This window comes from Actinokineospora sp. NPDC051303, assembly GCF_055586285.1.
On the sequence record NZ_JBVJIN010000001.1, the window covers coordinates 71,207 to 125,832 of the forward strand.

Sequence of the window (54,626 nt, forward strand, 5' to 3'; positions counted from 1 at the left end):
GGAAGAGGGTATCCCCCCCTGGCGCACGTTTTCGCTTCTTCACGAGCAGTTTTTGGACCTGAGAAAGGGGGAAGCCGGGGGAGGGGGTGAGGGCTCGGCGGTGCACCGCCGAGCCCTCACGTGTGCCCTCTGGGCTGTTTGCAGACAAGACCCGAAAGGCGTGGCCTATCCTGCCAAGCGGTCAGGTTCTTGTCGAGTCACCGTTCATTCGTCCCAGCCTTGATGGTCGCTGATCTCCAGGAGCGTGGCCATGGCTTCCTGGTCGGCGATCAGGTCGGCCGGGGTCATCGCGGCCAGGCGGAGCAGGTCCGCCTCCAGGCGTTCGCGTCCCTGGTCGGTGCCGGGCTCGCGGTAGGCGGGCGGTTCACCGTCGCCGAACATCCGCCGGTACAGCTCGACTCGCGCGGCCTCGACCGCGGCTTCGTCGTTGGCGCCGGTTTCGCCGGGGTCTGGCTCCGGTGTCGGCTCGATGGGCTGGTCGGGGTGGCAGCCGCCCACGAACCGGCCGCCGGAGGGTGGGCCGATCCACTGCGCGGGGACGTGGCTGGTGATCCACCGGCCGTCGCGGGTGCGGCGCACCCGGCCCTTCCCGGCGGGCACGGTCTGGGCGCAGTACTCGCAGGTGCCCTCGTACTTGTTGGCGCGGTAGGTGATCTCCCGTGGCATCACGGCCTGCTTGTCTGCCCGGTCAGGGCGCGGTGCCGGTCGGAGTCGACCGGCACCAGTTCCGGGCCGGAGACCCCCTCGTCGGCGTGCGGGTGGCACCACGGCTCGTCGTACTCGGTGTCGAGGATGACGCCGAGTTCGCCGCAGGCGGGGTCGGTGCAGGTGGCGCACCCGCCGCACAGTCGCGCGCCGAGCTGGTCTCCGCCGTAGACCGCGACCACGGCCGCCGGGGTGTCGGGGTGGTTGACGCAGGCAGGCGTGGTCATCGTGGTCCTCGGGGGTAGTCGGGAAGCGGGTAACGCGCGGCCTGCTCGGTGGCAGGGGCGAGCAGGTAGGCGGGCAGCGTGGTGCGGCCCTCGGACAGCGCCCGGTAGACCCGATGCCACCCGTCGATGATCAGGTACGTGCTCTCCCCGTCGATGGTGATCGGGGCGACCAGGAGCGGAATGGACAGGTCCCGGGTCGCGGCGTGGTCGGGGTCGACGTGGACGAGGAAGCGCAGGAACACCTCCAGCCCGCTGATTCCGGTGTCCGGGTACAGCGTGGCCGCGTTGTCGGGGTCGGCCTCGATCAGCTCCTGGGCGAGGGTGACGCACCAGCGGTCGGTCCCGAAGGTGAACATCTGGCACCCGATGTGCGTGGCCGGGTGCGGTGTGGACGGCCCGGTCATGGCTGCTCTCCGATCGGGCGTATCGGGCCGGTGATGTTGGCGCGCAGGCTGCGGTAGAGCCGAGCCAGGTGGGTCTTGGTCTCCCTGCTCACGGGCGTGCCGGTGCGGTTGTGGTGGGTCTCGGCGGCGCGGAGGACGAGGCTGGTCCACCGGTCGGTTTCGATCAGCAGCGCGCACGTCGCACAGGCCGCCCAGTTGCCCAGGCTCATGTATTGGGTGTCGATCCTGTGGATCGTGGGGAGGGGGTCGAAGTCCCGGGCGGGGACGACGAACTCGGCGGGGGCCATGCAGAAGTCGCACTTGCCGCGCCAGCCTGCCGGGGCCTCGATGGGCACCGGGTCGTGGTCGACCGGGCCGGTGGCCAGAGGGTGTCGGTAGGACGCACCGTCGGTGTCGGTGTAGCGGTCCAGGGCGTTCTGACACGCCTGGCAGATGATCACGGGCGGTGTCACTGGCCCTCCAGGTGCTCGATGACGTAGATCCCGGGCGGGAAGCCCGAGTCGGTGGAGTTGTGGGCGTCGGGCTCGAACCAGACCTGCACGGGCACGTCGGCCAGGCCCCTGCCCAAGGAGGGCAGGACGCTGGTGACGGCGTGCTCGACGCCTCGCCACAGTGAGAGAGCGGCCAGGGTCAGCCGCTCGGGCGGGATCGGGGGCGGCTGCTCGGGGGGCGTGGCCCCGGGGCCGAACAGCCACGGGTCGCCCAGCCCGGACAGGGCGACCACCATGGCGGTGCCGTCGATGACGAACACCCGCACCTGGGCGCGCTCGGGGATCGTGCCGAGGGACTGCTCCAGCCCCAGCAGCGCGTAGACCTGCTCGGCCGCCCTGAGTAGGGGCGGGCGTTTCCCACCGCCGAAGGCCGTGGTCGGGGGCGTCACGGCAGATGCCTCCCGTCGAGGTAGACACCTTCGTCCGGGTGGTCGCGCAGGGCGTGTTCGGCCTGGGCCTCGGTGAGCAGCCGGACCTCGAACTGGAACGCCAACTCGCCCTTGTCGTCGCCGGGGACGTGGAAGGCGACGTTGTCGCAGATCTTGTTCCAGTGCCAACGCGCTGCGGGCGAGAAGTCGGACAGCCCCACCGGCTCATCCGGGGCGAACTCCGGTGTGACCGGCCCCTTGAGCAGGGCGGCGTCGGCCAGACCGGCGACGGTGACGATGAACGCCACGTCGTCCTTGGGCGGCTGTACCAGGTGCACGCGGAAGGTGAGGTTCAGCGAGAACTCCCCCATCGAGCGGAGGGCGATGAGGTTGCCCAACGCCCACTGGGCGCAGTCGAGGACCATCGGGTCCGGAACGGTGTCATGGGTGTGGGTCACAGCAGGCTCCCGGCGAGCCAGGCGCGCAGTCGGGCGAGGCGGCGCTGGATCGGGTGGCGCAGGTGGTAGCGGCGGACGCTGACCCGTCCGGGTCGGGGGCTGTGTCGCTCGAACTGCCGCAGCAGGACCACGTTGGGGCCCGCGAAGCGCGGCACGCCGTCGCGCTGCTCGTTGTAGGTGTCGATCCAGCTCACGATCCGGTCGACCATCCGGTCCGCCGCGGTCGGGGTGTCGTCGAGGTCGCCCGCGGGCAGGCCGTGGGCCTGGACGTCGATGATCCAGGGGGCGTCGATCCGGTAGCGGTAGACCGTGGCGGAGACCACCAGCCCGAATTGCTCGTGCAGCTCGGTCACCAGGTGCCGCGCGAGTTCCGGCACACTCCAGTGCTCGGTCTCACCGGCCCGGGACCCGACACGATCACCGACTCCGGGTCCATCGGTGCGGCGGACTTGAGGCGGAATGCCTCTGTGCCTGCCCAGCATTCTTGACATGAGGAAACACCCTCCACAGATGATGCGGAATCCCCCACGGCCCACACAGGGGCTGTTTTCGGGGGCTTGCCCATTCATCATCCGGCGGCATTTCCGGATAAAGCAATCATTATTAAAGCAACAAAGGTCACCGGCACTATTCGAGCAATTCGCATCATGTCAATGAATCGGAAAACCGGTGAATCGGAAGAATGGGGGTCATGATTCGCGGCGCGGAAAAGGGGGTGTGCGCGGGTGGCGGCGGGGCGGGAGCGCTCGCGGCCGTCATCGGATGGGCACGGCAGGACCGGGCGTCCGCCTGGCCCGCCGCCGCCCGCGCACAAGGGGGCGGCCCGCCGCGCAGGGGGAAGTGCGCAGGCGGGCCGCCGTGGGGGTGGGCTTGGGGTTTCTCGGCTGGTGCGGGCACAGCTCCGCCGAGCCGCACCAGGATGGCAGAAGACGGGTGGTCTGGTCAACCTATCATCGGATTATTCGCAGTCGTGGGTCATGGTCTCCTTGCGCTGGTTGTCCAGGATGCGGCCCAGTTGCGCCCAGTGGTCGAGTGCCCAGGTGCGCGCGCAGGCGGCGCACGCGGCTTCGACGTGGTCGGTGTCGATCCACAGGGCGGGTTGGCGCACCCAGTCGGATTCCACGTCGGACCAGACCAGGACGGTGGTCTCGCCGCAGACGGGGCAGGCGTGTCCGCGGAGTCGGTAGCGGGGTTCGGGTTCGACCACGGCGCGGGCGGCGGTGACCCAGCGTTGGGTCTCGCCCGCGGCGTGGTCGAGGTAGTCGGGGTCGTGGTGCTGCCAGTGCTCGGCGTGCGAGGCCCATAGCCGGACCTGTGTGGACAGTGTGGTTCTCGGGCCGGGGCCGAACAGGTGGTGGCCGAGGGCGGCCAGCGCCTGGCGCATCGTGGTGCCGATCTCGGCGACCACGGCGAGGGCGTTCATCGAGGCGGGCGGGCGGGAGCCGGACGCGGCGCCGCCCATGCGCTCGGTGCCCGGTCGGGTGGCTTGGACGAGCTGGTCGAGCAGGCACGGCACGAGGCCGCGCTCTACTGTGCCGTCGTCGCGGGTGATGGTCTGGACTCCGGGGGCGGTGAGCTGGTCGACGGCGGCGTCGAACATCAGCCGCGCCGCCACCGGGTCGACCGTGGGCCGGTCGTCGCCGTGGTCCTGGTCCTGGTGTTGGTGGTCGAGGGTGCGGGTCATCGGGTGGTCTCCACGGTCGGCGCTGCTGCAGAACGGCTCGGCTGGGCGGCGGCCAGCCGCGAGGGATGCATCCGGGTCGCCCGGTCGCGGTGCTCGCGCCGCCCGGACCGGTCCCGGGTCAGCGGGGAGCAGACCTCGCCGGGCCGGGCCTTGCAGAACGGGCACGGCACGCGGCGGGCGGAGGCGTGGTCGGGGTCGCGCGCCCAACCCATGACCGCGTAGACCGCGGCGATGCCCCGTGCCCCGGCGGCCATCGCCGCGGCCCGCTCGCGGCGGTCTCGGCGGCGGATGGGCACGACCGGGGCCAGGCCGCCGGTTCCGGTCGGGGTGGCGCGGGCGGCGGCGATGCGCCGCAGGACGTCGTCCGGGGTGATCCGGCCGTGGTGGCTGGCCTGGATGGCGGTGAGCGCGGCGTGGCATTCCCCGGCGCTGTGCCCGGCCAGCTCCCGCAACCAGGTGCTGACCTGGGCGTCGGTGGGCGGAGTGTGCCCGGTGACCCGGTAGTGGGCCAGCAGCGCCCGCACCTCCGAACGGGTCAGCGGCGGCAGAGGCTCGCGGCTCATGCCCGCGCCTGCGCCAACTCGCCCCGGCCGTCGAACGCGATGGTCGCGGCCAGGGCGTGGGCCAGGATCGCGTCGAGGGTGTCGGGGTCGGCGTGCGCGGGCAGCTCCCGGACCGCGAGCCCGACCGGGGAGCGGTCGTCGTCGGCGATCGCGTCGGCTCGTATCCGTTCGATGCCCTCGCCCGCCGCGACGGCTCGCGCCCGCTGCTCGGGTGCGGCGCCCACGATCGCGGCACGCTGGTGTTCGGCCACCAGCTCGGGCAGCCACGACACCGGCAGCCGTTTGCCGGACCAGGCGCGCAGTCCGGCGGCGATGACCGCGGGCTCGACACCCTCGGCGAGCAGGCCGATCACCTCGCCGCGCAGCCGGTCCCGCACGCGGCGGGGCTGGGCCGGGGTGTGGACGGTGACCAGCCGCTCGGCCTCGACCCGGTGATTCTGCCGCGCCGAGACGGGCTCGGCGTGGGCCTGGCGCTCATCGGGTGGCGGGGCCGCCTCGCGCGAGTGCGCGCTCACGCGGGTGCGCGCGGGGACACCCCCTTGATCTTCCAACGTAAGACGGGGTTCTCCAGTCTCCCGCTCCCTACTCCCTTCTCCCAGGTCCTTCGCCGAAGGGTTCGGTGAAGGGTTCCCGGAAGGGGTCGCCGATGGCTTCTGGACAGGCCCGACCTGCTCGACAGTCTCGGCGGGGGCGACCACGTCGGGCACGGTCGCGGTGTCGGCGGCGTGGGTCGGTGCGGCGGCGCGGCGCGGGCGGTCGAACGCGGCCTTGACGGTGGCGGGCAGGACCGTCGCGGCGGTGCCCAGCTCGCGGGCGGCCACCGCCGGGGCGGGTCCGGTGATCTCGGCCGGGAGACGCAGCAGCTCGGCGGCCAGGGCGGCGCGCAGGATCGGCGACTCGATCTCGAAGGCCACCCGCAGCGCGGCGCGCAGCATGTTCGGCTGCCGCCACAGCTCGTCACGGCGGATGAACGAGCGCACCAACAGTTCCTCGGTGTCGTGGTCGATCACGATGAACCGGGCGGCGTCCAGCTCGGCCAGCGCGGCGCGGACCCCGTCCACCCCGAGATCGGGGTGGGCTCGTGCCCAGCGTTTCGGGGTGAGGCTGTGCACCCCGGCGTAGGAGAGCTTGTCCTGGGAGCACAGGTGCAGATACAGCAGCTTCGCCGGAGTGGACAGCACACGGAAGTCCTCATCGGTCCAGATACTCAGATACAGGCGTGCGTGATCACGCGCCACGGGAGAACCCCCATTCGATGATGTGCGGGCGCTCGCGCCCGGAAAGTCGTTGGGTGTGCGGGCGGTGCGCCAAGGAAAGAGAGCCGCCCGCGTGCGCGGGCGGCCCGTCGCGCTGTGTGCGGTGCGGTGGCTAGATGGGGTCGGGGATGGCGACGGTGCCGCTGCGGCTGATGGAGAGCAGCTTGTGGACCGTGCTGCCCTGCCGCCAGTGGTTCCAGGCGCGGATCACCAGGGAGAGTTGTTCCTCGACGCTGATCCGTCGCGACGCCCCGTAATGGCCGGACAGGCGTCGGTGCAGGGTCAGGATCGGGTTCCCGTCGGCCAGGCCGACCAGTTGGCCCAGGGAGGTGAAGAACTCATACGCCGCGTCCGGGTCGAGCCGGGAGAACAGCCAGAAGCAGTAGTCGCCCACCCTGGGTGTCAGCCGCAGGCCGCGGACGGTGGAGCCCATCAGCTCGACCGCGTCGGCGAGGTCGGGGTTGTCCCGGACGAACTGCTGGACCTCGGCGTTGGTGTACCCGCCGCCGCCCAGGGGTTGGTTGTCGCGGCGGGACAGCGCGAGCCTGGCTGCGGCGGCGACCCGGCCGACGTTGCGCATCCCGGACAACTGCAAGGCGTCCCCGGCGCTGCGTTTGCGTCCGGAGTCCATGACGTCCTGGGCGTCGCGGCGCAGGCCGAACACCACGAACGTGGACACCGTGACCCCGGCGCGGACGATCGCGGCCAGCCGGTGCTGCCCGTCGAGCAGCGTTCCATCGGCGGCGAACTTGATCGCCTCGCCGCTGGTGTGCCACCGACCGGCGGCCATGTCCCGGGCATAGGCGATGACCGCCGAGTGGCTCACCGACCGGTTGTGGGTGTTGGTCTCGGCCAGCCACGCCTTGGCCATCTCCGGGGTGACCGCCATCAACTCCGCCTTCGGCCCGCTCGCGCGTCCGGAAGTCTTCACGGTCCTGTTCCTGTTCGTGGTCATGGTGTCCGGTTCTCCTTGATCGCGGTCAGCACATCGGTGGCGCGGTTGAGCGCCCACCCGCAGGTCTCGGTCACACGTACCCGGTTGTCCGCCCACCGGTCATCACGCACCAGCCGCTCCCACCGCCGGATCGCCGCGTCCAACCCCTGGGCCGCCTTCACCGCGTCCTCGACCAACGGACGCCGCCGCCCCTGCCCACGGTGGGCCGGTTCCGGCGGATCACCACGGCCGGTCACCGGAGGCGAGGGCAGGGGGGCGCCGCGTTCAGCGGTACGCGGATCGGCCCCCGCCTGGACTTTCGCCACGAACACGTCCTGCTCGGCAGGAGGCAGATCAGCCGCCACCCGTGCGGCCGTGGTCACCGGCACCGCGCCCGACTCCACTGCGGACTGGAGTGATTCGGTGCCCTGCTTGACCACCTGGCGTGCGCGTGAGACCTGCCGCAACGACACGTTGAGCAGGTCCGCGGCCTCCTCCCGACTCGGCGGCCGAAGAAAAGGTGTGCCATCGGGCACACCTTTCGGATCGCGCGCAGGACCCCGCTCGCCCGACGCTCGTTCGGCGATCTTGGCGGCGATGACCGCGCGCTGGTTGTCGGTGAGGTGGCGGCGGTGCAGGTTGGTGGAGACGACGTAGCGCCACGGCTCCCCGGCGAACACCACATAGGTGGGTTCGACACCGGCTTCGAGGCAGGCGCGGTACCGGTTGCGCCCGTCCACGATCCGCCCGTCCGGGTCCCGCACGATCGGCTCGGCCAAGCCGTGCTCGGCGATATCGCCGACCAGCTCGGCGAACGCGGCGCCCACCATCAACGGGAACAGCTCCGCCGCCGGATGAACGGGAACATCGGAGGGCCACACGGGCAACGTCGCCATCGCCCCGCTCACCGTCGCCTCCGGGTCGGCCGCCGCAAAGTCTGGATGTGAGTGGTCACGAGCAGGAACCTCCTGTGTGGACAGTGCTGGTGGGCGTGGGCGTCTCATCGGGGCGGCGTGCCCGCAGACGCAGACGCTCACGGATGCGGGCGGTGGTGTAGGTCGACAGCCGCAACACGGCGGCGATCTCGGCGTCGGTGCGGCGCTGGGAATACAGGGCGGCCACGGCCAACTCACGTGCGGCCGTGGACAGTTCCTCCCCGAGCACTTCTCCCCGCACCGCCCGCCACGCCGCCCGCGCGTCGGCCTGGGTGTAACCGGTCACGGCGCGGGAACCTCCACATCGGACCGGCTACGCGGCGGTTCGCGCAGTGGGGTGAGGTTGAGCGCGTAGACCGGTTGCAGCTTGTTCTGGTTGCGCCCGTGGGCATCGGTGCTGCGCACGTACCGCCGGTGGCGACCAGCACCCCCGCCGCAAGCAGCCGCCGCACCGTCGCCCCGATCACCGCGGGCCGCACCCACGGCGGCAACAACGGCCGCCACCGGTTCGCGGTGGTCTCCCGGAACGGGTCGGTCATCGCGTCGCCCACGATCGCGGTCACCACCGTGCGCACATGCTCGGTGTTGCGCGGGTCCCCGGCGATCAGCGCGGCGACGTTCGCCACGGCGTCGGGGTACTCCAACGGCAGCGGCACCAAGGTCCGGGCCAGCCCGACCGCCGCCTCCACCATCTCGGCAGCGGCAGGCGCGGGGCGCCCACGACCAGCCTGGGTGGGCGGGGTGCGCGCGCCCATCAGTCCAGCAACCGCAGCGTGCGGACCTCGGTGACGTCCTCGCACTCTTTGACCACGTCCGGGAACCGCTCCACCAACACCCTGTGCGACACACTGATGCGCGCGGTCTTCTTGTAGGTCAGAACCGGTTTCCCGTCGATCACGCCGATCTCGGCCTCGCCGAGCGCGGCCTTCACGACCGTCTCGAACGTCCTACGCAACTCGGCGAGCTGCCGCTGCTTCACGACGGTCTCGCGCAGGCACGCGAGCACCGGGGCCAGATGGTCCAACGCGGCGGACACGGCGCCGCTCCCTTCAGCGGGAACCGAGGCATCACAGGCAAATGGGGACATGGAGAAGCCGCCTCCCAGCGGCACAGAACAAAGCAGAGGCAATCGAGGACACTCGTGAACCCGGCCGGGAGGCACAACCGCCACACCCGACCCCCCGGATAACAGCGTCAGCCACACCGACAACAGCGCGGCCCACGCGCCCACCAGGCAACGCAGCGGTAATCGACCCAACACACACCTCCCCAGGGCACACGGCGGAACGACCCGCCGCACGAGTCACGCGGACCCCCAGGACCACGCGAGAGCCCAACCAGACCCAACAAACGCTGCCCAACTTAGCGGTTGGGGCAATTTTGGCAAGTGTGTGGCAAACCACTTCGCGCTGGTCAAGGTCGCGACTAGTAGCCCGGACGCATCGGCGGGTTGCCTTCGCGGTGACGGTTGGGGAAACTTGGGCGCGTGACGGACAGCGAGCGCGTGACAGACGGCGAGTACGTGCGCCCCGACTGGCCCCTGGGGCCGTACCTCCGCGCCGCCCGGGAGGCCAAAGGCTTAGGTTTCGAGGAAACCGCCGCCCTCTCCGGCGTCAGCCACCAGACCATCCGCAACCTCGAACGCGGCTACACCATCAAAAACGGCGCCCCAGCACCGGTCGGGACCAAGAAGACTACCGTCGAGCGGCTCGCCGAAGCCCTCGGGGCCGACGTCGAGACCGCCCTGCGGTTCATCGGCGTCACCTCTGAGGACCCTCTCGCTCTCGCCCGCCGCACCACCGCGCCCCTGCTGGCCTACATCACCGACGAAGAACTTGTCGGAGAGCTGCTGCGCAGGCTCGCCGGGCGTCAGGCAACGCCTGAACGACCCATGATCGGCATTCCCGCAGGTGATCAACTATCCCAAGTGGATGGACACGCCCCGGACGGGTGATATAAACAGCGTGTCATCCGACGAACAGGAATCAGGGAGGGGCCGTGACGGACGATCACGCGGTCCACGACGTCACCGACGCGGAGTGCTACTACTGCCAGTCCATCACCGGCGAGAAGCTTCACCTGTGGTGGAAGATCCTCGACAACGGCGACGTCTGGACCTGCCTCGCCGAAAGCGCGCTCCCCCCGGTCGTGTTCACTCCCGGCGAAGCCACCGAACTGCTCGACGGCTGGAAGCGCCTGCACCGGCTCATGCTCCGCGGTCAACGCGCCAGCCCCAAGATCACCGTCACTCCGCGCCAGCCCGGCAGCAGCATCCCCACCGCCCTGGTCTTCGACCTCCGCGACGGCTACCTCACCTACTGGAGAGGCGGCGAAACCCGCCGCGACATCCAATTCGACCAAGCCGTCCTCGAAGAGGTCATCACAACCTGGGAAGACGTCTGCGCCACAGCACACCAAACACACCGCCGCCACCTCAACGAATCCTGATCCGAGACGCAAACCGATCCCGGCCACCGCACGGCTACGGCATCGATTGCAACCCGCGCAAGAGCCGTCCGAGCACCGTGACGTCCTCTTGAATCCACATCGGCAAGTCAGGATCGGCATCGAACACGGGCTTGCTCGGTTTTCGCTTCGGCAGCTCGACCACCGCGGCTTCAGAAACCGGCTCCGACACCTGCACCGGCCGAGCCGCGTCGTTTGTGATCTGCGGGAGCACGCCGGTAGGCCAGTCGTCGCGTGCGATCGGTCGGGCCAAGCCCTTTCGGTCGAAGTCCTGGGGTTGCCAGTTCAGTGTGAGTGGGTGGCCGTGTCTGGCTTCCCGCTCGATCAGTTGGGCCACGGTCACGGCGCGGATGTTGTGTCCGTCGTGTTTGCCCATGGCTGTCTGCCTCGCGTCATTGAAAGGGTGTCGGAACTCGGGCGGGTCTGCCCGCGGGTACGGGTTGGTGGTCAGGCGGTGGCCAGACGGTGGAGTTGTCGTGTGGTCTGGATGAGGGCCAGGGAGTCGGTGTCGCTCAGGGCGAGTTTCGCCAGGTTCCGGAAGTGGCGGGTGGCGGTGGTGATCTGGTTCGGGGTGGTGATGATCGACCCGAACACGTGCCGCACGTAGAGAGTGTCCGTGGGCGGGGTGTCGGGGAAGGACAAGATGGTGTACGAGAATTGTTCGGTGCCGAGGGCGGGCAGGATCTGGATGGTGATGTTCGGCAGGCGGGCCAGCCTCGCCAAGTGGTCCAGTTGGTGATCGCGCACCGATTCGGGCAGGTCGAGCAGGTGTCGGGGGAAGATGGCGTGCAGGGTCAGCGGGTCGTCGGCGCTCAGGCGCCGCTGCCGCCGGGCGGGGGCGGCGACCTCGGCGTCGGTGGCGGTCTCGGGCAGGGCCAGGCGGGTGTACTCGGGGGTTTGAAGCAGGTCCGGTAGCACGAAAAGCGAGCAGACCCGGGCCAGGTCCGCGTCGTGTTCCAGGCTGATGTAGTCGCCGTCGGACAGGCCCAGGCCGTGCCACCACCCCCGTCTCACGGCCTGTTCCCACAGCTCGATATACGGTGCCCACTCGTTGATCGGAACGTGGTAGACGTCCAGCATCGCGGTCAGGCCCGCGTAGTCGGGTACCTGCCCCTTCTCGATCCGGCTCATCTTCCGCGTGTCATAGCGCAGCGATTTCCCGGCTTCCTCTTGCGTCAAACGGGCCGATTGACGCAACCGTGCCAAACGCTGCCCGAGATGCTGAGCACGGGGAGAAGGGGCGAACCGGTACATGTCGTGTGAAACTCCAGACGAAAAGACGGACGTGCCGTTCACGGGGATGACTGGGAAACAAGGCTGCGTCACCGAAGACAGGGCGGCCCTGGTGGTGCGGCGATTCGCTCCGTGTTCATGTGTTTCTGCGTCAAGTGATCGAGGCAAGAGGGATGTTGAGGTCCCCATCTCGTTCCAACGGGTAGAACAGGACAGCAAGGCGCGTCCAGAGACGCAGGTCAGCCTGGCTGGGCTCGTAGTTGGTTTCCACCGTCGTCCGGTGCTCGGCGACAGCCGTCGCTAGAGCGTGCAACGACGAACGCGCGAGATCGAAACCGGCGTCACCCTTCAGAGCGCGTACTCGATAGGCGATCTGCTCACGTCGTTGCTCGACTTCCGCGCGGAAATCATCGGCCTTGATTCGCCATGACTCATACTGAAGCGCGACCTCGCGGTGCTTCTCGGCGCTGATCTTGTTTTCGGCGTAAGCCGCGCGCACGTCCGCCATCTTGTTGTCACGATCACGATACGTGATTTCCATACGGCGGTAGATACGCAGCAGCACCCGATCGGTCTGCACGATGTAGGGATCACTGATCATCGCCCGCCAACGACCGAGAATTGGCTTCCGAAGTTCGACGTTGACCAACACCTCCGCCGCACGGTCATCATCCGGCTCATAGGACAGGGTCATATTGTCTATTCCATTGCTCATAAGATAATTTCCTAGGCCGAACCAGGTGAATATTTCAGTGTGATCTCGAATGGTTGACGGCTAGAGGAATCCACATCTTTCTCGGCTGTTCCCACATCTCGGGGATAGTGGCGAAATCCGGCCCGACTGGACGAAGAACCGGAAGTTCGTCCCCGGGCGGGTCGTTGGCCAGCAGCCAGCGAACGGTCCACAAGGCCGGACCCGCGTAGTAGTCCACTACATGAGTTGGGCAGTAAGGGTCGCTGTCCGGGCCGCGTGGTGTTCGATAGGCCAGGGCGGCGTCCTGCGACCACATGATGATCACGTCCACGACTTGTGGCCACGCCAGCGTCGCGCCCAACGCCTGAACAGAGTCTTTCCCATACGCGCAAATAAGCCAACTCCGCGCACGCAACTCCGAAAGACATGTATCCATGCCTTCGCCGAACTGTGGCTGGCCGGTTTCTCGAACGCCCATGGTTCCCATCAGGTCATTTCCAAGGAACATCGATTTTGTGTCGAAACTGTTCCCAGATCAATCAACGCTTCTCACCTAGATCATCGGGCAAGTCCCGGTGCACGCCTGCCGCGTCACGTAGCTTGCGAAGCGCCCGACCAGCCGCGTTGATGAACGGCGGCTCACCGGTCGAGGTGACCACCGCGGCAGCACGACTCACCGCCGAAAGCTCAGCCAGTGTGAGCTTGACGGTGACCGACAGAAGTCCCTCGGCCTCCTTGTCGCCCTTCGGCTTGTTCGCCATGGCGGCTTCTCCTGTCACACGTGGTGCCATTGGGGTGCCGGACGCCGAGCTGACACGGAGGTGATGTGGTCAGCCGTCAATGCCACGCCGGGTGTCGTCATCCGGTCTGGGTGCTGGCAACTCACGAAACCCGTTGACAGGTGTTGTGCGGAAGGGCGTGACCAGGGCATCACGCAGGTCGTCACGCGCAGTTAGGCTTACGGTGGATAGTCGTATGGGCACACTCTGGAGCGTGGACGACGTGGCACGGGAAGCAGCAGAGGTAGCAGAGTTGCGCCGCGCTCTAGGCGAACGTCTCGCAACCTTCCGAAAGGCTGCGGGTCTTACACAGCGCCAACTTGGCGCGGCTACGTTCTGCGACCGGACGCGGATCTCTCACCTAGAGAAAGGTCGCACCCGAGCCGACGAGCAGTTCTGGAGAGGCACGGACGAGACGTTGCGCGCCGATGGGGCGCTGTTGTCCGCGTTCGCTCAACTTGAGAACGCGAAACGTATTCACGAGCAGCAGGCTCGCACCAACGAGTTGGCTGTAGCCCGCGAGCGCATCGACAGGTGGAAGCAGGGCGACTCAGAGGTACCCAGCACAGCGCCTGATACCACTGATTTTCCTGCACAGGGCTACGACTTGTCGTCGGTGGTCGAACTGCTTGGACCAGCACAGACCCTTGACGTGCTGGCAAGCTACACAGCCTCGGTCATCGCACGCTACGAATTGGAAGGGCCGCACCGGCTAGCACCGGAAGTGCAGGCGCTTCGCAGGCTAAGCCTCCAACTCAGCAACCACGTCACCAGTACAGCCGAACGCACTCGCCTGGCGTCGACCAGCGCACGCCAAGCGGCGCTCCTAGCCTACATGTCAGTCAACCTCAGCCGCTTCGCTGACGCCGAGCGCTATGCGCTCGAAGCCGCTGTGCTGGCAACCGCCCTTGATGACGTGTCGTTGCAAGTCTGGGTGAAGGGCACGCAAAGCCTCGCCGCCTACTATCAAGAGCGCTACCAAGAAGCGCTGAACGTCGCCCAGGTAGGCGTGCGGCTCGCAGGTGACGACCCTCAGCGCATCCGCTTGTTGTCGAACGGCGTAGCACGGGCTGCCGGGAAGCTCGGGGACAAGCGAACCGCGGAATCCGCCATCGACAAAGCGTTGCAACTTGCCCACGACACCGGCGGCGCGGCAGGCATGACGTCCTGTATCGACTTGGCTCCCTACGGCTGGGCACGTACCGCCGCCAACACGGCGACTGCGTACTTGGCTCTCGGTAGCTACCCTCGCGTGCTCGAACTCACTCAGGAGCTGAGCGCTGTGGTGACTGACTCCGACTCGGACTGGAGCCGATCACTTATCGGTTTGGACGAAGCAACGGCCTTGACGCTTGGGCGCCACGCCGACCTCGACCACGCGGCGGCGGTCGGGATCGCGGCCTTGCAAGCCTCCGCTACCAAGCCGATCACGTCAGTGGGCAACCGCGCCCACGAACTTGCTGCCAGTCTGCGCCAGCGTGGCCCAACCCGCGCAGGCCAGGAGTTCACGGCCGCGCTGCACGAGTGGCACCAAGGAAGTAGAGGCACGCGGGAATGAGTACCTTTCCCTCAGACCTCCCCAAGGATCTGGACGAACCGCACGTGATCCGTGCCCATGACTGGGAGGCGTTCACATCGGTCGACATGATGGACAACCACTGGAACAGGCCGGGTTGGTCTCCAGACAGACGCTCCTACCACTGGATGCTTACCTTCAGCGACCCTGCCCTCCAACACCTGGCCGAACACTGCCAAGCCCACATCGACGCGCCGTACCTTGACCCGGTGCCCCTGGATGCACTGCACCTGACCCTGGGCCGGATCGGCTTCACCGACCAGGTCGCGGCGGATATTGCACGTCAAGTCGCTAACGCCGGACAGCGGCGCTGCGCAACCGTGGGCGCGTTCGACATGACGATCGGGCCGCTGGCGGGCTCGCGCGGAGCCATCAGGTTCAGCGTGACCCCATGGTCACCTCTTCTGGCGCTACATGCCGCGCTCACTGAGGCTACCCAGCACCTGCTCGGTGACCAGGCCGCAATGGACACCGGGCACTTCCGACCACACCTGAGCATCGCCTACGCGAACACCCCCGCGCCAACTCCAGTGACCGCCGTACAGGAGTTACGCGACCTGCCAACCGTAACCGTGGGGGTGTCCTCAGTATCCATGGTCGAGCTACGACGCGAAGACCGCGCCTATCGCTATGACGTGTTGGCAACCATCGCCCTCACGGAAGGTGGCGGCTCTCCTAGCGGCGGAAACTGTCAGATCGAGAAACCCCCCAGAGTTCCGACTTGACTCCACCCCATCGAGCACCTGGCGGGCGTCGGTTCGGCTTCGTGGGGGGCAGGTTCGCTTGTGCTCCTTGGCCCATCGAGCACTGTGCAGGCTCGGGTGCGGCTTCGTGGGGGCGTGGGTTTGCTCCTTGCCCCATCCATCTGGCACCTGGCAAGGGCCGGGCTCGGCCAGTAAGAGTGGTGTGCTTGGCCGGTGGGCGAAGCCGAGGTGCTCTTTGGTTCCCTCGCTCGCCAGCCCACCCGACAAGAGCCCTAAACCACCGCGCAGCCGGGTATTCCAAGGCTGCGAACCAAGTCCAGGATCTCAGCGCGATACAGCTTCTCCGGGTCAACGATCTGAGGGCGCAGATGCCCATGGACCTCCAGCGTCACCAACCCATGCAGCCGTCCCCACACCCGCAGCGCCAGGCTCGCCGCAGCGGGGGGCAGGTGGGGATGCGGGGTCCGGACCATCGCGGCATAGGCGGGGTCGTAGTCGGTCCACTCGTGGTCGCTGCCTACGTGCAAGTGTTGGGCGCTTGGCCAGGCTTCGGCGACGATGGCAGTGAGTAGGGCGCAAGCGCGGTGTTCGGCGGCGCGGGCCTCGGCGCACGGTGGTAGCTGGTGAGCTGGCACTCCGTCGCCGTAGATGAGGCGGAACTCGGTGGGGTGGGTGATTGCCCAGTGGCGGAAGGTATGGCCGTAGGCGAGTAGCTGCGCGGTTGGGTCGCCTGTCGGTTGGGCGTTGTGGGCGGCGGTGAGGGCGTCGGCGAGGGCGGTGTACACCTTGGCGATTAGCTGGCTTACCAGGGCGTCTTTGGTTTCGTAGTAGCCGTAGATGGCGCTGGGGGTCATGCCCATCTCCCTGGCGACGGCGCGCAGCGAGAGCGCGGCGATGCCGCCTTCGGCCATGTGGCGCAACGCTATGGCCCTGATCTCGGCGGCCGTCGCCGCCCTGACCCGCTTCCGCCAGGTGTGTGCCCCGTCCACCATGCCTTCACTTTACAGTGTTGTGACCCAGATCGGCGTGTGAGAACAGATCGCCGTTGTGTTGACACGCATCGTGTAACTCCTACACACTGTTCAGTGTTCGCCGGGCGTGCCCGGCCGCACGTCTCTCTCGCTGGTTTTCCGTCCGTTGCCGAGTGCAACCCCGCACAGGAAAAGAGCCATCCGTGGACTCTTCAGCCCCGACGCGACAGCATGCCGGGCTCAGGCTCGCGCTGTTGGCGTTCGCGCAGTTCATCATCGCGGTCGACTACAACATCGTCTACGTGGCGCTGCCGGACATCGGAGCCGATCTCGGCTTCACCGAGCAGTCGCTGCAGTGGGTCGTCAGTGCCTACGCCGTCGGGTTCGGCGGGTTGCTGCTGTTCGGCGGTCGCGCCGTCGACCGGTTGGGCCAGCGCAAGATGTTCCTGCTGGCCCTGGCGATCTACGCCGTCTCGTCCCTGGTCGGTGGGCTTGCCGGGGACCCGGTTCTGCTGGTCGTGGCCCGGATCGCGCAGGGCATCGGCGGCGCGTTCCTGTTCCCCGCGACCCTGTCGCTGATCAACACCAGTTTCGCCGAGGGCGCCGAGCGCACCAAGGCGCTGGGCATGTGGGGCGCGGCGGGCGGCGCCGGTCTGTCCGCTGGCGCGCTGCTCGGCGGCCTGTTCACCGCCTACGTCGGCTGGGAATGGGTGTTCTACATCAACATCCCGCTCGCCCTGATCGCCATCGTGGCCGCGCCCAAGCTGCTCGCCCCGGACGCGCCGAGGGTGCGCGGCGAGGGCAGCTTCGACGTGCCCGGCGCCATCATCGCCACGCTCGGCTCGGTGCTGGTCGTCTTCGGCCTCATCAACGGCCCGGAGGCGGGCTGGGGCTCGCTGCGCGGCGCGGGCGCGCTGATCGCCGGTGTCGTCCTGCTCGGCCTGTTCCTGCTGATCGAGGCCCGCACCAAGGACCCGTTGGTCTCGCCGAAGATGTTCACCAACCGCAGCCTGTCGTCCTCGATGCTGGTCATCCTGGTCTACCAGGGCGCGCTTGGCGGCGCGTACTACCTGCTCACCACCTACCTCCAGCCGGTCTTGGGCTACAACGCCCTCGCCGCGGGCCTGGCGTTCCTGCCGCTGACCGTCATCAGCGTGGTCGCGCTCGGCCAGGTCGGCCCGCGCATGATCGCCAAGTGGGGCGTGCGGACCACCCTGTTCGTCGGCATGATCGGCACCGGCATCGGCCTCGCGGCCATGGTGGCGGGCATGTCGACCGGCGGGTCGTTCTGGACGATCCTGCCCGGCGTCGCGTTCTTCGGCCTCGCGGGCGGCGTCACGTTCGTGACGATGTTCGTCGCCGCGGGCACCGGGGTCGCCGCCGAGCAGCAGGGCGTGGCCTCCGCGCTGGCGTCGACGTCCCAGCAGGTCGGCGGTGCGATCGGCCTCGCGGGCCTGATCGCCTTGCTGACCTCAACCCTGGACGGCGCCGCCGCTGGCCCCACCCAGGCCACCATCGACGGCCTGCACCTCGCGGGCTACATCGGCGGCATCGCCACCGTCGTCGGCGCGTTCTTCGCCTTGGGAATCAAGAAGGTCGCCGCGGCGCCCGCTCCCGAGCCCGCCGACGTCGCGGTCACGCCGGGCGGAGAGGTCCCGGTCGCCCAGTAGCTCCGTGGTGTCCCCCTACTGAGCGACCGCCGCCCGGCATCCCGGTGGCCCGCGGATTCCCCCGTCCGCGGGCCACCGTCTTCCCCGCACCACTCCCTGAAGGGCTGCCCACCATGACCACGACCACCGCCCGCCCAGCCGAGTCCGCTGGCACGTTCCTGCTCGGCGGCGACCTGCCCGTCACCCGCCTCGGCTACGGCGCGATGCGCCTCACCGGCCCGGGAATCTGGGGCGCCCCAGCCGATCCGGACGAGGCCGTGCGCGTGCTGCGCCGCGCGGCGGAGCTGGGAGTGACCTTCTTCGACACCGCGGACTCCTACGGCCCGTTCGTCAGCGAGCAGATCATCCGCGAAGCCCTGCACCCGTACGCGGACGACATCGTCATCGCGACCAAGGCCGGGCTCACCCGCCCCGGCCCCGACGACTGGCGCCCCCTCGGCAGGCCGGAATACCTGCGCCAGCAAGCGGAACTGAGCCTGCGCCACCTCGGCGTCGACCAGATCGATCTGTTCCAACTGCACCGCATCGACCCCGCGGTGCCGCTGGCTGACCAGATCGGCGAGCTGAAAGCGTTGCGGGACGAGGGAAAGATCCGCCACATAGGACTGTCCGAGGTGACCGTGGCCGAGGTCGTCAAGGCCCGCGAGATCGCCCCGATCGTCTCCGTGCAGAACATGTACAATCTCGCCGAACGCAAGTACGAGGACGTGCTGCGCTACGCGGAGAAGGAAAACCTGGCGTTCATCCCGTGGTTCCCCATGGGCATGGGACACTTGGCCCAGGCCGACAGCCCCCTGGCCCCACTGGTGGCCGACTTGGCCGCGTCCCCCGCCCAACTCGCGATCGCATGGCTGCTGCGCCACTCGCCGGTCATGATCCCCATCCCCGGCACCTCCACCCTGCCCCACGTCGAGGAAAACATCGCCGCCGCCCAAATCGCCCTATCCGACGAGCAGTACAAGGCAATCACCGACGCGGTATGACCTCCCTGGAGTCGACATGCCTAACCCAGACCCAAACCACCGCGTAGACGTCGTAGAGGGCGCCCAACACGTCACCGTCACCATCGACGGCACAGTGGTAGCGGACTCCACCCGCCCACTGCTGGTGTTCGAAACCGGCCTACCCGTCCGCTACTACCTCCCACCGGAAGACGTGGACTTCACCGCGCTCCAGCCGACCGACACCCACACCACCTGCCCCTACAAGGGCAAAGCGTCGTACTGGACCTACAACGGCACCCCCCAACGCACGGACGTCGTGTGGGCCTACCCGGAACCCATCCCCGCGGTCCAACAAATCAAAGACCACATGTCCTTCTACGACACCATCGCCGAAATCACCGTCGAACCAGCCTCTTGACCCCAGGAAGCGGCCCCGGCACTCCGGGGCCGCTTGCCTATCGCGCTTTGTTCGCCGCGTCCAAAGCCGCCTGCCACGGGTAGCTGTCCATGGCGCGCCCTCCGGTCCGGGGCGGATGAGGCACGAAGCCACCTTCGCCGAACAGCACCGTGACCCCGGACGCACGCAATTCGCCGACGCTCCGCGAAAAAACCCGATTGGCGGCCAACGCCGTGTTCACGAACGGCAGCACGACAATCGGCACACCCAGCCCGGTCAACTCGGCGAGCTGGGTGAGGACATAGGTGTCGGCAGTGCCATGCGCCCACTTGTTGACCGTGTTGTAGGTCGCGGGTGCCACGATCACAGCGGTGGCCTTAGGCAGTCCCTGCTGTCTACTTCCCCGGTGGTCGGTCCGGACCGGATGACCGGTCAGTGCCTCAAGCGCGTCGAGATCAAGAAAATGCGCCACAGCGGACGGCGTGGCGACACACCACACATCCCAGCCGTCAGCCTGCGCCAACTTCACCATCCGATCAACCTGCGCGGCCGGGCCCGCGCCGCAAACGACGAGATACAGCACTGGAGCGCTCACGCTACGACTCCCGCCCGTTCGGCCATCCTATGGGCTTGCCAGGCTGATTCACCACTGGTGTTGTCCAAGAGCGAGCGCAACAAGCCATGAGCCAGCGGGCGGCAGCGAACTTCTTCCGGGGCGATACGTTCGGCCTGACCGAGTAGTCGCACGGCTTCCCGGTAATCGCCTGTTCGAGTATGGGCTTCCGTCAGGTCCAGGAGAAAGTTGGCTCGCCGTTCCGATGGCAACGCGGCTACCGCGGCGGTGGTGATCGCTTCGGATCGTTGCCCGCTGCTGGTCATCGCACGGGCGACGCTGCGTGTCGCGCGCGCCAAGGACCAGGTGTCGGCGACGGCAAGTGCGGCGTGCATCGCTCGATCCGCTGCGAGCCACGCGATGTGGTTCTCCCCGAACTTCAACAACATGGACGAGGCCAGGCGGTAGGTCGTCACCAGAACCCGGTGAGCGGCTATGTGCTCTGCGCTGCCGAGGGTTTGCACCGCGAGTTGGGCGTCATGCATCAGCCTGGGGAGATGTTGGGCCACCACGGTGAAATGCGACGACATCCACGCATGGTCGAGATAGGCGGCCTGGTTGGTGATGCTCCGGATGCTCACTGGCTTGGTGCTGGCTGCGGACAAGCCTGGGTAATGGCCAAGAGCCGAGCGAATAGCGTTGACTTCGGTCGCGTCGACGCATTGGGTGGCTGTTTTGGCGCCAACCGGATCTGTCAGTGTCCGCGGACTGAGGCCCAGCACCTCGGCCACCCGCTCCACCATGGGCAGTCGCTGTAGGTCGCGTTCACCCTTCTCGATCTTGTCCAGCCAGGAAACCGAGCGGCCCACCATATCGGCGAACTGCTTGCGACCAAGGTTGCGCCGCAGCCGCCAGTAGCGCACTCGATGACCAATAGGCCGAGTGTCTCCGCTGTCCATGCCGCTCCTTGATCTGTCCGCGACGCGAAGGTGTCCTGTTCAGGGTAGCGAGTCGGCGGTCACACATTATTGTGTGACGCGTTTTCGACTGTCACACCTAGCGTCATCGACAGACACCCAGCATCGATGCGCCGCACTGGCCCTTCTGCCTCAGGTTCCTGGTGCGGCAGCCTTCCTCGGTGCTGGATGTCACCCTTTGTCACCAAGGTGGAGTTGACCAGATGCCGTACACGCTCATTCACCAGGCCGATGCCGTGGCTCACCTGCCGAAGTCGCGCGAACTGCTGGCTGTCCGGGCGGACGGGTGGGAGTTCCACCTGCTCAGCACGGACGACGCTGTCGTCGGTTTCGCGGCGAGCCGGGGTCAGGTGGGACACACCGATGTGGTGTTCGTTTTCGATCCGGGGCCGGTGGTCGGGATGCGGGTGGTGCTCGACCACGGTGGTGGTGTTGTCTGGGCGAAGCACGGCAATGTCGTGGGCGATATCGCCCAGGAGTTGGTCGACCTACCGGCGCCGGGTGAGGCGGGCGCGCCGCGTCTGGTTGTTCCGGTGAGTGCGCTGTTGGCTCCGGTGCCAGGCACACCCGCGAATCACGGCTGGGCTCCGGAGCGTGTGGGACGAGTGATGCGCGGGCAAGGGTGAGGATTGGTCTCGGGAGATGCTGACCAGTGAGCCGCCGGTTTGCTGGTCCTGCGCCCAGTTCTCAGTGAAGGTGTGTCCGGCGTTGCGGATGGGGCATACCCTGGTGCGGGCGGGATCGTTCGTTCTCTTCGGGGTTGATGGCATTCGCTATCGGGTGGGGCGTTTTGGGCCGGTGCCGGGGGAGCATCACGTTGTGTCGTTCGCTGACCCGGGGATTCGGTGGACGCTTGCGGCGAAGTTGGTGCGTGGGTTGGCCGACTGCGCGGTCCTCAGCCTGCGATGAGGGATGCCTTGCGGTAGCTGTGGAATCCCGCGTCCGTCTTGCGGCCCAACCGTCCACAAGCGACCAGATGGGAGAGCGCCGGGGCGGGTTTCATGGCGGGGTCGCCGAGTTCGTGGTGGAGGGTGGTGAGGATTTCTAGGCAGACGTCCAGTCCGATGGCGTCCATGAGGGTGAAGGGGCCCGTGGGGTGGCCGTAGGCCTGCTCGACGGCGGTGTCGATTTCCTGGATGCTCGCGTCGGTGCGGTCCAGGAGGTGGATGGCGTTGTTGAGGTAGGGCAGGAGTAGGGCGTTGACGAGGAAACCGGGGCGGTCTCGGCATTCCACCACTGTCTTACCCAGGAGGTCGCAGACCTGGCGGGCGGTGTCGATGGCCGCGGCGCCGGTGTGGTTGGTGTGGACCAGTTCCACCAGGCGGATGGTGGTGGCTGGGGTCAGCACGTGCAGGCCGACGACGTCGGCGGGGCGGGTGGCGAAGCTGGCGACCGGCAGGCTTGACGAGGTGGTGGCGAGCACCGTGTCGGGGGCGCACACCACATCCAGTTCCGCGAACACCTCCCGTTTGGCTTCGGGGGAGTCGGTGACGGCTTCGATGACCAGGCCGCAGTCGCGGAGCCAGGTGATCTCGGCGCCGGTCTGGAGGCGGGACAGGGCCGCGCGGCGGGTGGCCGGGGTGATCCGGCCGCGGCGGACCGCGCGCAGGGTCGACTCCGCGATGGCGTCGGCGGCGGCGTCCGCTTTGGCCGACGAGCGGGCGACCAGGATCGTGGGATAGCCCGCCACGGCGCACAGTTCGGCGATGCCGCGGGCGACGTTGCCGGAGCCGACGACGCCGATCGCGTGGACCGGGCGGGCCTGGGGGTACTCGCTCGGGCGGACGGTGGTGGGGCGGTCGAATCCCGGTGCGCCGTCGGCGGCCATGCGCCGCAGCAGTGGGGCGGGGCGGTGCGCGGGGTCTGCGGTGCGCTGGTGCAGTGCCTCAAGGCTGCCGAGCGCAGCGTCGAAACCCATGTGCTCCACCAGTTCCAGTGGGCCGAACGGCAGATCCAGGCCGATCCGCATGGCGGTGTCGATGTCGGTGGCGATCGCGTGCCCACCGTCCACCATGGACACCGCCCGGTTGAGCGAGCCGAGCACCAGTTCCTCGGCCAGCGCCAACTGCGCGCCGGTCGCGGTGAGCTCGCGCAACCCCAGCGCGGGCAGCAGACGGTCGACGGTCCGCGTCGCCGCGGTCGACGTCATCGCCGTGCGGACCACTTTGACCGCGCGGGAAAGCGTTGGGGGAGCGGGAAAGCGCAGCGCGACGACCTGCGCGGGCCGGGCGCAGCCGAGCGCCAGCCGGTGCGGCGAGTGGGACGTGCTGGTGGTCGCGACCACCGTGTCCGGTCCGCAGGCCGCCGCGATCGCGCGGACCGCGGCGGATTTGGCCGCCCAGGAGTCGGCGACCGCCTCGATGACCACATCGGCCGCCGCGGGCGTGTCCGCCCGCTGGACGCCTGCCTCGTCCAGCAGGACGGTCAACGCGTCCGCGAGCGCGCCGCTGCCGAAGATGCCGACGACCAAAGGCTTTCCGGGCATGGCCCATCCCTCCCTGCGCTATCCCAGGCGCCCGGGACGACGATGTCCACTCTCACGACGGAGAAAAGGCGTACTGCTCGACCTTACGGCCCGCGGACCCCTGCCGCGGCCCCTAGCGTCCCCTGAATCCGCTCAGCCGGACCGAGGCAGGCTCTGGTGCAGCCCGAGCGCGAGTTCGTTGCGGCGGTTGACTTTCAGCTTCCGGTAGACCCGGGTCAGGTGTTGCTCGACGGTGCTGACCGTGACGAACAGCTTGCTCGCGATCTGCCGGTTGCTGTAGCCCTGCGAGGCGAGCACCGCGACCCGGTGCTCGGCGTGGCTCAACTCGACCACGGGGGTCTGCGCGGGCGTCCCCGGCGTCGCGGCCGGAGGAGTGGGCGCCGGGGCCGCGCCGCGTTGCTTGACCAGGTGGTCGGCGCGGCGCAGGGTGAGCTGCGCCTGCGCGCCCTCGCCGATGGCGTGCTGCGCCCAGCCCAGGTCGGTCAGCGTCGCGGCCAGCGCGAAGCGGTCGTCGCTGTCGGAGATGATCTCCGCGGCGGTGGCCAGCAGCCGCGCGCGTTCCTCCGCCTCGCGGGTCGCGGCGAGCGCGCGGAGCGCCGCCGCCCGGGTGTGCGGGTCGTGGGGGCCGCAGAGCCGGAGCTGCTCGGCGGCCAGTTCCTCGGCCTTGCGGTCCATCCCCAGCCGCGCGCACGCCCAGGCCGCGTCGCTGCGCCACGGCACCAGCGCGGGGTAGTCCATCCGCCACGCGGTCATCAGGTCGCCGATGGCGGTGAAGTCGTCCAGCGCCGACTGATGGTTGCCGGTGGCGTAGTGGTGGCGTCCTCGCGCGCGCAGGTAGTACAGCCCGATGGGGGTCTGGAACATCAGGTCCGGCACCGGGGTCCGCAGGAGCCGGGCCGCCTCGGCGTGGTTGCCTGCGACGGTCGCCGCGGTGATCGCCACCGACAGCGGGAAGCCGATCAGCACGCCCCAGCCCGCCGCCGGGATCACCGACATCGCCGTGCGCGCGTGCGCCTCGGCCGCCAGGTCGCCCCGGCGCAGCGCGATTTCCCCGCGCACCGCGGAAAGCAGCCCGTGCCACAGCGCCGCCCCGGCCGCGCGGGCCTCCTCGATCAGCCGGTCGCACACCAGTTCCGCGGTCGCGGTCTGGTCATTGGCGATCAGCGCCAGCAGCGACAGCACGATCGGCATGATGGTGCGCTCGCCCAGCCGCGCGGACTCCAGCGCCCGGTGCGCCAGGGTCGCCGACTCCTTGTTCGGGCCCGCGGCGATGGCACTGCCGAGCGCGTCCGTGGCGCATAGGTACCCGCTCAGCGGCGTGGCCACCGGCTCGCCGTCGTCCTCGGGCGCGGGCGTGGCGGTCGCCGGATACAGGTGGGCGAAGACCGTCCGCAGCGCGCGCAGCAGCGCGGCCGTCTCCGGCTCGTCCGCGCCGGGGGAGCGCTCGATGCGGTCCAGGGCGTTCGCCGCGGTCTCGACGTGGCCGAACCACAGCAGCGACACGACCGGCGCGATGGCGTCCCGGCCGACCACGTGCCCGGCCTCGATCGCCGCGCACAGGCCGCGCAGGTGCCGCACCGCGCGCGCCGGGTCGACCCGCCACTCCGCGCGCAGCAGCAGGACCTCGGTCATCGCCCGGGTTCGGTCGTCCGCGTCGGCCCCGTGCCGCTGGGCCAGCCGCAGACACCGCGCGGCGAAGCCGGACTCGCCCGCGGCCATCGCCTGCTCGGCCGCCTCGTGCAGCACGGTGATCAGGCTCCCGTCGACCCGCTCCGCGGCCACCAGGTGGGCCGCGACCGCCGCCGCCCCCGCGCCGTCCTTGTGCAGCAGGCGCGCGGCGCGCAGGTGCAGGGTCGCGCGCTCGTCGTGGTCGATGCCGTCGCGGATGAGCCGGGCGACCCGCCGATCGCGGAACTGCCCGCCGACCAGGATGCCGTTGCCGTCGAGGGCGGCCATGGCCCGCGCGGTGGTCTCGGTGGGCAGGCCGACGAGGTCGCCGAGCCATTCGGCGGTGACCGCGGCGTCGGCGACCGCGAGCCCGCGGGCCGCGCGCAGGCCGGAGGCCTCCAGCCGGTACAGGCAGCGCGACAGCGTGCGCTCGAACGCCTCGCCGGGCATCAGCGCGGTCGCCGAGCTCGGCCGCGCGGCGGCGTGGTCGTCGGCGAGGGCGTGCACCAGCGGCGGGAGGCCGCCGCTGAGGGAGTGGGCCTGCGCGGCGAGCGCGTGCGCGGTCGCGGGCTCCATGCGCTGGGCCAGGATCTGCTCGACGCCTCTGGGGGACAGCGGGTGCAGCCGTAATCGGCGACAGTGCGGCTCGTGCGGGAGTTCGGCGTGGAACAGCGGGTGGGTCGAGTGCGGGCGGGCGGCCTCGGTCAGCACCAGCATGGTGTGCGTGGCGCGGAACCGGCGGATCAGGAACAGCAGCGACTGCAACGACGACGTGTCAGCGTAGTGCAGGTCGTCGACGCCGATCACCAGTGGCCGGGGCGAGTCCTCGGCCAGCCGCAGCAGTTCGTCGCCGATCCCGCACAGCGGCTGGGAGATGCTGTCGAAGTCGTCGTCGGGGCTCACCGCGGCCGCGGTCTCGCGGGAGGCGGCGAGCAGGGCCTTGACCCGCTCGGTGGTCTCTTCCGGCAGGTCGACCCGGCTGAAGAGTTGGGCGAGCACGCCGTTGGGGATGGTGCGCTCGCAGCGGGCGGCCACGGCGTCGAGGTAGATCGCGCCCGAGGCGAGGACGTGGTCGGCGAAGGTGCGCAGCAGCTCGGTCTTGCCGCTCGCGACCGGACCGGTGACGATCACCACTCGACCCCGGCCCGCGACGCTGTGGGTGAACAGTTCTTGCAGCTCAGCGAGGTGTCGTGCGCGCTCGACAAGCATCGAGTCCCCCTTATGGGAAGATGTCGACGGCTCGTGGCCGTGGGGAGTTTCCGGGCTGCCGGGTCGGTTCGGAGAACCAGGCGCGGCCGGTCAGGGGTGCTTGGCCCGACACCACCACTCCGCTGTGCGGTGTTCGGAGACAACACGGTGTGTACTAAGTGCACTTAGTATATTGTCTCTGCACTGTTAGACTGTCAATCATGGGAGACTCGACGACGAGTCGGCGGGCGAGGCTTCGTGCGGAAACCGCGTACGAGATCAAGGCCGTCGCGCTCAAGCACATGGCCGCCAACGGGACAGCGGCCATCTCGCTGCGGGCGATCGCGCGCGACATGGGGATGACCGCGGGCGCGATCTACAGCTACTACGACAACCGGGACGTCCTGATCAGCGCGCTGATCACCGATGTCTACAACGCGCTGGCCGACGAGCTCAAAGCCGCCCGCGACGAGCTTCCCGCGGACGACGTCGCGGGCCGCATCCGCGCGCACGGCATGGCCTACCGGCAGTGGGCGGTCAGCCGCCCGGAGGAGTTCCGCCTCCTCTACGGCGACCCCGTCCCCGACTACCAGCCGCCCGCGGGCGGCGCGGCGGCCGAGGCCGAGCGCAAGCTGTGCTCGGCGCTGCTCGACCTGGTCGCCGCCGCGTGGCCGCAGGCGGCGAGCTCGGTCGCCGGGGATGTCTACGAGTGGTCCGACTTCGACGCCGCGATCGCCGACCACGCCCGGGAGCAGGGCCTCGTGCCCGCCGTGGCCGCGCTGTCGCTGCGGGTGTGGGGGCGGATGCACGGGCTGGTGGCGCTGGAGGTGTACGGCCACCTCCAGCCCCAGGTGGCCGACCCGGTCAAGCTCTACCGCACCGAGATGCGCGACCTCACCCGCTCCCTGGGCCTGGGCGACTAGGACAGGCCCTAGCCGCGCAGGACGGTCGAGCTGTCGATCTTCCAGATGCCGTCCTGGTTGACCAGCCCGTAGCGGTGCCGCTCGCGGGACACGCTGCCGCTGGTGAAGGTGTACTCCACGGTGGCCTCGACGAACGCGCCGTCGCCGCCGGTCACCTCGGAGACCCGCACGGACCGCTTGTCGCGCCAGAACCGCTGGTAGGTGGCGAACCCGCCGGACGGGTGCGCCTGGTACTTCGGGGTGAGCCGGACCCACGCCTGCTCCAGGCTGCCGGGCACCAGGGCGTAGTAGTCGCCGATGGCGGCCTGCCGGGCCGCCGGGGTGTCCGGGGCCGGGGTGGGCAGCACCGGGGCGGGGGGCGTGGTGACGGTGCTGGTCACCGTGGTCACCGAAGTCACCGTGGTCGGCGGGCTCGGGGTCGTCGTGGTGACCGGCGGTGGCGCGGGGACCGCGGACTCGGTCGTGGTCGCCGGTGGGGTGGAGGTCGGCTCGCTGGTCGTCGGGCCGGGGGCCGCTGTGGCCGGGCCGCCGTCGTCGCCGGACAGGTTCAGCGCCAGCATCCCGCCGACTAGCGCGAGGACCACCACGGCCGCGGCCACCAGCAGGACGGGGCGGGTGCGGTCTTTCGGGGGCGGCTCGTCCGCCGCGACCACGGGCGTCGGCTCGAACAGGGGGGTTGCGGACTCGAACAGTGGGGTCGATGGCGCGGCCGGGGCGGTCAGCGTCGGCGGATTGGCCGCGGCCGGAGTCGCCACGACCGTGGGCGCCGCGGCGGGCAGCGCGGAAAGCGGCTTGTCCCCGGCTAGGGCGGCGCTGATCTGGGCCATGGTCGGCCGCGCCGCCGGGTCCGCGGCCAGCATCCGGACCAGCAGGTCGGTGAGGTCGCCGGACCGCCGGGGCGGGGTGATCGCCCCGGAGGACACGCGGTAGAGCAGCGCCATCGTGTTGTCGTCGACGCCGAATGGCGGGATGCCCTCGATCGCGGCGTAGAGGGTCGCGCCGAGGGAGAACACGTCGGAGGGGAACGTCGCCCGCTCGCCCTTGGCCACTTCGGGGGCGAGGTAGGCGGGGGTGCCCGAGACGGTGTTGGTCATGGTGCCCGCGACGTCCTCGACCAGCCGGGAGATCCCGAAGTCGGTGATCTTCACCGCGCCCTTGTCGCCGAGCAGGATGTTGCCCGGCTTGATGTCGCGGTGCACGATCCCGGCCTCGTGCGCCGCGGCCAGCGCGGCGGCGACGTCCGCGCCGATCCGCCCCGCCTCGGCCGGGGACAGGGTGCGCTCGGTCATCACGTGCGCGAGGCTGGTCGAAGGCAGGTGCTCCATGACGAGGTAGGGGAGCCCGTCGTCCTCGATCACGTCGTAGACGGTGATCGCGTTCGGGTGCTGCAGCTTGGCCGCGATCCGGCCTTCGCGCATCGCCACCCGGTTGACCTCGTCGGCCTGCACGCCGCTCAGCGACGCCGGGGTGCGCACCTGCTTCACCGCCACCGTGCGGTGCAGCCGCTCGTCGTAGGCCTGCCAGACGACCCCCATACCCCCGCTGCCGAGTTCGCTGATCAACCGGTACCGACCGGCGATCACCCGGTCTTCGTCACTCATCTCGCCTCGCCACAGTGCAATCTCACTCCATACGGGTTACACGATCGAGTGAAACCGAAACAGGAAAGGAGATCGTTACCACTCTCGGGGGGTCTATGGCCAGCCGCGCCGTGTTTGCCCTGCGGCCGTCCGGGTATGCGGCACCATGCGAATCGTCATCGTGGGTGCGAGCGGCAACGTCGGCACAGCTGTTCTCACCAGCGCGTTAGCGGCAGGCCACGAGGTCGACGGCGTGTCCCGGCGGGCGCCCGCGGCGGCAGGCGTCTACGACAGGGCGAACTGGCACTCGATAGACCTGACCGACACCGGCGCGCTGCCCCTGCTCACCGAGGCGGTGCGCGGCGCGGACGCCGTCGTCCACGCGGCCTGGGCGATCCAGCCCAGCCACGACCGCGAGTACCTGCGGCAGGTCAACGTCGAGGGCAGCCGGATCGTGACCCAGGCCATCGCCAGCGCCGGGGTGTCCAGACTGGTTTACCTGTCGTCGGTAGGGGCTTACGCGGAACGGCAATCCCTGACCCCGGTAGACGAGACCTGGCCAACGACCGGCATACCGTCGTCCTCTTACAGCGAGGACAAGGCCGCCGTGGAAGCCCTTCTGGATGAGTTCGAGCTGGTTCACCCGGACGTGTCGGTCACCCGGCTGCGGCCCGCGCTGATCCTCCAGCGGGACGCGGCCAGCGAGATCCAGCGCTACTTCACCGGCCCGCTGGTGCCCGGTCCGCTGTGGAAGCTCGCCAGCGACGGTAGGTTGCCCCTGCTGCCGATCCCCAGCGGCTTGGCCCTCCAGTTCGTGCACGCCTCCGACGTCGCCGACGCCGTGCTGGCGGCGGCCGAGCGCGGCTACCGGGGCGCGGTGAACCTCGCCGCCGAGCCCATCATGGACGGTCGCGACCTCTCGGCCGTCTTGGGCGGCCGGGTCATCCCGATGCCGAGGGCGGCGGTGCGCACGGCCGCGTCGGTGGCCTGGCAGGCGCACGTGCTGCCCGCCTCGCCCGGCTGGATCGACCTGGCGATGGCGGCGCCGATCCTGCGCGCCGACCGCGCCCGCGAAGACCTCGACTGGCACCCGCGCTGGAACGCCCAGGACACCCTGCGCGACCTGGTCGGCGGCCTGGCCGACGGCGCGGGCGTGTCCGCCAGCCCCGCCCTGCGCCCCCGCTCCTGACTCAGAGCGGATATCGACACCGGAAAGGAACGGCATGAAGGCAGTGACCTGGCACGGGAAACGGGACGTCCGGGTGGACACCCACCCGGACCCGGCGATCGAGGACCCCACGGACGTCGTCGTCCGCATCACCTCGACCGGCCTGTGCGGTTCCGACCTGCATCTCTACGAGGTGCTGGGCCCGTTCCTCCGCGAGGGCGACATCCTCGGCCACGAGCCGATGGGCGTGGTGGAAGAGGTGGGTCCGGAGGTCACGGCCCTGTCTCCGGGCGACCGGGTGGTGGTGCCGTTCAACGTCTCCTGCGGCACTTGCTTTATGTGCAACCAGGGCCTGCACTCCCAGTGCGAGACCACCCAGGTCCGCGACCAGGGCATGGGCGGCGCCCTGTTCGGCTACACCAAGCTCTACGGCGCGGTCCCCGGCGGACAGGCGGAACTGCTGCGGGTCCCGTTCGGCGACACCCTGCCGATCAAGGTCCCGCACGGCCCCCCAGACGAGCGTTTCGTGTTCCTCTCCGACGTTCTCCCGACCGCCTGGCAAGCGGTCCAGTACGCCGACGTGCCCCCCGGCGGCAGCCTGGCCGTGATCGGCCTGGGCCCCATCGGCGACATGTGCTGCCGCATAGCCCGCCACCTGGGCGTCGAGAACGTCATCGGCATAGATTTGGTGGACGAGCGCCTGGCCCGAGCATCCCGCCGCGGCGTCACCACCCTGGACCTCCGCGAACACGGCAACACCCTCCCCGACACCGTCCGCGACCTCACCGACGGCAGAGGCCCGGACTCGGTCATCGACGCGGTGGGCATGGAGGCCCACGGCGCCACCGGAGCCAAACTCGCCCAACAGTTGGTCGGCCTACTACCCGACCCCGCCGCCGCCAAGCTCATGCGCAAAGCGGGCGTGGACCGCCTGGACGCCCTCCGCCTGGCCATAGACCTGGTCCGCAGAGGCGGCACCATCTCCCTCTCCGGCGTCTACGGCGGCATGGCGGACCCCCTGCCGCTGCTCACCTTGTTCGACAAGCAGATCCAACTCCGCATGGGCCAAGCCAACGTCCACCGCTGGGTGGACGACATCCTCCCCTTGCTCAACGACGAAGACCCCTTGGGCACCGAGGGTTTCGCCACCCACTCCCTCCCCCTGTCGGAGGCCCCACACGCCTACGAGATCTTCCAACGCAAACAGGAAGGCGCCATCAAAATCCTCCTCAAACCCTGATTAATCAGCACGTTTCCGCCCACTGGACAGCCCGGGTAACGCCCCCATTCCACCCACCGACTCCCTCCCTGAGACAGAAGACCCAAAACGGGAGGCGAGCCGGTGCCCATCGCGTCGACACCAGATGCCAAGGCGCCAGAGCCATCCCACCCCCCACAGCGCCCCACCCCCACAGCCGCCTTCGCGGCGGGCGCGACCCTCACCGTGATGATGCCCCCACGCCCCGCCCACCTGGCAGCGGTGCGCACCCACATCCACACCTGGCTAACCACTCTGGCCGTAGCGGCCACCACCGCCCACGACATAGTCACAGCCACAGACGAAGCCCTGACCAACGCGGTAAACCACAACCACAACACCCTCACCGGCCTAGTAGCACTGACAATCGAAGCCACCCCCACCGCGATCACCACCACCATCACCAGCAACGGCACCTGGACATCCAGCACCCCCAAAGACCCCTGACGGCCACCGGAACCGCGCCCCCCACCAACCTCACCCCCCGCCGAATCGCCCGCAGGCAATCCCGAACACCCGCGTGTCCCCCCACATCCTGCGGCGAGTTATCCACAGGCAAGATCATTCTCACCTGGATTGTCGGCCTGGCTTGATAGACTGGAGCGGGGTCAGCCCCCAGGGTGGGTGGGGCTTTGTTGTGGGGCTGTGGGGCGGCAAATCAAGGGCTGTCGCGGTCGTGGCTGGAGCGTTGGTTGATTGGCCTTCGTGTGGGCTGGCCAGCCAGCCCGGCCTCCTGCTGGCCTCGCGTTCCTGTCAGACGGCTCTGTCGGAGTTGGCCTTCCTACCAGGCAACTCTGCTGGGCCTGGCCTCCTGCTAGGCCGCCTTCTGCCAGCCCCGCGTTCCGGCCACCCGCGTTCCTGCCAGGCCGAACCAGCGCCCGCCCAGTGCTCGATGGTGCGGAACGAACAGCAGCGAACCTGCCCCCCCACCGAAGCCGCACCCACGCTCGCCAGGTGCTCGATGGGGTGGAGTGGTTTCTTTGGGGGTGAAGGAAGATCCCTAAACTGGCCGTGGTCGTGGGGCCGAAGGCTCCCCACCCGTCTTTCCCACGACGGGATCTTCCTTCGTAGGGGCCCCAAAGAAACCACTCCACCCCATCGAGCAACCCCCGCAACCCAGCCACCCACGGAACCCCGAGCAACCCCACCAACCCACGCCACACCAGGAACCCAGCCACAGAAGACACCCCATCGAGCAACCCCCACCCAAGCACGCATGACAGCAGGCACACGCGGGTAAGCCCCCACTTTGGCCCCATCTCATCAAGGAGGCACCGCGTGCCACCGAGGCGTAAACGCGACCAGTCCGCCCCCGAGCCGGTCAGCCCCACGGGAGCGACGTCCACAGAGGATCAACGAGCCCAATCAGGCGACTACCTCACCACAGCCCAAGGCGTGCGACTCCCCGACACAGACCACTCGCTCAAAGCGGGCTCCCGTGGCCCGACCTTGATGGAAGACTTCCATTTCCGGGAAAAGATCACCCACTTCGACCACGAACGCATCCCCGAACGCGTGGTCCACGCCCGGGGCGCGGCGGCCCACGGCACCTTCGTCGCCAACGGAAAGGCCGCCTCAGTAACCAAAGCCGCCTTCCTGGCCGAGAAAAACCGAGAAACCCCAGTGTTCACCAGGTTCTCAACAGTCCTCGGTTCACGTGGCTCAGCGGACACCGTCCGGGACGTTCGAGGCTTCGCCGTCAAGTTCTACACCGCTGAGGGCAACTTCGACTTGGTCGGCAACAACATGCCCGTCTTCTTCATCCAGGACGGCATCAAGTTCCCCGACATCATCCACGCGGGCAAACCGCACCCTGACCGCGAGATTCCCCAGGCGCAGACCGCTCACGACACTTTCTGGGACTTCGTCTCCCTGCACACCGAGGCGACCCACCACGTGATGTGGGCCATGTCCGACCGAGGCATTCCGCGCTCCTTCCGCACCATGGAAGGCTTCGGCGTTCACACTTTCCGCCTGGTCAACGCCGACGGAGCTACCGCGTTGGTGAAGTTCCACTGGAAGCCCGTTGCCGGAATCCACTCTCTCACCTGGGAGGAAGCACAACTGGCAGCGGGCGTGGACCCCGACTTCCACCGCCGAGACATGGCCGACTCCATCGAGGCGGGCGCGCCGTTCGAGTACGACCTGGGCATTCAGGTCATGCCCGACACCGAGGACCAGACGTTCGAGGGCATCGACCTGCTCGACCCCACGAAGATTGTCCCAGAGGAACTGGTCCCCGTGCAGGTGATCGGGAGGCTGACCCTCGACCGCAATCCCACCAACTTCTTCGCCGAGACCGAGCAGGTCGCTTTCCACACCGGAAATCTGGTGCCGGGCATTGAGGTCACCGACGATCCGCTGATGCAGGCTCGGCTGTTCTCCTATCTGGACACTCAGCTCACCCGGCTCGGCGGCCCCAACTTCACCCAGATCCCGATCAACTGCCCGCACGCGGCGGTGAACGACAACCTGCGCGACGGGATGCACCAGATGGCCGTCCACCAGGGACTGGCGCCGTATCTGCCCAACAGCGTCGACGGCGGCTCGCCGCGGGTGGCCACCGAGGCCGAGGGCGGCTACGTGCAGCTGCCTCGGGAGGTCGATGGCCGCAAGCAGCGCGCCAACCCGGTGTCCTTCTCCGACCACTTCTCCCAGGCCGCGATGTTCTACCGCAGCCTGTCGCCGGTCGAGCGGACGCACACGATCCAGGCGTTCACCTTCGAGCTGGCCAAGTGCTACGAGCAGGCGATCCGCGAGCGGATGCTGGCCAACCTCGCCAACATCGACGCCGAGCTGTGCGAGCGGGTGGCCGCGGGCCTGGGGTTGCCCGCGCCGAGCGGCAACGCCCCGGCGGACACCGTCGTGTCCCCGGCGCTGTCGCAGATCCCGCCCGGCCCGGGGCCGATCACCGGCCGGGTCATCGGCGTCGTGGCCACCGACAATGCCGATCTCGCGGGCGTCGGCAAGCTGCGGCGGGCGGTGGAGGCCAAGGGCGCGATCCTGCGGGTCGTCGCGCAGACCGCGGGGGTGCTGAAGAAGGGGCGGACGCAGCTGACCGTGGAGCGTGCCCTGCTCGCCACCCGTTCCATCGAGTACGACGCGATCGTCGTCGCGGACGGCACGGCGGGCCTGGCCGACATGAAGCTGTCGGTCCTGCTGGAAGAGATGTTCCGGCACTGCAAGGCGATCGCCGCCTGGGGCGACGGCGAGCAGGTGCTGCGGGACGCGGGCATCGACGTGACCGCCCCGGGCATCGTCCTGGGCGAGTCGGTGGCCCGGCCGTTCACCGCCGCCCTGTTCGACGCGGTCGGCCTGCACCGCGCCTGGGACCGGGCCGAACAGGTCATGGCGAGCCACTGACGGCGCGCTGGTCCCACCCGGGCGCCCCGGGTGGGACCAGGGTCAGGACCGCGCTCGGGCGGTGGCCCGGTCGTTGGCCTTCTGCACGGCCTCGACCAGTTCGCTCTTGCTCATCGAGGACCGGCCCTTGACGTCGAGGCGGCGGGCTAGGTCGTAGAGGTGCCGCTTGCTCGCGTTGGCGTCGACGCCGCCCGCGGTCTCGCCCCGTTTTGACGTCCGCCGCTCGGCTTGGCGGTCGGACGGCCCGCGTTCCGCCTTGGCTTCCCAGTGGTCGCCGACCTTCTCGTAGGAGTGTTTGAGCGCGGCGTAGGCGGTGCGCTGCGCGCGTTCCCCTTCGCCGTAAGACTCGATCGCCGAGTCGTGGGCGGCGACCCAGAGGCGCTGCGCGTGCGCGTCCGAGCGGCGCACCGTGCTCGGCAGGCTTTCCCGTCCCGGCATGTCTACCTCCCGTCCCCCGTGTGTCGGGTGTGCCCTCGCCGCGCCGCCGCGAAACGCGCGGGGGTTTCGGCGCGGGCGGTCGGGGTAGTTCCGGGGCGGCGAGTCGACACGGAGGTGCGCCCATGACCGACAGCCCGACAGACCTGCCCGCCCGCTCGTGGTGGGCCCTGCTCAAACGCACTGTGCGCGGGTTCCAGAAGGACAACCTCACCGACTGGGCGGCGGCGCTGACCTATTACGGCGTCCTGTCCCTGTTCCCCGCGATCATCGTGCTGTCCGCCGTCCTGGCGATGCTCGGCCCGTCGGCGACGGCGACGCTGGTGGACAACGTCAACGCCCTCGCCCCGGGCGCCGCGGCCGACATCATCACCGGCGCGCTGCGCGAACTCCAGGGCAACGCCTCGATCGCGGGCCCGCTGGCCGTCGTCGGTCTGGTCGGGGCGCTGTGGTCGGCCAGCGGCTACGTCGGCGCGTTCATGCGCGCGTCGAACTCCATCTACGAGATGCCCGAGGGCAGGCCGGTGTGGAAGACCATCCCGCTACGGGTGGCCATCACCCTGGGCGTGGTCGTGCTGCTGGCGGTCAGCGCCGCCGGGGTCGTGGCCACCGGGGGCATCGCCGACCGGCTCGGGTCCGCGCTGGGCATCGGGTCGACCGGCGTGCGGATCTGGGAGATCGCCAAGTGGCCGGTCATCGCGCTGCTGGTGAGCCTGGCGCTGGCCATCCTGTACTGGGCGGCGCCCAACGTCCGGCACCCGCGGTTCCGCTGGCTGAGCCCCGGCGGCCTCTTCGCGGTCACCGTGTGGGTTCTCGCGTCTGTCGCGTTCGGACTGTATGTGGCGAACTTCGGCTCTTACAACAAGACCTACGGCTCACTCGGCGGCGTCATCGGCTTCCTGGTGTGGCTGTGGATCAGCAACCTCGCCGTCCTGCTCGGCGCGGAACTCGACGCGGAGATCGCCCGCGCCAAGACGATCTCCGAGGGCAGGCCGACCGACCGCGAGCCGTTCCTCCCGCCCCGCGACACCCGTTCCCTGGACAAGGAGGAGGAGCGCGAGATCGAGCCGGTGCTGACCGACCGCGACCGCGCCGAAGCGGGCCACCGCCGCGGCTGACGCGCCGGTCAGGTGAGGCCGAGTTCGCGGGCCCGCACGCCCGCCTGGAACCGGGTGTCGGCGCCCAGGGCCGTCATCAGCTCGGCCACCCGCCGCCGGTAGGTGCGGACCGACAGGCCCAGGGCCCGCGCCGCGGTCTCGTCCTTGCTGCCCGCCGCGAGTTGGTCGAGCACCAGCGGGGCGATCGCCCGCAGGTCGGCCTGCTCGCGGGTCCAGTCCGCCAGCGCCGTCGACGCCTGCCAGGCCGCCTCGAACAGCGACGACACCGCCTGCACCACCTCGGGGACGGTGACGACGCTGTACCCGCGCGGGCCGTGGGACTTGTCACCAGCCAGGATGGCGACCCGGCCGTCGATGATGACCGTCTCGTTGGGCTCCTGGGTGGTGACCCGGATGTGGGCGCCCCGGGCGGCCATCCGCTGGGCGAAGCGGGCGCGGGCCGGGTCGAGCAGGAAGGCGCCGCGGTAGAGCTTGCGCACCCGGGGCGCGTCGGGGCCAGCCCACGCGGGCTTCCCGTCCCAGTCGGCGCTGAGGGCCCAGGTGTGCAGGTCGTTGGCCACGCACGTGATCTCCGTGCGCGCCGCCGCGAACAGGTGGGCGATCTGCTCGTGCAGTCGGCGCTCGCCGTGGACGATCGTGACGGTTCCCGAGGTCGTGGTCACCTTCGCAGTCTCCGCGTCCGGCGCCGGTGCGGGCAACCGCTGGCAACCTCCTGCCGATCCCGGACACCGCCCGCCCGGCCCGGGCATGGTCTACGGCCATGAGAGCAACGCTGGGCGCGGCCGCGGTCGCGCGAATCGGATACGGCGCGATGCGCCTCGCCGGACCCGGGGTCTTCGGCCCGCCCGCCGACCCCGCCGCCGCCATCGCCGTGCTGCGGCGGGCGGTGGAACTCGGCGTCGACCACATCGACACCTCGGACTACTACGGGCCGCACATCGTCAACGAGCTGATCGCCGAGGCGCTCGCCCCCTACCCCGACGACCTGCTGATCGCCACCAAGGTCGGCGCGCGGCGGGACGACACGGGCCGCTGGCTGCCCGCGCTGACCCCTGGCGAGGTCCGGTCAGCCGTCCATGACAACCTCCGCAGGCTCCGGGTCGAGCGCCTCGACCTGGTCAACCTGCGGATCATGGACGACTCGACGCCGGTCGCGGAGTCCTTCGCCGCGCTGGCCGAACTGCGCGAGCAGGGCCTGATCCGCGACCTCGGCGTCAGCAACGCGACCTCGGCCCAACTCGCGGCGGCGCGGTCCGTCGCCCCGGTCGCCTGCGTGCAGAACCTCTACAACATCGAGTCCCGCGCCGACGACGCCCTGGTCGACGAGACCGCCCGCGCGGGCATCGCCTACGTGCCGTTCTTCCCGCTGGGCGGGTTCCAGCCGCTGACCGCCCACGCCCTCCGCGCGGTCGCCAGGCGGCACGGCGCGACGGACCGCCAGGTCGCCTTGGCCTGGCTGCTGCGGCGCTCGCCGAACATCCTGCTCATCCCCGGCACCGCCACGCTCGCGCATCTGGAGCAGAACATCGCCGCGGCCGACCTGACCCTCACCGACGAGGACATCGCCGAACTCGACGGCCCCCATGACCCCGACCGGCAGCAGGGCTGAGCGCGGACCGCCTGCTCCTGCCGCACTCGCCCGGCTGTCCACCGCCGGGGTTGCCGCGTGCGGCGCCTGGGTAGTCGCACTGCGACCGGTATGTCAGCGCTATGTCAGTGAGGAAGGACTGCCCCAGCCATGACCGATGTCTCCAGTGTCGGGTCTGGACCGGACGACGACCGGCCGGTGCTGACCGACCGCCAAGGGCACCCTGTCTATGACAACCAGAACCAGCGGACGGTGGGGCCGCGTGGCCCGGCCACGCTGGAGAATTACCACTTCCTGGAGAAGATCAGCCACTTCGACCGCGAGCGCATCCCGGAGCGGGTGGTGCACGCGCGCGGCGCCGTCGCCTACGGGCACTTCGAGGCGTACGGGGCGTGGGGCGACGAGCCGATCGCGCGCTACACCCGGGCCAAGCTGTTCTCCGAGCGCGGCAAGCGCACCGACGTGGCGGTCCGGTTCTCGACCGTCATCGGCGGCCGGGACTCCTCCGAGTGCGCCCGGGACCCGCGCGGGTTCGCGGTGAAGTTCTACACCGAGGACGGCAACTGGGACCTGGTCGGCAACAACCTGGCCGTGTTCTTCATCCGGGACGCGGTCAAGTTCCCCGACGTCATCCACGCGCTCAAGCCGGACCCGGTGACCTTCCGGCAGACGCCGAACCGGATCTTCGACTTCATGTCGCAGACCCCGGAGTCCATGCACATGCTGGTGAACCTGTTCAGCCCGCGCGGCATCCCCGCCGACTACCGGCACATGCAGGGCTTCGGGGTGAACACCTACAAGTGGGTCAACGCCAACGGCGAGACGCACCTGGTCAAGTACCACTGGATGCCCGCGGCCGGGGTGCGCAGCCTCACCGAGGCCGACGCCGCGGTCATCCAGGCCGAGGAGCTCGGCCACGCCACCCGTGACCTCTACGAGGCCATCGAGCGCGGCGACCACCCGCGATGGGAGCTGCTGGTGCAGGTCATGTCCGACGACGAGCACCCAGAACTGGACTTCGACCCGCTGGACGACACCAAGGCGTGGCCGGAGGAGCTGTTCCCGCCCAAGCCGGTCGGCCGGATGACGCTCGACCGCAACGTGGGCAACTTCTTCGCCGAGAACGAGCAGATCGCCTTCGGCACCGGCGTGCTGGTCGACGGCTTGGATTTCTCCGACGACAAGATGCTGGTGGGCCGGACCTTCTCCTACAGCGACACCCAGCGCTACCGGGTCGGCCCGAACTACCTGCAACTGCCGGTGAACCAGCCGAAGAACGCCCCCGTGCGCACCAACCAGCGCGACAGCCAGATGACCTACTACGTCGACCAGGCGGGCGGGAACCCGCACGTCAACTACGAGCCGTCCACCATCGGGGGCCTGCGTGAGGGCCAGTACCCGACCCACGACGACCAGGGCCCGCTGATCGAGGGCAGGCTCACCCGCAAGCGCATCCCGCGCGCCAACGACTACCAGCAGGCCGGTCAGCGGTTCCGGCTTATGCAGGACTGGGAGCGCGACGACCTGGTGCGCAACCTCGTGACCCAGCTCGCGCAGTGCGACCGGCCGATCCAGGAGCGCATGGTCTGGCACTTCCTGCTCGTGGAAGACGAGCTGGGCCTGCGCGTCGGGGACGGTCTGGGCATCGCGCCGGGCGACGTTGCGCACCTGGAGCCGCTGGCGGGCCAGGACCTGGGCGACGAGGACCGCAAGCGGCTGGCCAACCTCGGCCAGAACGGCCCGAGGGACGTCTCCGGGATCACGATGACCCACTGCGTCCCCAACGAGCGGGTGGCGTTGGCGGGCGCCTGACCGGTTCGGCGCCCGAAATGGCGAGTGGGTCTGGTTCCGCAGCGGAACCAGACCCACTCGCCACTTTCTGGCAAGAGCGCGTCAGTGCTTTCGGCCTCGGCCGGTGCCCTTGTCGCGCGGCGTGTCGGCCTCGATGTGCTCCTTGCGGACCTCGCCCGCGACCGTCTCGGTGTCGGTCACCTGCTCCTTGGCGAGCCGGACGCGTTCCACCGGCACGGTCTCGGTGTCCACCACGGGCCGCTCCTCGTGCAGCGTGACCTCGTGCTCGGCCTCGGTGATGTCCGGGCCGGACAGCGCGGCGTCGCGGTTGGCCTCGGTGATCGGCTCACGCTCGACCCGGACCTCTTCGCGGGTCACCGGGACCTCGATCCGCTGCTTCTCGGTGGTCACGTACTTGCGCAGGCGGGCATGGCCGGTCTCCCGGCGTTCCGTGCCGACGCGCAGCTGCTCCTCGGAGCGGGTCATCGCGTCGTCCGTGCGCCCGGCCTGCTTCTTGTCCCGGCCCATCGTGTCGTGCGTGCCCGCCCGCTGCTGGCCGATCGTGCCCTGACCCTGCCTGCCCGCCGTGCCCTGCCGACCGGCCATGCCCTGCTGACCGGTCGCGCGCTCCTGGGCGGCGTGCCGGTTGGTGACGCCGTAGTGGCGGTAGAGCCGGTCTTCCTCGGTCTCATCGAGGTGCCCGTGCTCGGGGTCGACGTTGGGCGCGTCCTTGACCTGCTGCTTGGTGAACGGGGTCTGCAGGTCGCCGCTGCTGGCGCCGCGCAGGCCCTCGATCGGCACGAACGACTCGTTCATGCCGAACAGCCCGGTGCGCACGCTCACCCAAGACGGGTTGCCGGTCTCGTCGTCGTACCACATCTGGCCGACGTCGCCGATCTTGTTGCCGTCGCAGTCGTAGACCGTGTGGCCCGCCAGGTCGGCGAACTGGATGGTGTTGGTCATCTTGTCCTACCTCTCTTTCGGGAATGTCGTCACTGGCCGCGCGGCTGCCCGAGGTTGCCCGGGTTCGCCGTCGGCGGCGCGCCGCCGGGCTGCCTGGTGGCCGTCGCGCCCGGGGTGGACGCGCCCGCGCTGGCCATCCGCTCGGTGCGGGCGGTCGCGGACTCCGCCTGGTGCGCGGGCTGGTGCGACTCCGCCTGCTCGCGCATGCGCGGGATCTCCTGCTCGGCCTTGTTCAGCCAGCCCTCCCAGCGCTCCTGCATGGGCCGGACCAGGCCGCCGCCGACCCCGACGATCGCGATACCCGCGACCGTGGCCAGCACGGCGATGAGCACCGGGGTGGTGACGGTCGTGGCGACGCCGATCTGGTTGAGCGCGGCGATGATGCCCAGGGCGAGGATGAAGACCGAGGCGATGTTGGCCAGGACCCGCCCGTAGGACAGCCCGCCCATGGCGCCTGCGATGAAGTCCTTCGCCGCCGACGCGATCGCCGCGGCGATCACCACGATGACGATCGCGACCACGGCCTTGGGCAGCCAGGCGACGATGTCGGCGAGCAGCGACGAGACCGGGTTGGCGCCCCACACCCCGAAGGCGATCTGCAGGGTGAGCAGCAGGATGGCGTAGTACACCAGCTTGGCGATGATGTCCGAGGCGTCGTACTTGGACCGGGCCAGCGCCTGTTTCACGCCGCCGCGTTCGACCACGCGGTCGAAGCCGACGCGTTCGAGGACCTTGTCGACCACCTTGGCCAACGCCTTGGCGATGAACCAGCCGATCAGCATGATCAGCAGGAAGCCGACCAGTTTGGGGACGAAGGTGGCGATCGCGCGCCACGCGTCCGACACCCCCGCCCCGAAATCGACCGCGGCGATATTCGGCGGTATTCGAGTCGTCACGATGTCTGTCCCTCCCTTCTCGGGTGCACAGCCATTCGACCGAACGAACGGCTGTCAAGGCACTACCCGGGGGATGTGCCCAGCACACCGCGCTACTCCCTCGTTGGGGTGAGCGGAAAAGAGAATCGCCAGGTCAGCGGCCGTGGGAAAGGCGTCTGTATCCCCTGAACGGGTGGCCTCGGGTTTAGCGACCTTGAACACTGCCGATGGGTTGCCCGCTATTCGACCGTCGATTCCGACGAATAGTGGAGTGCGGCATGATGGCGGGCATGGATATCGCGGTCCTGTCCGACACGCACGCGCCCCGCCGGTGGAAGTCCTGCCCGGCCGCGGTCGCCGAACGGCTGCGGACGGTGGAGGTCATCCTGCACGCGGGCGACGTCTGCACCGCCAACGTGCTTGACGAGCTGTCGGCCTACGCCCCGGTCCACGCGGTCCTGGGCAACAACGACGGCCCGGACGTCGCGGCCTGGGGCGCCCCGGAGACGCTGGAGCTGGACCTGGCCGGGCTGCGGGTCGCGATGATCCACGACAGCGGCCCGGCCGCCGGTCGCACCGCCCGAATGCGCCGCCGCTTCCCCGACGCCGACCTTGTCGTGTTCGGACACTCGCACATCCCCATGGACCTGACCGGCGACGGCGTGCGCGTGTTCAACCCCGGCTCGCCGACTGACCGCCGCCGCCAGCCGCGCGGCACCATGGGCCTGCTGCGGGTCACCGACGGCGCGCTGACCCGCGCGGAGATCGTCCCGGTGACCTGAGGTGATTCCCATTGGGTGAATGGCGTTATTCCGGGGAGTGACATTTTCCGGGCATTCGCCAGCCGCCGCATTGTGATCGTCGCGACCAGGGGCCACCCCGAGGAATGTCGGGCCGAGAATGCTTGGTCGGGCCGTGCGCCGCTGCTACGCTGACGCCCGTGACGGCGCAGACTGCGGATTGGGCCGCTTTTCAGCGGCGCTATCGGGCGTTCTTCCGCAACCGGGAAGAAGTGCCATTCCGGGTCCAGCCCCCGACCGGGGCGGGGCGGACGCTGGGAGCCGGGGAACCGGCCTTCGAGTTGATCGCGCGCGATTCGGCGGGCATGGCCGCGCTCAACTCCCTCGACCAAGTGCAGGTCGGCCTGGCCTACCTCGACGGCAGTCTCGACGTCGAGGGCGACATCTTCACCGCGCTGTCGGTGCGCGGCTTCTTCGGCGACTTCCATCCGATCGCCTGGGTCAACCGGTTCCTGCCCTCGGTCGTGCGCGGGAAGACCGAGCACGACCGGCGGTCGATCACCGCGCACTACGACCGCGACCCCGAGTTCTTCCTGTCCTTTCTCGACACCCGGCACCGCTGCTACACCCAGGGCTCGTTCAAGACCGACGACGAGCCGCTGGAGGACGCGGTCACCCGCAAACTCGACATCGCGATCGAGGACTTGGGCCTGCGCCCCGGCGACCGCGTCCTGGAGGTCGGCGGCGGCTGGGGCGCGTTCGTCGAGCACGCGGGCCGCAAGGGCATCGACGTCACCACGCTCACCCTGTCGGAGCCCTCCGAGCTGTACCTCAAGGACCTGATCTCCCGGGAGAACCTGCCCGCCCGGGTGGAGCGCAAGCACATCCTGAGATACAAGCCGGGCAAGAAGTTCGACGCGATCGTCAACATGGGCGTCACCGAGCACCTGCCCGACTACCGCGCGAGCCTGCGCAAGTACCAGCAACTCCTCCGCCCCGGCGGCCGGGTCTACCTCGACGCGCTGGCCATGCGCGCCAAGCACCGCATGTCGACCTTCATGAGCCGCTACATCTACCCCGGCGTCTCCACCCCCTTGCTCCTGCACGACTACCTGCGCCAGGTGGCGAAGTCCCCGTTCTACCTCCGCTCGGTCAACGACGAACGGCACAACTACTACCTGACCTGCAAAGCGTGGGCACACCGCCTCGACGCCGCCCACGACGACATCGTCACCCGCTGGGGCGAACCGGCCTACCGGCAGTTCCGCCTGTTCCTCTGGGGCTCGGCGGCCGGTTTCCACTCCGGGCTGGTCCAGGCATACCGCTGGACCTTGGACCTGCCTGACTAGTGCTGTGTCCGGTGAGGTTCGCCGGCTGCAACCGCTGCCCTTCATGGTCGGCCAGCCTGCGCACCCCGGACCGGATCTGCCATCCACCCGGCTGACGCCACCACCGATCACAAAGCACGAACCCTGACCGGCGTGGCGCCGACCCGGCCAACGTTCATGGCCGGAGCACTAGTAGCGTGTCGCTGCTTAGTTGTGGCTCGTGTGACTGGGAGGCTGTTGTTCGGCAGGTCCGTGTCCTGCCGGACGAGGATGGTTGTGGTGTCGGAGTTGAAGCGGCCGGTGACGTTGACCGCGCGGGATCGTGAGGAGTTGCTTCGGCCGCCCGTCACGGGTGTGCGGTCGGCGTCGGCGATCAGGCGGGCGCGGGTGCTGCTCGCGTTGGATACCTCGGCAGGCGAGGTGGACGCGAAGGAAGTGATCGCGGCCCGGCTCGGGGTCTCGGGTGAGATGCTGCGACTGGTCGCCAAGCGATTCGCCGAGACCGGCGGCGACATTCACGATTCACGCCACGATCTCGCGCAAGAAGCGTGACCTGCCGCCGGTGCCGTCCCCGGTCACCGGTGAGGTCGAGGCCCGGCTGATCGCCTTGGCATGCTCGCGGCCCCCGGCCGGACATGCCCGATGGTCGTTGCGGCTGCTGGAAAAACACGTCGAACTCACCGAGGACATCCCGAACCTGGACTACTCCACCATCGGCCGGATCCTAAAAAAACGGAACTGCGCCCTCACCTGAGGAAATGCTGGAACATCCCGCCACGGGCGAACGCGGAGTTCGCCGCCCGCATGGAGGACGTGCTCGCCGTCTACGCCCGGCCGCACGACCCCGCCCGCCCGGTCGTGTGCATGGACGAGAAACCCTTCCAGCTACTCGCCCACGTCCGCGACCCACTCCCCGCCCGGCCAGGCCGAAACGCCCGCGAGGACAGCGAATACATCCGGTGCGGCACCTGCTCGATCTTCGTGTGGACCCAGCCCCTGCAAGGCCGGCGCCGGGTCCACGCCCTCGTCCAGCGAACCAAGATCGACTGGGCCGGGCAGCTCAAAGAACTCTTGACCGTGGACTATCCCGACGCCGAGACCGTGGTGCTGGTCATGGACAACCTCGGGCACCCACACCATCTCATCGCTCTACGAGGCCTTCGAGCCTGGCGAGGCCTTCGCCCTGGCCCAGCGCCTGGAGATCCACCACACCCCCAAACACGGATCCTGGCTCAACATCGCCGAGATCGAACTGTCCGCACTGTCACGGCAATGCCTCGACCGCCGCATCAGCGACCTCGACACCCTCACCACCGAACTCGCCGCCTGGCAACACACCACCAACACCGAGCAACGCCAGGTCCGCTGGCAGTTCACCCACCGACGACGCACGCGTCAAACTCCACCACCTATACCCCAAGAGTTAGCCACGACACGCTACTAGCCTCGTGGCCGACGTCGCTCACCGCGCGCCGCAAGCGACGTCGTGCCAGTCCTCGGCCGCGGCGCGGCTGATCTCCAAGCGTGCCAGCACAGTGTCGAGACCTGCCGGGTCGCCCAGGTACTCCAGCACGGCCCGGTAGAACGCCGTCCGCATGGTCGGCGGCATCAGGTCCGACGCGTCGAAGCACAGCGTCTCGTCCGAGGTGAGGGTCCGCGCGATCCGCTTGCCAACCTCGTCGGGGTAGGTCTCGTCGCCGACTTTTCGGTTGACCGAGAACGCGCCGCCGAGTCTCGGCCAGATCGCCTGGGCCTCGGCGCTCGCCAGGAAATCGATCAGCTGCCGCGCCTGTGGTGTGTCGTTGAACAGCGTGGCGAGGTCGGCGGAGACCTCCCATGCCTGCTCAGCCGCGCCGAAGGCGGGAAACGCGAAGAAGTCGAAGTCCGTTCCCTGCCGGGGAGTCTGGCCGCCGGGCCCAGCGGAGCGGCGCCTCGGCGATGAACGAGGCCTGGTGGTCGAGCAGACAGCCCGGCGGGTCGGTGAACAGCGGACGGCCCGCGTCGCCGAACTCGGTGAGCAGCCCCGCCTTGGGCCCGCCGCGCACCGCAGCCGGGCTCGCGATGAGCTGCCCCCACGTCGTCCACGCCGACCGGACTTCCGGCGAGGTCCACGGCAACTGCCCGGCCGCCCAGCGCCGGTAGGCGTCCGGACCGGCCTGGTGCAGCAGGATGTCCTCGATCCAGTCGGTGCCCGGCCAGCCCGCGTCCGGGGTGGCGCCAACGCCGAGGCACCACGGTGTGCGGCCGCCCTCGGCGAGCCGCTGCCCAAGCGCCATGAGGTCCGCGCCGGTTTCCGGCCTTTCGGAAAGCTGGGTCGGGTTGAACCAGATTATGCTTTTCAGATCAGCCTTCACGGTGACCGCGTACCGGTGCGGTGTGCCTGCCCGCTCCAATTCCGTCCACTGTGGACTGACTTCGTCGGCGGGCTGGCGCACGATGTCGTCCAACCGGACGGCGGAGCCGTCCTTCGCGTAGGTCGCCACCGCGCCCGCGCTGGGCAGCACCGCGATGTCGGGCGGGGTGCCGTTGCGCACGTCCGTCCGCAACACCTGCGCCAGGGCGCGGGTGCCGACGTAGTCGTGCTTGATGCCGGTTTTCGCGGTGAAGGCGTTCAGCACCGCGGTGAAGCGGGCCTCTTCGGTGCTGTCCACCCAGGAAGCCATGATCGTCACGGCCTTCTCGGTCGCCGCGCACGCGGGCAGCGTGCCCGCGAGCACGGCCACCAGCAGCAGGGTCATCGGCCTGATCGCCATCGGTCTGGTCAGTGCTCTGGTCGTCATCGGGCGCCTGTTCATCGCGGCTGGTACCGGTATTCCTCGAATCTGGGCCGGAACGCGCGGACCACCAGCACGGCGATCAGCACCCCGCCGACCGGGAGCACCGGTTCCAGCCCCAGGCCCTCCTCCGCTCCGGCGATGTCACGGTTCGCGATCTTCGTGGCGTCGGTCAGCGCGCGGTCGTCCTGGGGCGCGCCGGGGTGGCCTGGCGTGGCGAGGAACGCCTGCACGGTTTCCCCGCAGTGCTGCGCGCATTCCTTGGCCAGCAGGGCTTTGAGCGTGGACCGGGCGCTGTCGACGGTCGCCCCGGTGTCCGACTGCCGCTGTTCGGTCGTGCGCTGCAACGCGCTCACGGCGGCCTCCAGCCGGTCCCGCGCGAGCACGCCGTGCACGGTGACCGCCGCGACACCCGCCAGCGCCAGGGCGGCGAGGACGAGCGGCGCGGCCAGCGCGCGCTTGAACCGGCGGCGAAAGTAGACCTGCGCGACCACGATGAGCACGGCCAGGGCGGTGATCGGGACCGCCAAGGCGAGGACGCCCACCACACTGGTCGAGCCGCCCGACAGCCGGTTGGCCAGGGCGGAGTCCTGCGCCTCGACCAGGCGGTCGAGTTGGTCGAGTATCCCGCTGCCCGGGGTTTCCAGCAGCCGCGCGGCTGACCAGAGGTCGACCAAGGTGGTGGCCGTGAGCCTGCCGTCCTGGCGGTAGTGGGCGTCGGCCTGCTCGATCAGGCCGGTGTAGGCGACTAGGAGACCCTCGACCACCCGCAGGCGGTTCCGCACGGCGTCGCCATCGGCGTTCTCCGCGACCTGCGCCAGGTTCTGGCTCGCCAGGACGATGTGGCCCTGGTACCCCTCGCCGGGGCCGGTGAGCAGCGCCTCACCGGTGTGGAAGCCGCGCAGCGCCAGGTCGTGCGCCTCGGCGAGCGCCGACTGGGCGGCCACCGCTCCCCGCAACCCGGGTGCGGTGGCCCCGCCCGTGGCGGCCACGGTGGCGCGGGTGTCGGCGAAGGACAGCCACGATGTGGCCAGCACGACCGCCGTCACGCCGAGGAGCGACGCGTGGAACGCGTGCAGGGTCCGCCGGGTGGTGCTGCGCGGTGCGGTGCTCACGCCTGCCCGTCCAGCGGCGTCCGGCAGCGGGGGCAGAACACCGCGTCACCCGGCGAGATCAGCGCGCAGGTGGGGCAGGTGCGGTCGGGCCTGATCGCGGCCTGGTCCGGAATCCGCTCGGTCTGCTCTGGCTGGTGGTCTGGCGGGTCGGCGTCGAGACCGCGGGTGGTCATGACCGAACTCGCCGCGGCCGCGAGCAGATCGCGCGCCGACAGGTTCGTTCGCACCCGGACATCGCCGTCGCGTGGGTCGCCGGTGATGTCGACGAGCCGGGCCAGCCTGTGGAACGCCTTGTCGTTGCCCGACTCGGCGGCGATGGCGACCGCGCGGCCCCACTCGCGAGCGGCCTGGTCTTTCTTGCCCGCGCCGTAGGCAGCGCACCCGGCGACCATGGCCTTGTTCAGTTCCGCTTGGCCGGTGTAGTGGGTCACCCACGGGTCGAGCACACTGGAGCGCCCCAGGTCCTCGGTCCAGTGCACGCGCACCGGGACGGGAGGACACGGCAGGTCCAGTGGCGCCGACCCGGCCACCGCGACGGCATCGATCCGGGCGGCCTGGTGGTCCACGCCCATGTCGTGCTTGTCCCAGGCCACTTCCAGGCACAGGTGGTAATCCCGGGTCTCATCGCCCCACGAGCCGGTGGAGAACTCGATGACGCGGTCGGCGAGCCGCGTGCCGGGGCCGAGATCGATCTCGGTGGGGAAGGTCTGCTTGAGGAACCGCACGCGGGCGAACGGCGAGGTCTTGATCCGCAGGCGCAGATCGGGGATGGCCTTGGCCATCGCCGCGCTGGTCAGCGCGGCGAACTCGGCGACCAGGTCGGCGTCCGCGCGCACCGCGTCCGCGCCGCCGCGCAACACGCCCACGATGCGCTTGAGCTCGTCGGGCGACCAGTTCTCGCCGATGCCGCGCGCGTCGCACACGAACCGGCCCGCGCAGGCGGCGAGCGTGGCGTCGAGGTCAGCCGGGTCCTCGGTCTCGTTCTTGCCGTCGGTGAGCATGAGCAGGTGGCGCACCGCGTCGGTGTGCGCCGACAGCAGTCGGTCGGCCAGCCGCAGCCAGCTGCTCATCCCGGTGCCGCCGCTGGCCACCAGCCGGGCGACTGCCGCTTTCGCCGCCCACCGGGTCTCCGCCGTCACAGGCGCGAGCCGGTTTCCGTCCGGATAGACCACGCGCGCGGTGTGCGTGCCCTCGACCACGGCGAAGCGCGTGCCGTCGCGCAGCGCGTCGATGGCCGCCGCGGTCGCCCGACGGGCCGCGGCGATCTTCGTGCGCGGCCGGTCCATCGATCCGGAGCAGTCGATCGCGATCACCTCGGCGGCCTCGACCGCGCCGGAGGCGGCCATGGCGGCGAAACCGCGCCCGTCAACGGTGAGCACGGCGTGCAGTGCGGTGTCGTGGACGGACAGATAGCGGTTCTGGTGCACGGTCACATGGAAACCGGGTGGGTCCTGCATCGGCGTACTCCCAGGTGCGTCGTCAGGTGTGGGTCATGGGTGCGTAGGGGGTGTCATCGCGGTGTCCTGGGCCGAACGGTGTTGGCCAGGTCGATCAGGACGCCGTGGTCGTCGGCGGTGCGGGCCTGCTTCGCCAGGGCGCGGTAGGACTGTTCCAAAAGGACTCGCAGGGCGTGCTCGTCGGAGTTCGCGCCGAACACGACGCCGCCGTTGACAGCCAGCGGTCGACCGCCCGCCGAGTCGAGCGCCGCTTCGCGCACCAGCGCGGTCAGCCGGGCGCGGGCCGGGCCGCTGTCGTCCCCGTCGTCGAGGTACAGGGCGCGCAGCCGGTCGGCGGCCGCGGCCAGATCGGCGGGAGTGGGCTCGCGGGCGCCCAACTGTCTAGAAAGGACGGTCACGGCGGCGATGGCCGCGGCGTCGTAGTGCCGGGACACCTTGGGCACCTCGTCCAGCACGGCCACCGCGCCCGCGCGGTCGCGGTGCGCGAGCCGGATGCGCGCCAGGCCGAACGCCGCGCTGCCCTCGGTCCGGTCCCGCCGCCACACCGCGTCGTAGAGCGCTTCCGCTCGGTTCCGCTCGTTGTGGCGCTCGCGCTCGTTCTTGCGCTCGCTCTCATGCTCGGCGCAGAACGCGAGCGCCAGCTTCGGCGCGGTCTCGCCCGGCACGGCCTGGCACACCGCGTCGAACTTCGACCTGGCGGTCGGGACGTCCGCGCTCGCCAGCGCGAGCAGGCCCTCGTGCCAGGCCAGCCGCCAGTCGTGCCCGGCCCGGTCGCCCAGCCGCGCTCGCGCCCGGACCAGGTCGCCCGCCGCGCCCGTGACGTCGCCGAGTTCCAGGCGCGCACGGCAGCGGGCGAAGGCGACCCCGGGGGAGTCCGGGGAGTCTGGAAAGCCTGCGAAGTCGTGATCGGCCGAGGCCAGTTTGTTCAGGAGCCTGCGGGCGTCCGGCGCGGCGGCCGCGGCGAGGAAGGCCGCGGCCGGGTCGGCCGGGTCCACCCGGGGGACCGGAAGCCGGACCGCCGCGCTGTCGGGGGTGGGCCTGCCGTCGGCCCGCGGGGCGCCCGACAGGTCGCCGCGGGTCCACCGGTCCAGCGGCGGCGCCGCGCCGAGACCGGCGTCGAGCAGCGCGGCGGTGGGCTCGAACACCGTGGACGGCGCGGGCCGGGCGATCCCGTCGCGCAACGCGGCGATCTCCCGCCGGACCCCCGCGAGCTGGTCGGCCATCTCCGCCGCGGTCGCGAACCTGTGGTCGGCGTCGGGGTGCCGGGCGCGCTCGAACACCCGGCGGAACGAGTCGACGCCAACCGCGATCCCGCCCACCGAGTTCGGAAACGGGTGCTCGGCCCAGTCGACGGTCGCGGTGAGCATCCGCGACAGCGTCTCTCCGACGGTGTGGATGTCCGAGCGCACGGTCAGCCCGCGCTCGGCGATCTCGGCCCGGGAGACCTGGTAGCCCTCAGTGCCGATGATCTTGCTGGTCCGGTCGCCGATCCGGCGGACCGCGCCGAGATCGATGAGCTTGACCCGGGTGGCGCGCTCGCCGTCGCGGCCCGGCCGGATGATCACGTTGTCCGGCTTCATGTCGCAGTACAGCAGCCCCCGGCCGTGCAGGTAGTCCAGGGCGGCGAGGATGTGCAGGCCGCAGGAGGCGAGGTGCTCGACGCGCAGCGGCTCGCCGAGCGGGTCCAACCGCCGCGCCGCCAGCTCCTTGACCTGGCCGAGCGTCACCCCGTCGACGTACTCCATCACGATGTACTCGCGCGTGAGGTTCGTGCGCGGCTCGTGCTGGGTGACGAAGTTGTGGATTCGCACGATGTTCTGGTGGTCCATCATGGTCAGCGCCCGCCGCTCCGCCGCGGCCGTCGCCGCGTCGTTCACGTCGATCAGTCCTTTGAGGACAACCAGGTTGTCGTCAAGGTGCTTGTCGCGTGCCAAGTAAATCCAACCCAGGCCGCCCCGGGCGAAGCAGCCGATCACCTCGTACTGCCCGCCGACGACATCGCCCGGGTCCAGGCTGGGCAGGAACGAGTAAGGAAACCCGCAGCGGGCGCAGAAACCTTCGCTGACGGCGGGCTGTCCCGCGTAGGAGCGGCCAACCGGGGCGCCGCACTTGCCACAGTGGCGCCTGCGCTCGGGGACCTCCGGATCGCTCAAAATCCGGCTCGACGGGTCAGGGAACTCGAAGACCGGGAGAGCGGACAGGTCGTCGTCCGCGGTGGGCGCGCGCCCGCTGCGCCCGGCGTCCGGCCGCGCCGTGCGGGCGGTGGTCGTGGGCGGTTCCTGGAAGCAGCTGTCGCAGAACCCGGTTTCCTCCAGTTCGCCCGCGCACCCCGGTCGGGGGCAGCGGGTCATCGTCGGTCACCGTCCGCACGAAGAACACGCTCGACTTGGCCCAGATAGGCGGTCACCGCAGCTTCCGCGGCGGCCGGGTCGGGCGGCGTCCGCGACAACAGCCCGTGCGCCGCGCGGAAGCCTGGGTCGAGGTCGGGCCGTTCGCCGTCGCGGGAGACCTTGGCCTGATAAGCGTCCAGCCGTCCGGCGAGTTCGGCGCGCCGGACGGCCCAGTCCGGTGTCCGGGCGTGCCACAGCGCCTCGCCGACCTGCTGCTCGCACCGGCGCAATTCCCGCCACGCCTCGCCGGGGAACGTGCCCGCCGCGGCCATCCGCAGCCCGCTCAGCCGCAGCCGCAGCTTGGTCACGTGGGACCTGTCGACGCTCTGGTCCTCGATGGCGGCCAGGACGTCGATTCGCTCGCCGAGTCGGTTCAACCGGGCGGTGAGCGTGGCGGCCTCCCACTGCCGGGCCGCCGCCAGGCTGGGTGAGGACGGCTGGCGAAAACCGAGGATGAGCCGGACGCCGCGCTCGGCGAGCAGCTTGATCACCTGCTCCAGCAGCGCCTGCGGCTCCGCCGCGTCGTCAACGCCCTCGATGACAATGGTCATCGGCGGGACAGTCGAACGCAGTTGTTCAGTGGGGCTGGTGGAGTCATCGACGGGCAGTCCGGTGCAGTCGATGATGCGCCGGGACACCTCGTCGACGGTTCTGCCGGTGGCGTCCAAGGCGAGGTCGACGCCGCCGATCTCCGCGAGCGCGGCGCCCGGACGCAGTTGCGGGATGTCCAGCGCGACCATGCGGCGCAGCGCGGCCAGCCCCGGCGCGCTCGCGACGATCATCACTGGGTTCCCGGGCTCCCGCCGGGTCAGCCAGTCGACCAGCGCCCGGGTGTGGTCGTCGGAGTCCTGGCCGTCCACCGGGCCGCTGAACACCTCGTCGGCGCCGGGCTCGCCGTCGACCCAGGGCAGCACGGCCGGGAGGTGCCGGACGATCGTCTCGGCGGGCATCATCCAGGACAGGTCGGTCGCGTTGTCGGTGTGCTCGCCGACGACGATGCCGAGCACGTGCCCGGTGCGGTCGTCCGCGACGCCGGTCCCGCTGAACCCGGCGCGGACCCGCTGGTGGCCCGGGACGGCGGTCAGCCGCAGCCATTCCTGGCCCGGCCCGGACTCGGCGGCCAGCCGTGCCCGGGTCCACACGCCGTCCTCATGCGAGCGTGGGAATCCCTGAAGATGCACTCCGCGTTCCCAACTCAGCGCTGCCCGCCGCAGCGTCGTGCCGACCACATCGGAGGGTGTCCGGTCGAGTCGCAGCAGCGCCACGTCACCGCGCCGGTCGGCCGTCGGCGGGACCGCGCAACCCGGCACGATCCGGGCCACTTCGGACATCGGGGACCGCAGACACAGAAAGTCCACGCGCAGCCCGGTCGCGCGCTCGACCACGTTGGCGCAGGTGACGACGTAGCCCGCGCCGAGCAGCACGCCCGCGCCGAGCACCGCGCCCCGCGCGTCGCTGACGCGCACCCGCCAGGGCTCGAACCCCAGCGCCTGCTTGATGGGTGATCGCCGATCGGCTGGCACAGGGGTGACCATAGAGCGGCCCGATCACCCGAGTGAACGGTTTGGCAGGTATCGTCCAAATACCGCACCAATCGGCCGTGGTCGATCGGCTGAATGGAGCCCGAATCCGCGCCGCCCCAGCGGGAATTGGCCACGCTGGGATTGTCGGCGGTAACTGTGACACCGATCGGGCGATTTTTTTGACGGAATAAATCACCCGTTTGGCCGCTGATCTCGGTCGCGCGCGGTGGTCTGCTGGGGACACGCCTCTGGGGAGGGGCGAGAAGATTCTTTGGGGGATAACCAATGGAAGACCGCTGTTCGCTCGTGCGCGCGTCCCGGCTCGCCGCCGCTGATGCCGCGACCAGGAATCCGTGGCCGGACCACGTGAACAACGGCGAAGAAGGGGACTATCCCTTTGTGGCCAACTTCAGCAAGGGACTGCCGCACGACGACACGGGCGAAGTCGTGCCCGAGGCGTACAACCTGTTGTTGCGGGCGCTCACCACCGGCCGGGCCGAGGACTTCGAGCGCATTCCGGTGGGGGAGCGCAAACTGGTCAACCCGCAGGCGGGCCTGGCCTTCGACCTGGAGGGGCCGGACGCGCAGGCGTTGCTGATGCCCGCGGCTCCGCGTATCGACAGCGCGCGCAACTCGGCGGAGATGGTCGAGCTGTACTGGATGGCGCTGTGCCGCGACGTGCCGTTCTCCGACTTCGACACCAATCCGCTGGCCGAGCAGGCGGCGGCCGAGCTGTCCGGGCTGTCGGATTACCGCGCTCCCAAGGAAAACGGCCGGGTAACCCCGGAACTGCTTTTCCGCGGCGACACCCCGGGCGACCGGCGCGGCCCGTACCTGTCGCAGTTCCTGTTGCGCGACATCCAATACGGCACGCTGCGCATCCCGCAGACGCACGACACGGTGCGCCGCAACCGGGATTTCCTGACCGCCTTTGACGACTGGCTGGCGGTGCAGCGCGGCGAGCAGGTTACCCCGATCCAGCGTGACCACGTGAATCGCCGATTCCTGCGCACCCCGCGCGACATGGCCAACTACGTGCACTTCGACGCGCTGTACGAGGCGTACCTCAACGCGGCGCTGATCCTGCTGAGCCTGGACGCCCCGGTCGACAACGGCAACCCGTACCGGCACTCGGCCAACCAGGAGGGCTTCGGCACCTACGGGCCGCCGCACGTGCTGACCCTGGTCACGGAGGTGGCCACTCGGGCGTTGAAGGCAGCGTGGTTCCAGAAGTGGTTCGTGCACCGGCGGTTGCGGCCGGAGGCGTTCGGCGGCCGGGTGCACGCCCACCTCACCGGGCTGCGCGACTACGACATGATCGACAACGGGGTGCTGGACTCGACGGCGCTGAAGCTGGTGCACGAGCGGCACGGTTCTTTCCTGCTGCCGCAGGCGTTTCCGGAGGGCTCGCCGATGCACCCGTCCTACGGGTCCGGCCACGCCACCGTGGCGGGCGCGTGCGTCACGGTGCTCAAGGCTTGGTTTGACGAGTCGTGGACGCTGCCGCGCGCGGTCGTGCCCAACAGCTCCGGCACCGCGCTGGTGCCCTACGAGGGCGCGGACGCGGACAGGCTGACCGTCGGCGGCGAGTTGGACAAGGTGGCCGCCAACATCGCCAGCGCCCGCAACATGGCGGGCGTGCACTGGCGCACCGACTACTCCGAGGCGGTGCGCCTCGGCGAGGCCGTGGCTATCGGCGTGCTGCGCGACCAGGTCCGGGTCGGCCACGAGGACGCCTCCTTCGGCCTCACCCGGTTCGACGGCACCCGAATGACGATCTGACCGTCCACCGATTAAGCCTGGTGAGGGCCGCCTATCGGGGGGCGGCCCTCACCTTTACTTGAGGTACCGGCCGTAGTCGAGCGGGTTCGAGCCGTGATTCACCCGTTCAGCCGCTCCCGCGGGCC

General features: G+C 69.7%; 58 protein-coding genes and 1 pseudogene. 23 read left to right on the forward strand and 36 right to left on the reverse strand.

Going from position 1 to position 54,626, the window contains the following annotated elements; all coding sequences use genetic code 11:
- Window positions 1-204: 204 nt before the first annotated feature.
- The 14 genes from ACZ6SD_RS00305 to ACZ6SD_RS00370 form a co-directional block, all read right to left on the reverse strand.
- Window positions 205-666 carry a hypothetical protein gene (locus ACZ6SD_RS00305; RefSeq protein WP_465314689.1) on the reverse strand — a complete coding sequence of 154 codons (462 nt, stop codon included), beginning with the start codon at window positions 664-666 and terminating at the stop codon, window positions 205-207.
- On the reverse strand, window positions 666-932 hold the full coding sequence (locus tag ACZ6SD_RS00310) for a hypothetical protein (protein ID WP_465314690.1): 267 nt from the start codon (window positions 930-932) through the stop codon (window positions 666-668). The genes ACZ6SD_RS00305 and ACZ6SD_RS00310 overlap by 1 nt, the downstream gene beginning before the upstream one ends.
- Window positions 929-1,336 carry a ParB N-terminal domain-containing protein gene (locus ACZ6SD_RS00315; protein ID WP_465314691.1) on the reverse strand — a complete coding sequence of 136 codons (408 nt, stop codon included), beginning with the start codon at window positions 1,334-1,336 and terminating at the stop codon, window positions 929-931. Before ACZ6SD_RS00315 ends, ACZ6SD_RS00310 begins: the two co-directional genes overlap by 4 nt.
- Window positions 1,333-1,788: a hypothetical protein gene (locus tag ACZ6SD_RS00320; protein WP_465314692.1), complete on the reverse strand. Its 456-nt coding sequence runs from the start codon at window positions 1,786-1,788 to the stop codon at window positions 1,333-1,335. Before ACZ6SD_RS00320 ends, ACZ6SD_RS00315 begins: the two co-directional genes overlap by 4 nt.
- Window positions 1,785-2,216 (reverse strand): hypothetical protein, encoded by a 432-nt coding sequence (locus ACZ6SD_RS00325; RefSeq protein WP_465314693.1) that lies wholly within the window; start codon window positions 2,214-2,216, stop codon window positions 1,785-1,787. The genes ACZ6SD_RS00320 and ACZ6SD_RS00325 overlap by 4 nt, the downstream gene beginning before the upstream one ends.
- The gene (locus tag ACZ6SD_RS00330; RefSeq protein ID WP_465314694.1) at window positions 2,213-2,653 is read right to left on the reverse strand and encodes a hypothetical protein; all 441 of its coding nucleotides are present in this window, start codon (window positions 2,651-2,653) and stop codon (window positions 2,213-2,215) included. Before ACZ6SD_RS00330 ends, ACZ6SD_RS00325 begins: the two co-directional genes overlap by 4 nt.
- A complete protein-coding gene (locus ACZ6SD_RS00335) occupies window positions 2,650-3,144 on the reverse strand; it encodes a hypothetical protein (RefSeq protein ID WP_465314695.1) in 495 nt (164 codons plus the stop codon). Before ACZ6SD_RS00335 ends, ACZ6SD_RS00330 begins: the two co-directional genes overlap by 4 nt.
- A gap of 467 nt (window positions 3,145-3,611) precedes the next feature.
- Window positions 3,612-4,337, reverse strand: a complete 726-nt coding sequence (locus ACZ6SD_RS00340; protein WP_465314696.1) for a DUF7341 domain-containing protein — start codon at window positions 4,335-4,337, stop codon at window positions 3,612-3,614.
- On the reverse strand, window positions 4,334-4,900 hold the full coding sequence (locus ACZ6SD_RS00345) for a zinc finger domain-containing protein (RefSeq protein WP_465314697.1): 567 nt from the start codon (window positions 4,898-4,900) through the stop codon (window positions 4,334-4,336). The genes ACZ6SD_RS00340 and ACZ6SD_RS00345 overlap by 4 nt, the downstream gene beginning before the upstream one ends.
- Complete coding sequence (locus ACZ6SD_RS00350) at window positions 4,897-6,138, reverse strand: hypothetical protein (RefSeq protein WP_465314698.1); 1,242 nt, start codon at window positions 6,136-6,138, stop codon at window positions 4,897-4,899. Before ACZ6SD_RS00350 ends, ACZ6SD_RS00345 begins: the two co-directional genes overlap by 4 nt.
- A gap of 130 nt (window positions 6,139-6,268) precedes the next feature.
- Window positions 6,269-7,111, reverse strand: a complete 843-nt coding sequence (locus ACZ6SD_RS00355) for a hypothetical protein (protein WP_465314699.1) — start codon at window positions 7,109-7,111, stop codon at window positions 6,269-6,271.
- On the reverse strand, window positions 7,108-7,986 hold the full coding sequence (locus tag ACZ6SD_RS00360; protein ID WP_465314700.1) for a ParB/RepB/Spo0J family partition protein: 879 nt from the start codon (window positions 7,984-7,986) through the stop codon (window positions 7,108-7,110). The genes ACZ6SD_RS00355 and ACZ6SD_RS00360 overlap by 4 nt, the downstream gene beginning before the upstream one ends.
- Window positions 7,987-8,041: 55 nt before the next feature.
- Window positions 8,042-8,311, reverse strand: a complete 270-nt coding sequence (locus ACZ6SD_RS00365; protein WP_465314701.1) for a hypothetical protein — start codon at window positions 8,309-8,311, stop codon at window positions 8,042-8,044.
- On the reverse strand, window positions 8,308-8,430 hold the full coding sequence (locus ACZ6SD_RS00370) for a hypothetical protein (RefSeq protein WP_465314702.1): 123 nt from the start codon (window positions 8,428-8,430) through the stop codon (window positions 8,308-8,310). The genes ACZ6SD_RS00365 and ACZ6SD_RS00370 overlap by 4 nt, the downstream gene beginning before the upstream one ends.
- A gap of 9 nt (window positions 8,431-8,439) precedes the next feature.
- Here ACZ6SD_RS00370 and ACZ6SD_RS00375 point away from each other — a divergent pair, with 9 nt between their 5' ends.
- Complete coding sequence (locus ACZ6SD_RS00375; protein ID WP_465314703.1) at window positions 8,440-8,814, forward strand: hypothetical protein; 375 nt, start codon at window positions 8,440-8,442, stop codon at window positions 8,812-8,814.
- Here ACZ6SD_RS00375 and ACZ6SD_RS00380 read toward each other — a convergent pair.
- Window positions 8,780-9,061, reverse strand: coding sequence for a hypothetical protein (locus ACZ6SD_RS00380; RefSeq protein ID WP_465314704.1), 282 nt, complete (start codon window positions 9,059-9,061; stop codon window positions 8,780-8,782). The two genes, ACZ6SD_RS00375 and ACZ6SD_RS00380, sit on opposite strands and share 35 nt — an antisense overlap.
- Before the next feature lie 450 nt (window positions 9,062-9,511).
- Here ACZ6SD_RS00380 and ACZ6SD_RS00385 point away from each other — a divergent pair, with 450 nt between their 5' ends.
- Both ACZ6SD_RS00385 and ACZ6SD_RS00390 read left to right on the forward strand, forming a co-directional pair.
- A complete protein-coding gene (locus ACZ6SD_RS00385) occupies window positions 9,512-9,979 on the forward strand; it encodes a helix-turn-helix domain-containing protein (RefSeq protein ID WP_465314705.1) in 468 nt (155 codons plus the stop codon).
- A gap of 44 nt (window positions 9,980-10,023) precedes the next feature.
- Window positions 10,024-10,473: a hypothetical protein gene (locus ACZ6SD_RS00390; protein WP_465314706.1), complete on the forward strand. Its 450-nt coding sequence runs from the start codon at window positions 10,024-10,026 to the stop codon at window positions 10,471-10,473.
- Window positions 10,474-10,507: 34 nt separating this feature from the next.
- On the opposite strand, the gene ACZ6SD_RS00395 is transcribed toward ACZ6SD_RS00390, so the two are convergent.
- From ACZ6SD_RS00395 to ACZ6SD_RS00415, 5 genes are all read right to left on the reverse strand, one after another.
- On the reverse strand, window positions 10,508-10,867 hold the full coding sequence (locus ACZ6SD_RS00395) for a hypothetical protein (protein ID WP_465314707.1): 360 nt from the start codon (window positions 10,865-10,867) through the stop codon (window positions 10,508-10,510).
- A gap of 71 nt (window positions 10,868-10,938) precedes the next feature.
- Complete coding sequence (locus tag ACZ6SD_RS00400; protein WP_465314708.1) at window positions 10,939-11,913, reverse strand: helix-turn-helix domain-containing protein; 975 nt, start codon at window positions 11,911-11,913, stop codon at window positions 10,939-10,941.
- Window positions 11,876-12,418: a hypothetical protein gene (locus ACZ6SD_RS00405; protein ID WP_465314709.1), complete on the reverse strand. Its 543-nt coding sequence runs from the start codon at window positions 12,416-12,418 to the stop codon at window positions 11,876-11,878. Before ACZ6SD_RS00405 ends, ACZ6SD_RS00400 begins: the two co-directional genes overlap by 38 nt.
- 55 nt (window positions 12,419-12,473) lie before the next feature.
- The gene (locus tag ACZ6SD_RS00410) at window positions 12,474-12,926 is read right to left on the reverse strand and encodes a hypothetical protein (protein WP_465314710.1); all 453 of its coding nucleotides are present in this window, start codon (window positions 12,924-12,926) and stop codon (window positions 12,474-12,476) included.
- Between the two features lie 31 nt (window positions 12,927-12,957).
- On the reverse strand, window positions 12,958-13,179 hold the full coding sequence (locus ACZ6SD_RS00415) for a hypothetical protein (protein WP_465314711.1): 222 nt from the start codon (window positions 13,177-13,179) through the stop codon (window positions 12,958-12,960).
- 232 nt (window positions 13,180-13,411) lie between these two features.
- Between ACZ6SD_RS00415 and ACZ6SD_RS00420 the strand changes: the two genes are divergently transcribed.
- Together ACZ6SD_RS00420 and ACZ6SD_RS00425 are read left to right on the forward strand one after the other, a co-directional pair.
- The gene (locus tag ACZ6SD_RS00420) at window positions 13,412-14,755 is read left to right on the forward strand and encodes a helix-turn-helix domain-containing protein (protein WP_465314712.1); all 1,344 of its coding nucleotides are present in this window, start codon (window positions 13,412-13,414) and stop codon (window positions 14,753-14,755) included.
- Window positions 14,752-15,498 carry a 2'-5' RNA ligase family protein gene (locus tag ACZ6SD_RS00425; protein ID WP_465314713.1) on the forward strand — a complete coding sequence of 249 codons (747 nt, stop codon included), beginning with the start codon at window positions 14,752-14,754 and terminating at the stop codon, window positions 15,496-15,498. The genes ACZ6SD_RS00420 and ACZ6SD_RS00425 overlap by 4 nt, the downstream gene beginning before the upstream one ends.
- Window positions 15,499-15,749: 251 nt before the next feature.
- Here ACZ6SD_RS00425 and ACZ6SD_RS00430 read toward each other — a convergent pair whose 3' ends face one another.
- The gene (locus ACZ6SD_RS00430; RefSeq protein ID WP_465314714.1) at window positions 15,750-16,469 is read right to left on the reverse strand and encodes a TetR/AcrR family transcriptional regulator; all 720 of its coding nucleotides are present in this window, start codon (window positions 16,467-16,469) and stop codon (window positions 15,750-15,752) included.
- Between the two features lie 182 nt (window positions 16,470-16,651).
- Here ACZ6SD_RS00430 and ACZ6SD_RS00435 point away from each other — a divergent pair, with 182 nt between their 5' ends.
- The 3 genes from ACZ6SD_RS00435 to ACZ6SD_RS00445 all read left to right on the forward strand — a co-directional run bounded on the left by ACZ6SD_RS00435 (window position 16,652) and on the right by ACZ6SD_RS00445 (window position 19,480).
- Window positions 16,652-18,118, forward strand: coding sequence for an MFS transporter (locus ACZ6SD_RS00435; protein ID WP_465314715.1), 1,467 nt, complete (start codon window positions 16,652-16,654; stop codon window positions 18,116-18,118).
- A gap of 113 nt (window positions 18,119-18,231) precedes the next feature.
- Entirely contained in the window at window positions 18,232-19,101 is an 870-nt protein-coding gene (locus tag ACZ6SD_RS00440) for an aldo/keto reductase (RefSeq protein ID WP_465314716.1), read from the forward strand.
- 16 nt (window positions 19,102-19,117) lie between these two features.
- Window positions 19,118-19,480 carry a DUF427 domain-containing protein gene (locus tag ACZ6SD_RS00445; RefSeq protein ID WP_465314717.1) on the forward strand — a complete coding sequence of 121 codons (363 nt, stop codon included), beginning with the start codon at window positions 19,118-19,120 and terminating at the stop codon, window positions 19,478-19,480.
- A 37-nt stretch (window positions 19,481-19,517) separates the two neighbouring features.
- Here ACZ6SD_RS00445 and ACZ6SD_RS00450 read toward each other — a convergent pair whose 3' ends face one another.
- Entirely contained in the window at window positions 19,518-20,054 is a 537-nt protein-coding gene (locus tag ACZ6SD_RS00450; protein WP_465314718.1) for a flavoprotein, read from the reverse strand.
- Window positions 20,051-20,971, reverse strand: a complete 921-nt coding sequence (locus ACZ6SD_RS00455; RefSeq protein ID WP_465314719.1) for a helix-turn-helix domain-containing protein — start codon at window positions 20,969-20,971, stop codon at window positions 20,051-20,053. Before ACZ6SD_RS00455 ends, ACZ6SD_RS00450 begins: the two co-directional genes overlap by 4 nt.
- Window positions 20,972-21,150: 179 nt before the next feature.
- Between ACZ6SD_RS00455 and ACZ6SD_RS00460 the strand changes: the two genes are divergently transcribed.
- The gene (locus tag ACZ6SD_RS00460; RefSeq protein WP_465314720.1) at window positions 21,151-21,615 is read left to right on the forward strand and encodes a hypothetical protein; all 465 of its coding nucleotides are present in this window, start codon (window positions 21,151-21,153) and stop codon (window positions 21,613-21,615) included.
- 269 nt (window positions 21,616-21,884) lie between these two features.
- Here ACZ6SD_RS00460 and ACZ6SD_RS00465 read toward each other — a convergent pair whose 3' ends face one another.
- Entirely contained in the window at window positions 21,885-23,474 is a 1,590-nt protein-coding gene (locus ACZ6SD_RS00465; protein WP_465314721.1) for a 3-hydroxyacyl-CoA dehydrogenase family protein, read from the reverse strand.
- Window positions 23,475-23,606: 132 nt separating this feature from the next.
- Window positions 23,607-26,351: an AAA family ATPase gene (locus tag ACZ6SD_RS00470; RefSeq protein ID WP_465314722.1), complete on the reverse strand. Its 2,745-nt coding sequence runs from the start codon at window positions 26,349-26,351 to the stop codon at window positions 23,607-23,609.
- Between the two features lie 200 nt (window positions 26,352-26,551).
- On the opposite strand from ACZ6SD_RS00470, the gene ACZ6SD_RS00475 reads away from it, so the two are divergent.
- Window positions 26,552-27,253: a TetR/AcrR family transcriptional regulator gene (locus ACZ6SD_RS00475; protein ID WP_465314723.1), complete on the forward strand. Its 702-nt coding sequence runs from the start codon at window positions 26,552-26,554 to the stop codon at window positions 27,251-27,253.
- Between the two features lie 8 nt (window positions 27,254-27,261).
- Here the strand turns inward: ACZ6SD_RS00475 and ACZ6SD_RS00480 are convergent, their stop codons facing one another.
- A complete protein-coding gene (locus tag ACZ6SD_RS00480) occupies window positions 27,262-28,854 on the reverse strand; it encodes a serine/threonine-protein kinase (RefSeq protein WP_465314724.1) in 1,593 nt (530 codons plus the stop codon).
- 145 nt (window positions 28,855-28,999) lie between these two features.
- On the opposite strand from ACZ6SD_RS00480, the gene ACZ6SD_RS00485 reads away from it, so the two are divergent.
- The 4 genes from ACZ6SD_RS00485 (at window position 29,000) to ACZ6SD_RS00500 (ending at window position 34,622) form a co-directional block, all read left to right on the forward strand.
- Window positions 29,000-30,022, forward strand: coding sequence for an NAD-dependent epimerase/dehydratase family protein (locus ACZ6SD_RS00485; protein WP_465314725.1), 1,023 nt, complete (start codon window positions 29,000-29,002; stop codon window positions 30,020-30,022).
- A 34-nt stretch (window positions 30,023-30,056) separates the two neighbouring features.
- Window positions 30,057-31,241 (forward strand): zinc-dependent alcohol dehydrogenase, encoded by a 1,185-nt coding sequence (locus tag ACZ6SD_RS00490; RefSeq protein WP_465314726.1) that lies wholly within the window; start codon window positions 30,057-30,059, stop codon window positions 31,239-31,241.
- 207 nt (window positions 31,242-31,448) lie between these two features.
- Complete coding sequence (locus ACZ6SD_RS00495) at window positions 31,449-31,706, forward strand: ATP-binding protein (protein WP_465314727.1); 258 nt, start codon at window positions 31,449-31,451, stop codon at window positions 31,704-31,706.
- 831 nt (window positions 31,707-32,537) lie between these two features.
- On the forward strand, window positions 32,538-34,622 hold the full coding sequence (locus ACZ6SD_RS00500; protein WP_465314728.1) for a catalase: 2,085 nt from the start codon (window positions 32,538-32,540) through the stop codon (window positions 34,620-34,622).
- Window positions 34,623-34,664: 42 nt separating this feature from the next.
- Here ACZ6SD_RS00500 and ACZ6SD_RS00505 read toward each other — a convergent pair whose 3' ends face one another.
- Window positions 34,665-35,060 (reverse strand): ChaB family protein, encoded by a 396-nt coding sequence (locus ACZ6SD_RS00505; RefSeq protein ID WP_465314729.1) that lies wholly within the window; start codon window positions 35,058-35,060, stop codon window positions 34,665-34,667.
- A gap of 122 nt (window positions 35,061-35,182) precedes the next feature.
- On the opposite strand from ACZ6SD_RS00505, the gene ACZ6SD_RS00510 reads away from it, so the two are divergent.
- Entirely contained in the window at window positions 35,183-36,175 is a 993-nt protein-coding gene (locus ACZ6SD_RS00510) for a YihY/virulence factor BrkB family protein (protein WP_465314730.1), read from the forward strand.
- A gap of 8 nt (window positions 36,176-36,183) precedes the next feature.
- Here ACZ6SD_RS00510 and ACZ6SD_RS00515 read toward each other — a convergent pair whose 3' ends face one another.
- Window positions 36,184-36,837, reverse strand: a complete 654-nt coding sequence (locus ACZ6SD_RS00515) for a DNA-binding response regulator (RefSeq protein WP_465314731.1) — start codon at window positions 36,835-36,837, stop codon at window positions 36,184-36,186.
- A 98-nt stretch (window positions 36,838-36,935) separates the two neighbouring features.
- Here ACZ6SD_RS00515 and ACZ6SD_RS00520 point away from each other — a divergent pair, with 98 nt between their 5' ends.
- Window positions 36,936-37,784 carry an oxidoreductase gene (locus tag ACZ6SD_RS00520; protein WP_465314732.1) on the forward strand — a complete coding sequence of 283 codons (849 nt, stop codon included), beginning with the start codon at window positions 36,936-36,938 and terminating at the stop codon, window positions 37,782-37,784.
- Between the two features lie 129 nt (window positions 37,785-37,913).
- Window positions 37,914-39,575, forward strand: coding sequence for a catalase (locus ACZ6SD_RS00525; protein WP_465314733.1), 1,662 nt, complete (start codon window positions 37,914-37,916; stop codon window positions 39,573-39,575).
- A gap of 81 nt (window positions 39,576-39,656) precedes the next feature.
- Here the strand turns inward: ACZ6SD_RS00525 and ACZ6SD_RS00530 are convergent, their stop codons facing one another.
- Window positions 39,657-40,517 carry a DUF2382 domain-containing protein gene (locus ACZ6SD_RS00530; RefSeq protein ID WP_465314734.1) on the reverse strand — a complete coding sequence of 287 codons (861 nt, stop codon included), beginning with the start codon at window positions 40,515-40,517 and terminating at the stop codon, window positions 39,657-39,659.
- A gap of 29 nt (window positions 40,518-40,546) precedes the next feature.
- Complete coding sequence (locus ACZ6SD_RS00535) at window positions 40,547-41,413, reverse strand: membrane protein (protein WP_465314735.1); 867 nt, start codon at window positions 41,411-41,413, stop codon at window positions 40,547-40,549.
- Window positions 41,414-41,682: 269 nt separating this feature from the next.
- Between ACZ6SD_RS00535 and ACZ6SD_RS00540 the strand changes: the two genes are divergently transcribed.
- From ACZ6SD_RS00540 to ACZ6SD_RS00560, 5 genes and pseudogenes are all read left to right on the forward strand, one after another.
- Window positions 41,683-42,174 carry a metallophosphoesterase family protein gene (locus tag ACZ6SD_RS00540; RefSeq protein WP_465314736.1) on the forward strand — a complete coding sequence of 164 codons (492 nt, stop codon included), beginning with the start codon at window positions 41,683-41,685 and terminating at the stop codon, window positions 42,172-42,174.
- Window positions 42,175-42,332: 158 nt separating this feature from the next.
- Complete coding sequence (locus tag ACZ6SD_RS00545; RefSeq protein ID WP_465314737.1) at window positions 42,333-43,481, forward strand: class I SAM-dependent methyltransferase; 1,149 nt, start codon at window positions 42,333-42,335, stop codon at window positions 43,479-43,481.
- 258 nt (window positions 43,482-43,739) lie between these two features.
- Window positions 43,740-44,012, forward strand: a complete 273-nt coding sequence (locus ACZ6SD_RS00550; RefSeq protein ID WP_465314738.1) for a hypothetical protein — start codon at window positions 43,740-43,742, stop codon at window positions 44,010-44,012.
- Between the two features lie 10 nt (window positions 44,013-44,022).
- Window positions 44,023-44,214: a helix-turn-helix domain-containing protein gene (locus tag ACZ6SD_RS00555; RefSeq protein ID WP_465314739.1), complete on the forward strand. Its 192-nt coding sequence runs from the start codon at window positions 44,023-44,025 to the stop codon at window positions 44,212-44,214.
- 110 nt (window positions 44,215-44,324) lie between these two features.
- Window positions 44,325-44,904, forward strand: a pseudogene (locus ACZ6SD_RS00560) (transposase).
- A gap of 18 nt (window positions 44,905-44,922) precedes the next feature.
- On the opposite strand, the gene ACZ6SD_RS00565 reads toward ACZ6SD_RS00560, so the two are convergent.
- The 6 genes from ACZ6SD_RS00565 to ACZ6SD_RS00590 all read right to left on the reverse strand — a co-directional run bounded on the left by ACZ6SD_RS00565 (window position 44,923) and on the right by ACZ6SD_RS00590 (window position 52,719).
- Entirely contained in the window at window positions 44,923-45,057 is a 135-nt protein-coding gene (locus tag ACZ6SD_RS00565) for a hypothetical protein (RefSeq protein ID WP_465314740.1), read from the reverse strand.
- A gap of 247 nt (window positions 45,058-45,304) precedes the next feature.
- Entirely contained in the window at window positions 45,305-46,240 is a 936-nt protein-coding gene (locus ACZ6SD_RS00570) for an ABC transporter substrate-binding protein (RefSeq protein WP_465314741.1), read from the reverse strand.
- 11 nt (window positions 46,241-46,251) lie between these two features.
- Window positions 46,252-47,349 (reverse strand): hypothetical protein, encoded by a 1,098-nt coding sequence (locus ACZ6SD_RS00575; RefSeq protein WP_465314742.1) that lies wholly within the window; start codon window positions 47,347-47,349, stop codon window positions 46,252-46,254.
- The gene (locus ACZ6SD_RS00580; RefSeq protein ID WP_465314743.1) at window positions 47,346-48,806 is read right to left on the reverse strand and encodes a VWA domain-containing protein; all 1,461 of its coding nucleotides are present in this window, start codon (window positions 48,804-48,806) and stop codon (window positions 47,346-47,348) included. Before ACZ6SD_RS00580 ends, ACZ6SD_RS00575 begins: the two co-directional genes overlap by 4 nt.
- 53 nt (window positions 48,807-48,859) lie before the next feature.
- Window positions 48,860-51,157: a tetratricopeptide repeat protein gene (locus tag ACZ6SD_RS00585; RefSeq protein WP_465314744.1), complete on the reverse strand. Its 2,298-nt coding sequence runs from the start codon at window positions 51,155-51,157 to the stop codon at window positions 48,860-48,862.
- Window positions 51,154-52,719, reverse strand: coding sequence for a S1 family peptidase (locus tag ACZ6SD_RS00590; RefSeq protein ID WP_465314745.1), 1,566 nt, complete (start codon window positions 52,717-52,719; stop codon window positions 51,154-51,156). The genes ACZ6SD_RS00585 and ACZ6SD_RS00590 overlap by 4 nt, the downstream gene beginning before the upstream one ends.
- Before the next feature lie 285 nt (window positions 52,720-53,004).
- On the opposite strand from ACZ6SD_RS00590, the gene ACZ6SD_RS00595 reads away from it, so the two are divergent.
- A complete protein-coding gene (locus ACZ6SD_RS00595) occupies window positions 53,005-54,501 on the forward strand; it encodes a vanadium-dependent haloperoxidase (RefSeq protein WP_465314746.1) in 1,497 nt (498 codons plus the stop codon).
- Window positions 54,502-54,626 lie beyond the last annotated feature (125 nt).

Excerpts from the sequence above, each read along its gene's own strand:
- ACZ6SD_RS00410 (WP_465314710.1), bottom strand. The coding sequence starts at position 12,926 with ATGTTCCTTGGAAATGACCTGATGGGAACCATGGGCGTTCGAGAAACC.
- ACZ6SD_RS00315 (WP_465314691.1), bottom strand. The coding sequence starts at position 1,336 with ATGACCGGGCCGTCCACACCGCACCCGGCCACGCACATCGGGTGCCAG.
- ACZ6SD_RS00335 (WP_465314695.1), bottom strand. The coding sequence starts at position 3,144 with ATGTCAAGAATGCTGGGCAGGCACAGAGGCATTCCGCCTCAAGTCCGC.
- ACZ6SD_RS00520 (WP_465314732.1), top strand. The coding sequence starts at position 36,936 with ATGAGAGCAACGCTGGGCGCGGCCGCGGTCGCGCGAATCGGATACGGC.
- ACZ6SD_RS00400 (WP_465314708.1), bottom strand. The coding sequence starts at position 11,913 with ATGGGGACCTCAACATCCCTCTTGCCTCGATCACTTGACGCAGAAACA.
- ACZ6SD_RS00440 (WP_465314716.1), top strand. The coding sequence starts at position 18,232 with ATGACCACGACCACCGCCCGCCCAGCCGAGTCCGCTGGCACGTTCCTG.
- ACZ6SD_RS00340 (WP_465314696.1), bottom strand. The coding sequence starts at position 4,337 with ATGACCCGCACCCTCGACCACCAACACCAGGACCAGGACCACGGCGAC.
- ACZ6SD_RS00485 (WP_465314725.1), top strand. The coding sequence starts at position 29,000 with ATGCGAATCGTCATCGTGGGTGCGAGCGGCAACGTCGGCACAGCTGTT.
- ACZ6SD_RS00570 (WP_465314741.1), bottom strand. The coding sequence starts at position 46,240 with ATGACGACCAGAGCACTGACCAGACCGATGGCGATCAGGCCGATGACC.
- ACZ6SD_RS00405 (WP_465314709.1), bottom strand. The coding sequence starts at position 12,418 with ATGACCCTGTCCTATGAGCCGGATGATGACCGTGCGGCGGAGGTGTTG.
- ACZ6SD_RS00565 (WP_465314740.1), bottom strand. The coding sequence starts at position 45,057 with ATGCGGACGGCGTTCTACCGGGCCGTGCTGGAGTACCTGGGCGACCCG.
- ACZ6SD_RS00580 (WP_465314743.1), bottom strand. The coding sequence starts at position 48,806 with ATGCAGGACCCACCCGGTTTCCATGTGACCGTGCACCAGAACCGCTAT.
- ACZ6SD_RS00465 (WP_465314721.1), bottom strand. The coding sequence starts at position 23,474 with ATGCCCGGAAAGCCTTTGGTCGTCGGCATCTTCGGCAGCGGCGCGCTC.
- ACZ6SD_RS00445 (WP_465314717.1), top strand. The coding sequence starts at position 19,118 with ATGCCTAACCCAGACCCAAACCACCGCGTAGACGTCGTAGAGGGCGCC.
- ACZ6SD_RS00540 (WP_465314736.1), top strand. The coding sequence starts at position 41,683 with ATGGATATCGCGGTCCTGTCCGACACGCACGCGCCCCGCCGGTGGAAG.
- ACZ6SD_RS00425 (WP_465314713.1), top strand. The coding sequence starts at position 14,752 with ATGAGTACCTTTCCCTCAGACCTCCCCAAGGATCTGGACGAACCGCAC.
- ACZ6SD_RS00470 (WP_465314722.1), bottom strand. The coding sequence starts at position 26,351 with ATGCTTGTCGAGCGCGCACGACACCTCGCTGAGCTGCAAGAACTGTTC.
- ACZ6SD_RS00355 (WP_465314699.1), bottom strand. The coding sequence starts at position 7,111 with ATGACCACGAACAGGAACAGGACCGTGAAGACTTCCGGACGCGCGAGC.
- ACZ6SD_RS00345 (WP_465314697.1), bottom strand. The coding sequence starts at position 4,900 with ATGAGCCGCGAGCCTCTGCCGCCGCTGACCCGTTCGGAGGTGCGGGCG.
- ACZ6SD_RS00305 (WP_465314689.1), bottom strand. The coding sequence starts at position 666 with ATGCCACGGGAGATCACCTACCGCGCCAACAAGTACGAGGGCACCTGC.
- ACZ6SD_RS00495 (WP_465314727.1), top strand. The coding sequence starts at position 31,449 with ATGATGCCCCCACGCCCCGCCCACCTGGCAGCGGTGCGCACCCACATC.
- ACZ6SD_RS00430 (WP_465314714.1), bottom strand. The coding sequence starts at position 16,469 with ATGGTGGACGGGGCACACACCTGGCGGAAGCGGGTCAGGGCGGCGACG.
- ACZ6SD_RS00530 (WP_465314734.1), bottom strand. The coding sequence starts at position 40,517 with ATGACCAACACCATCCAGTTCGCCGACCTGGCGGGCCACACGGTCTAC.
- ACZ6SD_RS00360 (WP_465314700.1), bottom strand. The coding sequence starts at position 7,986 with ATGGCGACGTTGCCCGTGTGGCCCTCCGATGTTCCCGTTCATCCGGCG.
- ACZ6SD_RS00475 (WP_465314723.1), top strand. The coding sequence starts at position 26,552 with ATGGGAGACTCGACGACGAGTCGGCGGGCGAGGCTTCGTGCGGAAACC.
- ACZ6SD_RS00585 (WP_465314744.1), bottom strand. The coding sequence starts at position 51,157 with ATGACCCGCTGCCCCCGACCGGGGTGCGCGGGCGAACTGGAGGAAACC.
- ACZ6SD_RS00395 (WP_465314707.1), bottom strand. The coding sequence starts at position 10,867 with ATGGGCAAACACGACGGACACAACATCCGCGCCGTGACCGTGGCCCAA.
- ACZ6SD_RS00505 (WP_465314729.1), bottom strand. The coding sequence starts at position 35,060 with ATGCCGGGACGGGAAAGCCTGCCGAGCACGGTGCGCCGCTCGGACGCG.
- ACZ6SD_RS00510 (WP_465314730.1), top strand. The coding sequence starts at position 35,183 with ATGACCGACAGCCCGACAGACCTGCCCGCCCGCTCGTGGTGGGCCCTG.
- ACZ6SD_RS00480 (WP_465314724.1), bottom strand. The coding sequence starts at position 28,854 with ATGAGTGACGAAGACCGGGTGATCGCCGGTCGGTACCGGTTGATCAGC.
- ACZ6SD_RS00595 (WP_465314746.1), top strand. The coding sequence starts at position 53,005 with ATGGAAGACCGCTGTTCGCTCGTGCGCGCGTCCCGGCTCGCCGCCGCT.
- ACZ6SD_RS00525 (WP_465314733.1), top strand. The coding sequence starts at position 37,914 with ATGACCGATGTCTCCAGTGTCGGGTCTGGACCGGACGACGACCGGCCG.
- ACZ6SD_RS00415 (WP_465314711.1), bottom strand. The coding sequence starts at position 13,179 with ATGGCGAACAAGCCGAAGGGCGACAAGGAGGCCGAGGGACTTCTGTCG.
- ACZ6SD_RS00490 (WP_465314726.1), top strand. The coding sequence starts at position 30,057 with ATGAAGGCAGTGACCTGGCACGGGAAACGGGACGTCCGGGTGGACACC.
- ACZ6SD_RS00455 (WP_465314719.1), bottom strand. The coding sequence starts at position 20,971 with ATGGACAGCGGAGACACTCGGCCTATTGGTCATCGAGTGCGCTACTGG.
- ACZ6SD_RS00310 (WP_465314690.1), bottom strand. The coding sequence starts at position 932 with ATGACCACGCCTGCCTGCGTCAACCACCCCGACACCCCGGCGGCCGTG.